The sequence below is a fragment of the Streptomyces sp. NPDC028289 genome (assembly GCF_055565975.1).
In genome coordinates this window covers 969,928-1,027,598 of the sequence record NZ_JBVHTI010000004.1, presented here as the reverse complement: position 1 = coordinate 1,027,598, position 57,671 = coordinate 969,928, and the positions used below count along the sequence as shown (strand labels likewise).

Genomic DNA, 57,671 nt, shown 5'->3' with positions numbered 1-57,671 from the left:
CGCCTGGTGCCGCTCGAACAGGGCCGCGGCGCGCCGCAGCACCTGCGCACGCTCCAGGTACGGCACCGCCGCCCATGCGCGTTGGGCCTGCTGCGCGTGCGCCACGGCCCGGTCCAGATCGGCGGGAGTGGCTGCGCCGACGCGACCCAGCGTCTTTCCGGTCGCCGGTTCGGTGGAGTCGTACGGCTCACCCGAGCCCTTGACCCATCCGCCCGAGAAGATCCGCTCCTGCCAGTCGGCATCGAGAAGGGTCATGGTGTTCCGTTCTGCGTAGGTGACATAGGAAGGCGCGCCGTCTGCGCCGCCCCTCGGTCCCGGAGGCATCGCGCCAGGTGGCGCTGGTCACTCGGTCGGAACCCGGCCTCGGCCCGCTCGAGAATATTGAGATGTCCCGCGAGGTAGGACTCACATCTTGATTAACAGGACATTGCTGTTGAATGTCAAGCGGTATGCCGAAGGGTGCCGGCGACGGTCGTCGTGCCGGCATGCCCAGGGTGCTGCAGTGTCGGTTCTGGAGGAGCGCCAGAACGCGGCAGGCTTGCAGCAAGCACAGTATTTGCATGAAATGTGGCGAATTGCACGATGATGAAGGTGAGTCAGGGGCCAGGCTCATCCGCTGATCCAAAGATCGAGGGAGGACGGCCCTGAGATGCCAATGGGCAACGACGCATTGGACCCACGCTTCGGGATCCCCCGCTTCGTGGCGCTCAACTGTCACACAAGCGTGGTCCAGTGGATCGAGGCGTCCGACGGCCTCGTCCCGACTCACTTCTTCAACGCCTACCAGGGACGACAGGGTGCCCGGCGGCATGGGATGGCGGCCTGCGACTGCGGCCTGGACGGGGACTCTCCGGCGGCGTGGCCACGGCCGAGGCCTCGGCCCGGAGACAACCGCCGGATACCGGGACCGCTGCCGGCGGCCCCGGTATCCGCCGTGGGCGGGACACTTCCTTCAGCGAAGGTAGGAGGCCGCCACGCCTGGGAAGGAGTGTATCGCCAACGAGGGAAAGACCCCCGTTGGCCCTTCGTTCGAGCCCGAACCGCCACAGCGTCCGTACACCTCGTTCGGCACCGCCCGGATGTCAGCCCCCGACGGCTGTCAGTCGCTCACTGATCTCCCGTGCCGTCTCCTGAACCTTCCGGGCCAGCTCCGCCTCCGCCTCGGGGAACACACGAGAGGCCAAGGCCGCGATGCTCACCGCTGCCACCACCTGCTGCTGCTCGTCGCGGACGGGAGCGGCGACACCCATCACGTCGGCGTCGAGCTCGCCACGAGTGACCGAGTAGCCGGCGCGCCGGATGTGGGCCAGTCGCTGCATGAGAGTGTCGACGTCCGTGAGGGTAGCGGGAGTGAAACGGCGCAGGTCTGCTGATTCAAGAAGCCGTCGCGCTTCCTCGTCGGGGATCCAGGCCAGCAGGACGAGTGCCGCCGCACCCGCGTTGAGGGGGAGAGTGCTGCCCCTCTCGTAGGAGATGCGCACGGCGCCCGTCCCTACTTCGGCCCGATCGACGCACACGACCAGCTCTCCGGTCCGCCTGGTGAGCAGGACCGTCTCCTGCACGTCCCCGGCGAGCGTCGTCATCGCCGGGAGGGCGACTTCGGACAGGCCGTAGCTGCGGCGTGCCAGCCGTGCGATCTCCATGACGCGCAGACCCAGCCGGAAGCCTCCACCCGGCGCCTCCTCGAGGAAACGGCTGCTCACGAGGCTCTGGAGGTACCGATACGCGGTCGAGCGAGCCACGCCGAGTCGCTCGGCCACAGCGGTGCCGGAGACGACGAGGTGGGTGTCGGTGAACATGAGCAGGATGTCCAGGGCCCGGTCGGCCGTGGAGTTACGCTCGCGATAGCTGGTGGACGCCGTTCCTGACATGCGAGACATCGTAACGGGTGTCGGGGCGTCTTGGGCACCAGGCGTCACAATCGGTCCTTTACCACTGTATTGCGCAGTTCGCCGATCCCCTCGACGACCGTGACGAGTTCCTGTCCCGGCCGGAGAAAGACCTTGGGGTCGCGGCCGGCACCCACGCCTCCCGGGGTACCCGTGGCGATCAGGTCGCCCGGCAGCAGCGTGATGATGGTGCTGACGTACGCGATGATCGTGGCGACGTCGAAGAGCAGGTCTGCCGTGTTGGACTTCTGCATCGTGGTGCCGTCCACGAGGCAGCTGATCGTCAGCCCGGACGCACCGCGCGGCAGTTCGTCCGGTGTGACGAGCGAGGGTCCCACAGGGCTGGTGGCCTCGAAGGTTTTGCCGGACAGGAACTCACGGGTGCGATGCTGCCAGTCCCGGACGGTGACGTCGTTGAGGACGGTGTAGCCCGCGACTTGCGCCAGCGCCTGGTCCGGCGACACGTGACGTGCGCGGTGTCCGATCACCACACCGAGCTCGGCCTCCCAGTCCAGGTCGTCGCTGACCGGCGGAATGTGCACGTCGTCGTAGGGTCCGATGAGGGAGCCGTCGTACTTGGCGAACAGTGTCGGATGGGCTGGGGTCGCGCGGCCCATCTCCTTGATGTGCGTGGCGTAGTTGAGGCCCAGACACACGATCTTGTTCGGGTGAGGGACGACGGGAGCGAGGGACGCGGTCGACAGGGAGATGCGGTCGCCGTCCTCGGCGGCCGTGCGTTCAGGCCAGTCGTCGCCGCTCGACAGCAGTTCGCCGACGTCGGAGTAGGGCAGCAGAACGAGGTCGTCCCCATCCTGGCGGGCAGCGGCTGTGCCGCGCTCGTCGTGCAGCCGGACGGTGCTGAGCCTCATCGGGGCCCTCCTTGGGTCTTGGAAACGCTCTTGGTGACGGGGTGTGCGGTCGGTGCGGGCCGCGGTCGGACGACCTCGTGACTGATCTCCGCCGGACCGTCTGACGCGGCAAGGGAGACATCGCGCCCTGGAGCGGGCGCGAAACGACGCAGGCTGTGCGAGACACGCTCTGCCTGGTCGGCTGGGAACACGGCCGCGATCAGCCGGTCAGGGCGCACCAGCAGGAAGTGTCCCGTGAGCCCGCCGAACAGCGCCTGGAGTCGGCCGTCGGCGTCGGCTACGGCGGTGCGCCCCCGGCGGTCGCGGGGGTAGCGGTCGTCGAGGACGACCGACACCCGCTTGCCTGCGGGCAGACCGGTGTGTGCGGCAGTGTTCCAGTCGGCGTCGCTGAGGCCTACGCCCAGCAGGTTCCAGCCACGGCCGAGCACGTTGTCGAGCCGGGTCACCTGGAGCTGCGGACCGTGCAGGACGCGTGGCTGCGGAAGAAACGTGCCCACCGGTGACCCCTTTTTGCCGTCGAAGGGGACGACGGCGCCCGAACGAACGCGGGTGTTCGGCCGGTACCGCATCTCGGTGAGGTACCGGCGCCCCTGCGGGGTGTGCATGGCGCTACGCACCAGCAGATCGCGCAGCCGTGCCCGGCTGCGGCTGGTCGTCATGACGATGCGGCCGAGCCGGACCGAGAGGTCGATGACGGCCTGGGCATGTGGGCGGCGTTCGGTGTCGTAGGTGTCGAGCAGGGTGTCTCCCGCCCGTCCGGCCAGGACGTCGGCGAGCTTCCAGCAGAGGTTGGCCGCGTCTCGCACGCCGGAGTTGAGTCCCTGGCCCGCGAAGGGCGGCATCATGTGGGCGGCGTCGCCCAGAAGAAAGCAGCGTCCGTCGCGCAGGCGGTCGGCCAGCAGTGCGTGGAACGTGTACGACACGGCGCGCTCGACCTGGTCCGGGGTGATCTCGCGGTACGGCCGCAACAGATCGCGTACCAGTTCGAACGGTGGAGGATCGCCGGGCAGGCCCTCCCCGGGGTGCAGCAGGAACTCGTAGCGGCACCGGCCGTCGCGCCCCGGAACGATGACCGTGGGGCGGCTGGGGTCTCCCATGTGCATGCCGTAGCGCTGGTCGTGGGGATCTCCCAGTGTGTCGGCGACCAGCCACACGTCGGGAAAGCTGCGCCCCTGCATGGGGATGGACAGCAGTTCCCGGACGGTGCTGCGTCCGCCGTCGCATCCGAGGACGTACGAGACGTCGAAGTGCTCGACCGGTCCCGTGCCATCGCTCGGTCCGACTCCGACCCGTACCCGGTCGGAGTGCTGTTCCAGCGAGAACAGCCGTGTGCAGAAGCGGGTTTCGACGTCGGGACGGCCGCGCAATTCCTCGACCAACACCCGCTCCAGGTCGGGTTGGGCGAAGGGGTTCTTGAACGGGTGCCCGAACCGCTGGTCGCCGAGGCCGCGGGCGTGCACGAGGGGTCGGTTACCGACGCCGAAGTACTTCGTTCCCGTGCCGGGCACGATGATCGGGTAGACCGCCCCGTCGATGCCGGCCGCTTGTAGCGTGCGCAGCGACTCGTCGTCCAGACTGATCGCCTTGGCGTCGTTGCTCGTTGTCGGATTGCGCTCGACGAGCAGGACGCGTATGCCGAACGAGCCGAGCAAATGGGCGGCCGTGAGCCCCGTCGGACCGGCACCGACCACGAGTACGTCGGCTTGCACCGGGGCTGCCGAAGCGAATCTTCGCCGCGGTTCCGGATGCGGTGGCTGGGGGTTGCTCATGGGTGGGACTCCAGTGGTCGGCGGCGTGTGGGGGCGCGGTGGGCTACTGGACCGGCTGATAGGCGGGGCCGCCCTCGGTCAGCAGCCGCTCCACGTCGGCCATGACGTCGGCGGGCTCCTGGTCGAGGTTGAGGGTCTTGCGGAACGGCTGTCGCACGTCGCGCTCCACCCGCAGATACACCTCGTTGCGGTTGCCCTCGGGGTCGAAGAAGTAGATACCGATTGCGTTGCCGTGGGTGACTTCCTGCTGCACCTCGATGCCCTCGGCCCGGAACCGGTGGTGGAACTCGATGACCGACTCCAGGGAGTCCACCCGCCACGACACCTGATGCGTGAGCTTGGCGCCGTCGTGGGCGGTCCGCCCGCGCTGCAGGACGAACTCGTGGTGCTCCTGCTCAGGGCAGGAGGAGAGGAAGACGATGCCCAGCTCCTCGTCCTCGTCGGTCACGGTCAGGCCAAGGACGCGCGTGTAGAAGTCGCGCATCGCGTCGAGGTCGTGAACCCAGAAACCGGTGTGGCCGAGACCAGTGATCGCCATGGCGTGTCTCCTTTTTCAGGATCAGAGTTTTGCTTTACAGGACAATAGGTGGATGCTGAACTAGGCGTCAACTGTTGTTGGGACGTGTTCGGCGTGTGGCGCTGATGCCGTGGAGGTGTGCGGACTGGCCGAGCGCGTGTCCCGGACCTCGTGTCTCTCGCGATTGAGGTGCAGGAAATGTCATGTTCAGGACATGACTGGGCCATGGTGCCTCCTGCGTCTAACCGAGAGCAGGGATGGTCGGTTGACGCACTGCGCCCGAGGCGTGGTGCGCCCGACCGCGCTCCCTCGCCCGGCATGGGTGGTGCGATCGTCGAGTCCGGGTACCGAGTTGGCCGTAGCTCTGCCGCCAGGCGGCGCGGGCCGACGATGACAGCCGCCATCCAGGCGGCGCTGAACCTCGTCCGACAGGCGTTCGGCCGGTGGTGGGTTCTTCCGAGGCGTCGGTTTGGGCCTGACGACGCATGGTGTTGATGGCCAGTCTCGACCGGCGGCTCGCGGCGCAGACCGTGGTCCAGGAGGTCGCGGACGGCTGCGTGCCGCTTAACGGACCGGGGTGGTCGGTCGTCACCCAACGGAGGCGGGTGGACTCGCCACCTCGGGCGCCGCTTTCGGAGCGGGCTCGGGTACCGAAGGCACACGTCCATCGCGGCTGATCAGACACTTCACGGCCGTGTCCAGGTTGTGCCAGTGGTCGGGCGGGAATCTGACGTCGTTCGGGGCTCCGATGCGGGCTACGTCGGCGTAACAGTCACGGCGACGACTGCGAACGATCTCCACGCCGACGGACAAGCGGGGGCGAAGTGGCTGGCCGGCAAGCGATCGTGACCCACCCGCGCGGACGCCTGATCGGCGAGCATCAGGATCTCGATGCGGCCGAGCAACAGGCGGTCCGCCAGGCCGTGCTGGATCACGGGCCCTGTGGGTCGGGGCTGGCCGGGCAGCTATGGACGCGTATCGGCGGGGGAACACGTCTAGGCTGCCTCGATCGTTTGCAACGAGTCTTCTCATTGTCGTCACAGGTCGAGCAGCAGCCTGGGACAGGCCGCCCGGGACACGCAGATGAATATGGCGTCGTTGGTCGCTTGCTCGGACGGATTCATCAATGAGTCACGATGGTCGACCTCGCCCGCGAGAACACGTGTCTCGCAGGTGCCGCATATCCCTTCCCGGCACGAGGCGAGGACAGGAATCCCGGCCTCTTCGACAACTTCCAGGATGGACTTCTCCGGAGGCACGGTGAGGGTGACGCCGTTTGCGGCCAGCTCCACTTCGAATGTTTCGGTGAGCACGGGCTTGCTGACATCCCTCGGGTTGAACCGCTCCAGGTGCAGTGTCCCCTCGGGCCAGTCCGCACAGTGCTGTTCGACCGCCCTGAGCAGAGGCTCGGGGCCACAGCTGTACACGAGCGTGTCCGGTTGAGGGGTCCCGAGGATCCGATGCAGGTCGATGAGACCGACTTCGTCCTGCGGATACGGTGTCACCCTGTGCCCGCTCGTGTCCTCGAGCGTTTGAAGGAACGCCATGGACCGCCGGCTACGTCCGCCGTAGTGCAGCTCCCAGTCCGCGCCGGCTGCGTCAGCGGCGCGGAGCATCGGCACGATCGGAGTGATCCCGATTCCTCCAGCGATGAACACGTACCGCGGTGACGACACGAGTGGGAAGTGATTGCGCGGCCCGCAGAGGCGAACCTCGACGCCCTCGGTGAGCGCCTCGTGCACATGGCGAGATCCGCCGCGGCCCGTCGGCTCCCGGAGCACTGCGATCCGCCAGGACGACCGGTCTGAGAGGGCGCCGCACAGGGAGTACTGACGCGTCATGCCATCGGCCAGTTCAACGTCCACATGTGCACCGGGTGCCCACTCCGGCAGGTCGGCGTCGGACGGATCGGCCAATTCGAGGACGATCACGTCCTCTGCGCCGTCCCAGCGGGCGGTCACCCGTAGATCGAGTTTCACTTCGTCATGAGTACTGGACATATGTTGACTTTCATGAGGCGGCCACTTCGGAGAGGTCTGAGCGTTGGTGAGGGGTGTCGCGGTGCCAGGGTCGCCGCGTACTCCCGGAAGTACGGCCGCTGGATCTATGCGTTGAGTGAGAGTGGCAGTGAGGCGGAGCCGCGAAGCATGTTGCCCAGGTGGGGGAGGGGCTCTCCGTCCAACAGGATCTCCTCTTCCACCTCGGCGAGCGTGGTCGCGACCGCCTCGCATTCCAGTGCCCAGGTCGGAGCGGTCGGGGTTCTCCCGGAGCCACGGATCCCGGCTGCTAGAGCCGAGGAGGAAGAGGAGGGCGTGGGAAGTGCGGCGGTTGCAGTAGCACCAGCGGCTTCGGTGGTCGACGTGGCCGTACTGGAAGGGCTGTCCACAGGGGGTCACGGTGGGTACTGGTTCTCGGGCCCGCACCGGTGGAGCGTGCCGTTGAGCGTCTCGGGCGCGGCGCCCTGGATGGGCTGCAGGTCCTGGACGTCGACCTCACCAGGTACGGGTTCGTTCAGGCCCTGGGGAGGGTGAGATCGCGGGGAAACGTGTCAGTTTCGACATGGCTGCCTCCCGCAACGGCAAGTACAACACAGCTCGATGTCTAATTTTTTGGTCTTCGGTGAGCCCGTGGTCAAATGTGCGCCACGCCACGGAATCGGCGGCGTCGTCCGGGCTTGGCGCCCTGGCGCTGGAGCGGGAGGGCGTCCACCCGGTCCTACGGCTGTGCATCCCGGCCGACCGCAATCGCGGCGCCTCCTTACTGCAGGTCACCGGGGCAGTCCATGGGTGGAACCAGTTACGCGGCCAGCCGCCTCTGCCCCGGAGCTGTCGCTTTCGCATCGGGTGCGGGGGCATAGGTGTGAGCGTCCGTGATCCGATTCGGTGCTGCGTGGACACCGGGTTCGGCTTCGCTGGCGTGGCGCAGGTCCAGGTGTGATGGGCCTTGTGCTAGTCCGCGGCATCGTCCCACCGGCGGCATGCTCCGACCCACGTCGGACCCGATGCGGCAAGGCGCTGAGGTTCGAGTCCGCTCCGGCGCGGCGAAGCCTTGGCCCCGCGGTCGATTGTGAGGGGCGCCATGGCTCGCGTAAGCCCGGACGCGCGATGTAACGTGCGAAACGGTTTCGTTTTCATGCTGAGTGGCGTATGGTCATGGCCGTGCGGTGATCCGTACGAAACCGTTTCGTTCATAGGGTGCGTGATGGTCGAGGTTGCAACGTCGCGTCGCGGCCGGCTCACACCCGAACGCGAGGCCTAGCTGTACGCGGCTGTGCTCGATCTGCTTCGCGAGGTCGGCTATGGCTCGTCACCATGGACGCTGTGGCCGCACGCACCCGCTGCAGCAAGGCGACGCTCTACCGGCAGTTGGCGGCAAGGCCGAGCTGATCGTCAAGGCGATGCGTCACAACAAGCCCGCCAGCGTCAGGGGCGTCGACACCGGGTCGCTGCGGGGAGACTTCCTGGCTGAGCTGTCCATCGAGGACGACTCCGCCGTGGAACGGAACTCCGCGCTGATGGCGGCCTGGCCATGGAGATACACCACAATCCTGACCTCGGGCGGGCGTTCCGGGAATTACTCATCGACCCGGAACAGGCCGAATTCAACCGGGTGTTGCAGCGCGCCGTCGACCGAGGCGAGATCCGTGCGGACAACCCTGCGTTGGATTATGTGCCGCACGTACTCATCGGCGGCTACTTCGCCCGCACTCTGATCGACGATCGCCCGCCGACGCGGGCGTTCCTGGCTGAGTATGCCGACGCCGTGCTCTTCCCCGCCCTCGGCGTCCGGCTCTCCCCTTCTACGAGTCCCCAGCAGTAAGCCGCTCTCCAGCCGTACTTGGCGCAACCTCCCCTCTGCCTCCAGGGCATGTGAGGGCCCCCATCGTCGTCGGGTCTGCCCGCTGCCCTGAACCATCCACGACTGACCCGGAGCACGTCCCGTGGCTACCTTCCTTTACAAACTCGGCCGATTCGCCTTCCGGCGACGGCACTACATCGCCCTGTTCTGGGGCGCCCTGCTGGCCGCCGCCTGCGTCGCGGCCTTCAACGCGCCCGCAGCAGGCTCATCGTCCTTCTCGATCCCCGGCATCGAGTCCCAGAAGGCCTACGACCTGCTGGCGCAGCGTTCGCCTGGCTCGAGCGCCGACGGAGGGAACGCGAACGTCGTCTTCAAGGCTCCCGCGGGCGAGAAGATGACAGACGCCGACAACAAGGCCCTCGTCGAGCAGACCGTCAAGGACCTCGGCAAGGGGCCCGAGGTCGATTCCGTCACCGACCCGTTCACACAGCACAACGCGGTGAGCAAGGACGGGACGATCGCCTACGCGCAGGTGAAGTACACCGCCCCGGCCAAGGAACTGAAGGACTCCACCAAGGACTTCCTGGAGAAGACGGTGGAGGAGTCCCGGCACTCCGGGGTGACCGTCGAGATCGGCGGTGACGTGCTCGACGAGTCGCCCGCGACCGGTATCGGAGAGGTCATCGGTGTCGCCGTCGCCGCGGTCGTCCTCGTCGTCACACTGGGCTCGCTCGTCGCGGCCGGACTGCCGCTGCTGACCGCCCTCATCGGGGTGGGTATCGGAGTCGCGAGCATCACGGCCCTCGCAAACGCGCTCGACCTCGGCGACACCACCTCCATCCTGGCCATGATGATCGGCCTCGCCGTCGGTATCGACTACGCCCTGTTCATCCTCTCCCGCTACCGGGGTGAACTGGCCGAGGGCCGCGAACGCGAGGACGCGGTCGGACGGGCCACGGGTACGGCGGGCTCGGCAGTGGTCTTCGCCGGGCTGACGGTCGTGATCGCACTCGTCGGCCTCTCGGTCGCCGACGTCCCGGTGCTGACCAAAATGGGTATCGCTGCGGCGTGCACGGTCGTGCTCGCGGTGCTGATCGCCCTGACGATGATCCCCGCGATGATCGGCTACGTGGGCCGGAAGATCCAGCCGACAGGCAAGAAGAGCAAGCGGTCCGGTGGCAGGAAGGCGCAGCAGAACACCGAGGGCAAGCCCAACATGGGCACCCGCTGGGGAAGCTTCGTCGTCCGCCGTCCCGCCGCCGTCCTGGTGCTGGGCGTGGTCGCCCTGGGGGTCATGGCCATCCCGGTGACCCAGCTGCAACTCGGGCTGGGCGACGACAGCACGAAGCCGGAGTCCACGACGCAGCGAAAGGCCTACGACCTCCTCTCCGAAGGCTTCGGCCCCGGCTTCAACGGCCCGCTGATGATCGTCGTCGACACGAAGGAAAGCAGTGACCCGAAGGCGGCCGCCAGCACGGTGACCGACGAAATCGAGGGCCTGAAGGACGTCGCGACGGTCACCCCCGCGCTGTTCAACAAGGCCGGCGACACGGCGACGATCACCGTCATCCCGGACTCCAAGCCATCCTCGAAGCAGACCGAGGACCTGGTGCACGCCATCCGTGACAAGGCCGACGGCATCAAGGCCGACACGGACGCCCGGGTGCTGGTCACCGGCACGACCGCGATGAACATCGACTTCTCGCAGAAGCTGACCAACGCGCTGATCCCCTATCTGGCGCTGGTGGTCGGCCTCGCGTTCCTGCTCCTGATGGTCGTCTTCCGCTCGATCCTCGTCCCGCTGAAGGCGGCCCTCGGTTTCCTGCTGTCGGTGCTGGCGGCGCTGGGCGCCGTGGTCGCGGTCTTCCAGTGGGGCTGGCTGGCCGGTCTGCTCGGTGTCGAGGAATCCGGCCCGATCATGTCGTTGGTGCCGATCTTCATGATCGGCGTGATCTTCGGCCTGGCGATGGACTACGAGGTGTTCCTCGTGACCCGGATGCGTGAGGCCTACGTCCACGGTGAGGAGCCCAAGCAGGCGGTGGTGACCGGTTTCAAACACAGCGCACGCGTGGTCACGGCCGCCGCGATCATCATGATGGCCGTCTTCGCCGGCTTCATCAGCTCCAGCGAGTCCATGATCAAAATGATGGGCCTCGGGCTGGCGTCCGCGGTCTTCTTCGACGCGTTCATCGTCCGCATGGCCATCGTCCCCGCCGTCCTCGCGCTGCTCGGGAAGAGCGCCTGGTGGCTCCCCCAGTGGCTGGACCGCGCCCTGCCCAATGTGGACGTCGAGGGCGAGCGTCTCCGCGCACAGGACCAGCACCAGAGCGGGAACACGCAGGATCCGTCCACCGAGCCGCCCTCGGAGCGGCAGCCGGCGCTGGTGGGCGCCGGTGTCCTGCGGAAGTCGGTGGAGGCCGAGCCACAGGCGGCGTACGCCTCCACCGAGAGCGCGCCTGCCCCGGTTCCCGCGACGAGCGGGCCGTCCATCGAGGGTCAGGTGCGCGACGCGGAGGGCAAGGGCGTCGACGGCGCCACGCTGACACTGATCTCCCTGACCGGGCGTCAGCTTGGCCGCACCGTCACCCGGTCCGACGGCCGGTATTCGATGCCGACGCCGGGCTCCGGCTCGTACGTACTGACCGCGGCGGCCGACGGCCATCAACCGCGGGCCGCCACCTTGGAGGTGGGCGAGGAGCCGCTGGCGTACGACGTGCTGCTGGCCGGGACCAGCGGGCCGGACGACGAGGACCTGCCGAGGGCGCGTTGATTGTTGTCACCGATGTGCGCGGAGAGGTGCTGGCGACGGTCAGGCCCGTTCCCCAGGTTGAGTGCTCCGTCGGCGAACCGCCGGCAGTGACCCCACCGCACGCCACTTGCTGATCGTCAAAAAGCCACTTCACCCGGTGACCGGTCACCGGGTGAAGTGGCTTACCGCTGCACCTGGCTGCATCACTGGGATTGCGAGCATGATGAGGAAGAACCTGCTCGTCGGCATCGTGCTCTTCAGCTCGGTGACGCTTAAGTGGGGCGACGAAGCCGGCTGAGCTCGCCGACCAGACTGTCGACAAGGCCGAATCAGAGCCGATCAGTTCTGCGCTGACCTGTGGCTCGGTCTCGGTCTCCGCCCTGGGCTTGGACAAGTGAACCGGCGACCCCAACGCGACCTGGCATGACGTCCCGGCTGCGTACCGGCCTGTTGCCGTACGTCCACCGGCCCGCCGCCGACGCGGTCCGCACCGGCGAGCCGCTCGCCCGACCCATGGCCCTGGACCACCCGGGCCGCCCGGACGCCCACGCACCCGCGTCGTCGAAGGTGCGATCGCTCGACCTCGGCGAGCCGCGGGAGCCTGCGAGTTCACCCAGGCGCGGATCGCTGTGACGGCTGGTGACTGCTGGGTCGGTAGGCGCTGTTCGCAGTCATGAGGGAGGCGGTGCGTCGTATGTGTCGGATTCGGACAGCGTGTCGGACTGCACCGACGAGACCTGCTCCCGTGCCGTGTTGAGTGCGGCGACGACGTCTTCCTCGCGGCCATGAAAGCGAATGGCGGGGATCGGCACGGAGAGTGCCGCCAGTGTGCCGTAGGTGTCCTGGACGGCGATGGCGATGGCACACACGCCGGGAGTGCTCTCCTCCAGATCGAAGGCCATGCCTGTCCGCCGAACCTGCGTGAGTTCCTCCACAAGGGCGGCCCGTCGCGTGATCGTGGAGGGGGTGAGCCGAGTCAGTCGTGCCGGGAGCAGGCGCGCGATCTCGGCATCGCTCAACTTCGCGAGGACGGCTTTGCCGTTGGCGGTGCAGTGCAGCGGCAAGCTGCTTCCCACCACCGATACGGCACGCAATGTGTGCTGCCCCTGTATCGAATCGGTGATTCTCAGTCGGCCGGATTCCAGGACCGCGAGGTCGACGGTTTCCTCCAGGGTCTGGGCAAGGTGCTCCATCGCCGGCCGGAGCAGGGCGCGAATCTCCGGTCGGCCGGCCTCGGCCAATCGCACCAATTCGGGACCGATGCGGACGCGACCCGTAGCAGAGGCTGCGACCAGCACGCCCTCGACCTCCAGAGCGGAGACCAGCCGGTGAATCGTCGAGCGCGGGAGCCCGGTGCGTTCAGCGAGCTGGGAGAGGCTGAGTCCCTCCCGCTCGCCGGCGAGGGCGCGGAGCACCCCGACAGCCCGCCCGATGATCTTGATTCCGGCTTCGCCACCGTCCTGTGCGGCGGCTTCCTCGTGTGTAGCGTCAGGTGTCACTCGCCCAGTATGCGACTGCCGCGCGGGACAACGGCGTCTCGCGTACCGGGCATTGCTGGTTGACGGGCTCGGCCTTTTTCGTTCACCTGTTGCGTTCGGGATATGCCCTCGTCCTGGCGAACAACGCGGGGATCAGGACCGTACGACGATCAATCACGTTCTCGTCTCTGAACCGGATGAGCGACCTGTCGAGTGACCGGGGCCGACCGGCTACGGTGCTGCCTCGCGCAAGAGGGCCAGGAGGGTGTGTGCCTGTGGGGCACTCGCGTCGAAGAACTGCGTGGCCAGTGCGGGTGGCACGGCGGTTCCATGCATGCGGACTTCGTGGCAGCTGAAGCAGAACGCCGCCTCGAACAGCGCCAGGTCGAGAGTGTCCGCGTACGCCCGGATGCTCCAGCCCGGCGAGAAGCCGCAGCGGTGCTGCTCTCCGCCGGGCAAACTCTTGATCAAGGCCAGGACACCGGCCGCCTCGCTCCCGATCCAGTGGGCGCCTGCCCTGCCGGGATACGGGGCTCCGCGCTTTGTCGGGAGTCCGGAGATCCTTGTGACCTCCAGCAACACAGCGGTGGCCACGGCTTCGGTGGGGAGCTGCATGTGCGTAGTGTGCCCGCGTCCGGTATCGGGGCTGTGCACCTGCCCGGGAGGACCGACTCGCGCACTCACAGGCCTACCGAAGCGGGAGCGCCTGCCGTAGAGCAGGATGCACGGTGTCGAGGAGACAGCTTCGAGCATGGGGAGGGTGGATGTGACGCCGACGCCGCAGACTATGCAGCGGCCCGGGCGCGCCGGCCGAAGACAATGGCGGGACATTGGCCGCCCGTAACCGTGCTCCGGGCCGCGTGGTCGTGTCGACACACTCGAATCCGCCAGGTCGTTGGCCAGCGACAGATCGAGATGAGCGCAGGGTTCCCGCGCGGTCAGCGGATGGCCGTCGAGGCGTGCTCGGGCAGGTATGCGCGACACAGGCCTTTGGCGGCGGTCGGTCAGGACAGAGTCGTACAGGTCGGTCGTTGGGCGGAATCTTGTCGGGCGTCCGCAGTGCCGCCGGATCTCGTGGGCTAGACACACACGGCGGGTCTCGCTCCGGCCGCGCGGCACGGCGGGGGGGCATCTCCATCAACTACGGCAGGTTCGGGCGGGGTGGTGCCGTGAACTCGCCGTCACATTTCGGGCCCGGGTGAAACGGTGGTGGCAGCGGGGTGATGTGCCCGGCGTCCGCGATGGTGCCGACGTGCTCCTGAAGGGCGGGGTGGGGAAGGACATCGAGCACGCGCGGTGCCACACAGAGCGTCAGCGACCGACAGTAGCCGTCGGCGATCCACACACCGATCAGCGGCATGACGAAGGAGACGGGCTGGCCTGCGAGGAGGCTCAGCACGACGGCCGCGGTCAGTACCGTGGTGGGCGGATAGAGCAGGATGAAAGCCATGGTGGCCCGGGCGGTCCCCGAGCGGGAGGTGGTCGTCTCGTTCCGATGGATCGCCGTGCCTGCTACGACGAAGATCGCCAAGACCGCGCCCGCGCTCAGCGCGGCGTTGAAGTGCAGGTCGACGGAGGTGAGTCCCGTGATGCCTGACCAGGCGATCAGGTTCGCTCCGATGACGACGACGCCCGTCCACACGATGATCGGCCGGCTCGGCTTGCGGCGTCCGTCCTGGCCAGGGTCCAGGACGGACACGTCGGTGTCGCGCGGCAGTAGCCACAGGCACAGGGCAAGAGCGATGATTCCCAGGCCCGCTCCCATGGCTGTGATCAGACGCCAAGCGTTTTCGATCGGCAGCGCGCCCGCCGTGTTCTGGGTGACGAGTCCCGCGATGGGTATGCCCAGCGGAGCGATGACGAGTGCACGCCTGGCTCGGGTGGCCGCGGCTGCGCGGGTGCGCCTGCCTTTGCGGGCGGCGTTCTGGCGCGCGGCCCCGGTCCTGGTGGCGGAGTCCTTGACGAGACTCAGTGTCAGTGGAAACCCGACGCCTGTGCCGATTCCGGCGAGCATCCTGAGAAATCCCAATTGCCAAGGGGCGGTTGCGAGAGCGCAAGCCCCGGACCAGAGCGTGAGCCACAGGAGTGCGGCGAGCGTGGCCTGCCGGAGCCCGAGGCGCCGGGCCAGCGGCAATGCGGCGCGGAAGCCTGCCAGAACGCCTAGAAAGGCTGTGCTCCCGACCAGCCCCGCAGTGCTCGGTGACAGGTGCCAGCCGGGCTCGTTCTGCAGGGAATCGAGGAAGTTGGGGAACGCGACGAGCTGGTAACTCTGTATGGCCAGAAGAAACAGTCCGAGTGGGACCAGACTGCGGCCAACAGGGGGGGTGACGGTGTCGGACGGCATGCCGGCCTCCAGATGGGGAACGGAAGAAAGGGACCAGCGCCCGGATGGAACCGGGGCCGCGGTTGCGGGGATCTCGCGGTCGGATGTTTTCTGCCGAACGCCGGGAGCGCGCCGGCCATGATTCGGCGGCGTCGAATCATGCGGGTTATTGCAAGAGCAGAGCGCGCCGCCGGGGGACCTTTACGCCCCACCAGTGAGCGTCCTGTTATGCGGGGCATCATCCTGGCAATTGGGACTATGTTGGACCGTATGGCCGCACCCTGAAGAGGTCAAGTGGTGTGTGGGGTGATGGATGGGCGGCTGTGAGTCAGCTTCGGGGTGTGTCGTTCAGGGGCAGGGCGCGGTGGTAGGCGGCGACGGCCACCGCGGCGACCGCGACGTGCATGAACACCAGTCCGATGATCCCGGCGGCATTGGCGTGCGGAATGTAGTCGCTGACGAGCATCAGCAGGTCGGGGACGAAGGAGATGACCACGACGGCGGGGACCAGCCAGGACAGCAGGGCGCGCGGCCGGGCCGACCACCGGCGGATCACCGCCCATCCGACTGCGCCGATGATGACGCCCAGGACAGTGAAGGTGACGTATGGCCCGGGCTGGAGGGGCTCGAAGTCGTCGGAGGCTCCGGCCGCCCGGGAGACCAGGGCGATCAGCGCGTCGGCGATGATCGCGGCCACGGTGCCCGCGATCAGCCATCCTGCGGCGGCGGCCCGGCTGGGCGCGGAGCGTATGGACCGCGCCGGTGCAGGGGTGGCGGAGGAAGGTGTGGCGGACATGGGAAGACTCCTTCGGTGACGGGCGGTCGGCCGCTTGAGGCCCTGTGTTCCGCCCGGGCGTCAGGCGGTTTTCGGAAGCGGCTGTCTACACCACCCGCCACCTACAGAGCATGTGCGGGTTCAAGAGCCGGATCTACTACGGGAACGAGTACTGGGCCGGACCCACCGTGGGACTGGCCGCATAGGAAGGGCTCCACACTTCGAGGGGATTGACAGACGCCGGCTGCTCATCGAGCAAGCACCCGGACGCCGGTGCTCATCAACCACGCACGACGTGCAGCACCTTCGTCTCGGTATAGGACAGCAGGCCGGCCAGCCCGCCGGCCACTCCGAGGCCACTCCACTTGTGCCCGCTGAAAGACACGCCCGGTGCCGGCATGGCGTGCGTGTTGACCCAGGAGGTCCCGCATTCCAGCCGGGCCGCCACCGCCGCGGCCCGCTCCGGGTCCGCGCTCCACACCGAGCCGTCGAGCCCGAAGCGCGTACTGTTGGCCCGGGCCACCGCCTCTTCGACGTCGTCGTACGGGATCACCGGCAGAACGGGCCCGAACTGTTCCTCGTCGACGACGCGCACGCCGTCCTCGAGATCCCTCAGGATGGTCGGCGCGAAGAAGTAGCCGTCACCGTCCAGGCGCCGACCTCCGGCGGCCGCGGTGGCACCGCCGGCCAGCGCGTCCGACACCAGCTCCTGGACCCTGGCGAACTGCGGCGCGGTGGCGAGCGGTCCCATCTGGACGCGGGGGAGCATGCCGTCACCCACTTCGACCGACCGTGCCCGGTCCGCCAGGGCGTCGACCACCTCGGTGTACCGGGCGCGTGGTACGTAGAGACGTTTCAGCGCCATGCAGATCTGCCCGCAGTTGACGAACGCGCCCCAGAACAGCTTGTCGGCCGTGGCGTCGAGGTCGACGTCGTCGAGGAGGATGCCCGCGTCGTTGCCGCCCAGCTCCAGGGTGATGCGCTTGAGGTCGGGCGCAGCCGACGCCGCCACGTGCTTTCCGGTGGCGACCGAACCCGTGAACGTCACCTTGCGGACCAGGGGGTGTTCGGCGAGCTGTGCACCCAGCGGGTCCCGGCCGCTGATGACGTTCAGCACGCCCGGCGGCAGCACGTCACGCAGAACGACTCCGAGTGCGAGCGAGGAGAGCGGCGTGAAAGGAGACGGTTTCAGTACCACTGTGTTGCCCGCCAGCAGGGCCGGCGCGAATTTCATCGCGGCCTGGATCAGTGGGACATTCCACGGGGTGATCGCCGCGACCACGCCCATGGGCTGGTGCAGCACCTCGATCCGCTCCTCGTCGTCGTCCCGGATCACCTCCCGGGGCACGTCGAGGGCGGCCGTGCCCCGCAGGGTCATCGCGGTCACCATGACCTCGAAACGGGCGTCGGCCAGAGGCTTGCCCTGCTCCAGTGTGAGCAAGGTGGCGAGCTCCTCGGCGCTCTCCTCGATGCGTGCGGCCGCGGCCAGCAGCGCGCTGCGGCGAGCGTCCATGTCGTCGCGCCAGAGCGGGAAGGCGTCGGCGGCCGCTTGCACCGCGTCGTCCAGCTGGGCCGGTGAGCAGTCGGGCGCCTGGGTGAACACCCGGCCGGTGGCGGGGTTGTGCACCCCGAAGGTATCGACAGTGTGGACGTCCTTGCCGCCGACTGTCATCGGATTGTTTTGCTCGGACACGGTGTCTCCTGGAGTGCGGGGCGGCCGGTGCCGTCAGGAAGGTGAGGAGCGTGGTGGTGAGATCAGCGAGTACTGCGGGCGGAACGTGGTCGGAGTTCCGTCAGGACACGACGTGCATGCGGCAGGGAACGGTGTTGAGCTCGTCCGGTCCGTTCTCGCCCACGACGACGGTGCCGCCGATGTTGACACGGTGCTGTCCCGTACAGGCGTTGGGTTCGAAAGCGAACGCCATGCCGGGGACGAGTTCCAGGTCGGAGATCGGCTCGACGGTACGGAAGACACGGCGGCTGTCCTGGCCGGGGATCTGTTCGGCGTTCAGCGCGATGTGCCCCGCGAAGGCCGCGGGAGTGAGACTGTGCACCAGGGGGGTCATGTTGTAGTGGCCGGCCTTCAGGAGGGGCTCGCTCATGGCCCGGGCGACGTCGAGGAAGGCGGCTCCCGGACGCAGGGCCCGGAGGCCGGCGTCGTAGCAGTCACGGGCGATGTCGTGGAGCGTGTGCAGCACCTTCGGCACCGGCTCGACCGCGACGGACATCTGGACCTGTGTCTCGAATCCGCCGTAGCAGGACATGATCTCGGCCTGGACCAGGTCGCCGGGCTGGACTGTCCGGGAGGCGCCGCCGGCGTAGGTCCAGTAGGGCGGCGCCCAACCCGGGTCGTCCGCGCCGACACTCATGATGACGTGAGGGTAGGTGGTGGTGCACGAGTTGCGGTGGAGGACCTCCACGGCTGCCGCGTAGATCTCGGCCTCGCGCACGCCGGGCCGGATCATCTCCAACATGGTCTGGCAGGCTTCCTCGGCCGCCTGGGCGGCGAAGCGGACCAGTTCCAGTTCATGCGGCGTCTTGGGGAGCATCGTCTGGGCGAAGTCGAGGGACATGTCCTCGAATTCGGCCTCGGGCAGGTTGTTGAGGACGTAGTCCCACATCATGTGGGTGATGAGGCCCTCCATTTCCCCCGCCGAGCTCCCGGTCATGCCGACCACACCGATACGACTCGACGTCAGTCCCTCTTCGGTGAGTGCCTGGACCACCCCCCGGCCGAACGGACCGACGCGTACATCGTCGATCCAGAAGCGCACATCCCGCATGTTCGCGGCCAGGCGGCGGGTGTAGCGGTGGTGGGTCCAGGTGAGGTGGACGGGGTCGCGTTCGGCGAAGAAGACGACGACGCCGTCGAGGACCTCGTTGGCGAGGTAACCCTCGTACCGTTCGCGGCCCTTGAGTCCGAAGACGAGCAGACAGTCGAGGTCCTTGTCCCGCATGAAGTCACGCGTGCGCTGCCAGCGCAGTTCGCGGGCGGCGAAGGGAAGGACGGGATACTGTTTCGCGGTCATGCCCCTACCCCCTCGGTCGCCTCGACGAGATCGCTCTCCAGGATCCTCGGATCGGCGCCCGCCGCCTCTGCCACGTCCCGGTAGTACTGCAACCAGTCGGTGCCCTCGGGGACATGACCGCCACCGGCCATGAGGCCGCGGGTGAGCTCGGTGTCGTCCAGGGTGGCCGGGAGGTCCCCGGTTGTTGCGTACGCGTCGACGGCCTTCAGGAGGCGCCGCCGCGTCCGGCTGATCATCAGGTCCGAGGCGGACAGGTGCTCGTGGGTTCGGTCCACGACTGGTCCCATGCTTTCAGTGATCATCTTGTCCTGGATCTGGATACCTTGCACTCCGGTGTAGTTGCCCTTCGCCTGGGCGTCCCGGTCGAGGAAGTAGTTGTTCTCCTCGGACGGGGTGAGCCGCCACCTGCCGTACCAGTCCTGGTCGTTGTCGGGCTGGAGCAGGTCTGCCATGCGGACCTTGACACCCGGCAGCTCCCCGACGGTGGAGTGGAACGCCGACCTGCCGTCCACCAGCGCTCGATCCCGGCTGAGCTGGAAGATCATGGAGTGGGTGTCGTCCATCGGCAGCCAGAACCGCACGACGGGCTCTTCGACCTCGAAGGGGTTCTGGCCGGGGATGGTCCAGGACGGCAGCAGCTGCTGGGTGTAGTGCCAGTAGTCGGGGGCGAAGCTCTCCGGCCTGCGGTGGCCCTCCATGGTGCCCCCGGCCGTGTAGACGACCTTGGTCTCCACGGCCCTGCCACTGGTGACCCACTTGAGGACGAAGTGCTCGCCGACGTCCTCGGGGTCATGGCCGCCGTGGTGGAGGAACGCGAGATGGGCCGCGTCGATGTCCCCCTCCATGCCCTGGAGCCAGTTGCACTCGCGCAGCCACATCTGGATCTCCAGCTCCTCGTCGTCGGCGACCACGCCGATCACGGGCAGCGGCGGCGGCGTCTCGCGCGACCCCATGTAGATCCAGACGAGGCCGTTGCGTTCCCGCACCGAGTAGGCCTTGGCGCGCACACGGGTGGGCACGCGTCCTCCCGCACTGCTCGGAATGTCGGTGACGCGGCCCTCCACGTCGAACATCCAGCCGTGGTAGGAGCAGCGCAGCCCGCCGTTCTCGTTGCGGCCGAAGAACAGGGAGGCACAACGGTGCGGACATCGGTGGTCGAAGATGCCCATCCGGCCGCCGCTGTCACGGAAGCCGACGAGGCGCTCGCCCAGCGCCATCAGGCGGATCGGGGCACCATCGGCCTCGAACTCCGAGGACCGGGCTATCGGCAGCCAGAACTGGCGGAAGAACTCTCCGGTCGCACTGCCGGGGCCGACGTGTGTCAGCTTGGCGAAGGGGTCAGTCATGGAGCGATCCATCTCTGTACGAGGTCGATGGTTCATCCGGATCACCAGGCGCGTGCGGGCCCGACCAGGTTCATCCCGTCCAGCGGATACAGGTCGCTGACCTCGGGTGCGGCCCATCCGAGGTCGACCGGGTGAGTGACCTCGGCGAAGGTCAGGGCGAGCTCGAAGAGCGCCTGCTCCCGCGGGGGCATGTCGTCGAGCGGGAAGGCGTTCAGATGGTTCACCACCGCTTCGATACGGGGGAGCATGGTGGCGCACAGGTCACGCAGCTCCTCGATGTCGGCGGCGACCATCGCCTCCATCCGCTCCTGTGCGTCGCGCAGGCGCCACCGCTCCAGGAAGCGCTCCAGGTCGGCAAATCCTTCGGGAAGTCCGGCTTCTGCGGAGAGCTCCATCACTTGGCTCCGATCAGTTCGTCGACGAGTCCGTAGCGGTGCTGGAGCGCGAACTCCTGCAGGGAGAGGTATATGTCGCTGATGGCACCCGACTCGAGGCCGCGCTGCACGTCCTCCATGGCGGCCAGGTCCTCCCGGGACACCGTGTACTGCAGGGCCCGGCTGTACGCCTGGGCCAGGCGGTCGCCGGCGTGCCGGGCCTTGCGGCCATAGACGTCGAAGACGACGCGGGAGTGGTTGCGGTCGATCGGCCAGACGGTGACGGTGCTGTACCAGTGCGAGCCGTTGAGGACGGCCACGTTGGGGAACTGCCACACGATGTCGAAGAACCAGGGGTGGTAGCGGGTGCGATTCACCGCCGGCGGCAGCATGGAGAAGTCGGTCTCGACCGCCGGTGTCTGCTTGTACCCGAGGTCGTACAGGGCACCCTCGACGGGCGGGCTGACGTAGTCGGGGTTGGAGGGGTTGCTGGAACGGATGTGGCGGTCGTACATGTCGACCACGGGCTTGTGCCGCATCGGGTTGCTCTTGCCGGCCAGCTTCGGCTGGGTGCGCCGATGCAGGAAGACAGTGTGGTACCCCTCCGAGAAGGCGTCCATGGCGATGTTCCAGTTGGCCCGGACGTCGATGGACCAGCAGCTGACCTTCTCCATCTCGCTGTAGTAGCCGTCGAAGCCCTCGGCGAGCTCCCCCAGCCAGCCGTCGAGCGGCTCGGGGTTGTCGCTGAAGTTGGCGTAGATGAGGCCGGACCGGACCTCGACGCGGATCGGCACCAGCCCGAGGCGGGACTTGTCGACGGAGCGGAACTGCTTCTCGTCCGGCACCGAGCGCAGCTTCCCGTCGCCGGTGTACGACCAGCCGTGGAGCCAGCAGGTGTGCGCGGACGACGTCCCCTCGGCGAAACCGCAGTCCGTGGGGATCACCTTCTTGCCGCGGTGGCGGCACACGTTGTGGAACGCACGCACCTCCCCGTCCCGGCCCCGCTGGACCAGCACCGAGATGTTGAAGGTGGGCACGTCCAGGACGTAGTAACTCCCCGGCTTGGGAAGGTCGTTGACGTTTCCGACCAGGAACCAGGACGGACGGAAGACCTTCTCGACGACTGCGTTGTGATACTCCTGCGTCAATTTGTCCTTGACGGACACGACGTCACGCAGGCCGGCGAACGGGTTGGGCGGGGACGGGGTCCCGCCGGTGAGTGGGGAAGCAGGGCTGACAGCGGCTTCGGACATATGAACTCCATAAGTTAGGACGCTAGTCCTGTCACATGGGACCGTATGGGAAAGGGGCTCGCCTGGCAAGCGGAGTGGCCCGGGGTGCCTTTTCCTGCAGGCAGGTCGACTGCGCCTGGCGTCCGGACTGCACTCAAGTCCGACTTGACCTCTGCTTGGTGCGGCTATACGGTCCCCATAGTGTCCCAAGAATGCAGGTTTAATTCCTGACTATCAGGACACGCTCAAGTGCATGGCAAGGAGGAGGCGTCCATGTGGGACCCCAGCAACATGTTTCTCAACGGGCCGTACGCACCCTGGCGCGAGGAGGGTGAGGCCTTCGACCTGGAGATCGAAGGCCGGCTCCCCGACGGGCTGAGCGGTGCCCTGTTCCGGGTCGGCCCCAGCCCGCTCTACCGCCCGGAGAATCCGAGCAGGTACCACTGGTTCGACGGCGACGGCATGGTCCACGCCATCTTCCTGCGTGACGGTCGGGCGACCTACCGCAACCGCTACGTGCAGACCGCGGGCCTGAAGGAAGAGATGGAGCTGGGCCGGGCGATCTATGGCGGTTTCATGAACGGCAGGGACACCCCCCTGCCGTCCGGCAAGTTCCCGAACAACCCTGCCAACACGCACGTGCAGCTGTACGGCAGCCGTCTGCTGGCCTTCTGCGAGGGCTACCCTCCGCGCGAGTTGCGACCGGACACCCTGGAGACGGTCAGCGAGCAGTACAACTTCCGCGGCGGACTCGTCGGTCCCCTGACCGCGCACCACAAGGTCGATCCGGCGAACGGCGACTTCCTCACCTTCGGCAACATGGACGGCGCGATCACGTGGTACCGAGCCGACTGTGACGGGAACATCCTCGACCGTCACTCGGTCGACCTGGGGTTCCCCGCCCTCACGCATGACTACGCCGTCACCACCGATTACGCGATCTGGCTGGTCAGCCCGGCGACGGCACGCTTCGAGCGCATCATCAACGGTCAGCCTTCGACGGTCTGGGAGCCGGAGAAGCTGGACGCATGCCGCTGGGCCGTCCTGCATCGCAGGACAGGCGAGGTGACGTGGGTAGAAGCCTCTGACGCCTTCTCCACGTCACACTTCCTCAACGCCTACCAGGACGGGACGAAGATCATCGTCGACGGGCACCGCGTCGGCCAGTTCGGGCCCACCCTCAAGGACCTGGAGTCACCGCCGCCCGGCGGGGACTGGAACTGGTGGTTCAAGGAGATCATCACCACCCCCTGGCGCTGGGAACTCGACCTCGCCACGGGGAAGAGCAGGGACATCGAGGTCACCGATATCCAGGGAGAGTTCCCCCGGATCAACGATCAGCGAACCGGGCTGTCCCACCAGTACGGCTACTACACGACGACACGCGGAGCCGGCGACTGGTTCACCGACGGCCTGGCCAAGCACGACTACCGCACGGGCGAGACGTCGATCCAGACACTCGACGGTGTCCTGACCTCCCCGGGCGAGCCCGTCTTCGTGCCACGCCCCGGCGCCCAGGCCGAGGACGACGGCTGGCTGCTGTCGATCTGGTGGGACCCGACCACCGACCGCAGCGAGGTCATCGTCCAGGAAGCCCAGGACTTCACCGGCACGCCCATCGCCCGGATCAAGCTCAACCACCGGGTCCCCCTGGGCTTCCATGGCAGTTGGTCCGACGCAGCCGAGCTCGACGCCGCGGTGCGCGGCGCCTGAGCCATCGGTGATCCCTGGTCGGCGGGGTGCTATGGCTCCCCGTCGGCCATCGCATGCCCGCACTCGGCCCAGCGACTCGCCCCCAGGACTGTCTGAAGGCTCGGCATGTCGTCCGGCACGCGCTTCAGTCCGGAAGCGGTACGGCTCGACGGGCTGCTTCACGCAGTCCTGACCGTCCCTGCCGAGCACCGCGGTCCCTGTCCGGTGCGGCCGGAGTGGCGGTGCTGCAAGGCTGCGGGGGAGCGGTTTCTGCCTGCTTGCCGGGGAATTCACCGGGTTACGGCTCGCCGGAAGCGGCCGGCCCTGAGAGCAGGGGGCCCGGCCGGGGCGCGGCGTGAGGCGCGCAGCGCGTGCAGGCGACTGCCGCCGTACGCGCACCCGCCGGCCAGTACGAATCCGGTGAGTCCGGACAGGCGGACCGCCGAGTGGAGTCCGGCCGTCATGCCTCCCATCTCGCTGCCCCTCATGCTCATTCCGATCTGAGCGGATCCCTGTGCCGTCAGGCAGAGGAGCATCGTCGCCATGCCGACCGTGATACCCGAACGCAGTGCGAGCTCCACATGGCGGCCCAGCAGTGCGTCCGCTTCCTGACGTGCCGTGCGCACCGGGGTGCGGGCGGCCAGGTAGCCCACACGGGCCAGTAGACCCAGCAGCACGACCAGGTCGATGAGCCACAGCGGCAGACCTGTTCCGGACCAGCTGCTGACTGCAACGGAGCGGTTCATGCCCTCGCCCCCCAGGGATGCCGTCGGGGGTGCCCGGTGGTGATCAGGGCGGTCTGCCGAGTGGTGGCCAGGGCGGGATGCCGAGCGGCCTCCCCAGCGGTTTGCCCGGTGCGTCCGGTGGTTCAGGCTCGGCCTCCGGCGGTCTGCCCGCCTTCCCCGGTGGAACCGGCGCGATGTCCGGCGGATTCGACGGTTCCAGCGGCTCAGCACTCACCTCCGACCAGCGCAAGATGCTCAACTACGCCGTGCAGCACTCACCGAAGGCCCGGATCAAGCTCGCTGTGTCAGGCGGCGCCAGCGCCACCAACGCGTTCATCCTGAACAGTGACGAGACGGTGATCGGCATGGGCGGCTTCATGGGCGCCGACGACGCGCCCTCGGTCGACCAGCTGAAGAAATGGACCGGAAACGGTGAGCTGCGATACGTCGTTGGATCGGACAACGCCGGCGGTGGAGCGATGACGAGGCCCGGCATGTCGCAGGAGAACGCCACTGACCGCTCGGAGTGGATCTCCAAGAACTGCACCAAGGTCTCGGCGTCGGCGTACGGAGGCAGCAAGACGTCTCAGCAGAAGACGGGCAGTGCGGCCCCCTTCGGCGCCTCGGTGCTCTACGACTGCGCCGCTCGGTGAACGGCAACAGAACGGACCGCACAGCACGATGACAGAGCAGCCCGCGGACAGGGCGCGATACAGGCTCCTCGTGGTCGAGGACGAACCCAGCTCCGCACCCTGTTGGAGTCCACCCTCCGGCTCACCGGATACGAGGTGAGCGCCGCGGAGACCGGCCAGTTCGCCCTCGTCGAGATCCAACGACGGGAGCCGCACCTGGTGCTGCTCGACGTGATGCTCCCCGACCTGGACGGCTTCGAGGTCACACAACGATTGCGGGCGGCCGGAACGACGTACCCGTGCTGTTCCGCACCGCCCGCATCGACGTCGACGACCGCATCAAGGGGCTGAGCTCCGGCGGCGACGACTATGTCACGAAGCCGTTCCCCATCGACGAAGTGCTGCTCCGCATCGAGGCCATCCTGCGCCGCACGGTCGTCCAGGGTTCGGAACCGCTCATCGCGGAGACCGTGCTGCGTTACGCCGACCTTGAGCTCGACGAGAGTGCTCACGAGGTGCACCGCGCCGGGCACTACGTTCCGTTATCACCTACCGAGTTCAAGCTGCCCGCCTATCTGCTGGCCGACCCTGGCCGGGTCCTGACCAGGGCTCAGATCCTCGATCACGTGTGGAGCCACGACTTCGCCGGAGATGCCCGGATCGTCGAGACGTACGTGAGGTACGTGCGCAAGAAGGTCGACCGCCTCGGGCCGCCACTCATTCACACGGTGCACGGCATCGGCTACTGCCTGCGGCTGCTGCGCGAGCCGGGTGGGACGGCGGAGCCGTGAGTCGGCTGCTGTCCCGAATCCCCGGGTCCCCGCGACGTCGCCTGATTCCTGGCGGCGGCGCTGCTGGCGACGGCAGCCGTCGCCGTCTCCCAGCTCATCGGGTTCGTGGTGCTGCGCTCATGGCTGTTGGACCGGGTCGACCAGCAACTGGTGGACGTCCACCCACCCGGACCGGCTTACTTCGAGGCTCTCAAGGAGAACAGTTCCGGGGTCCGTCCCGACGTCCTGCCCTCGGACTTCCGTGTCTACTTCTACGACGTCTCCGGTCGGCGGATGGGCGTGTCGCTCGGTGCCGACGGCAAGCCAGGTCCACGGATCGGGGGTTCGGTGGCGCAGGGTCTGCACGTCGGCCGTCCAGGGACGGTGGCATCCGTCAGCGGCGACAGCCGGTGGAGAGTTCTGCTGAGTTCCGGTCCGGAGGACATGCACGCCGTCGTGGCTCTGCCGCTGGACACCGTCGACGCCACCACGTCCAAGATTCTCTGGCTGAACGCGGTGTTGCTGGTCGTCACCGTCGCCGCCCTGCTCACGCTGGGCCGCTGGGTGCTACGGCTGGGCCTGCTCCCGATGACTCGTATGGAACACACCGCCGAGCGCATCGGAGCGGGGCAACTGGATCTGCGACTCCCCGACATCGATGGGCGCACCGAGATCGGCCGGCTCGGCCGGGTGCTGAACTCACTGCTGGAGAGGCTGCAGTTGGCGCTCCGTGAACGGGAGGCACCAGAGGCGCGCATGCGGCGTTTCGTCGCCGACACCGGCCACGAACTGCGCACTCCGCTCACCGCCATCCAGGGCTACGCACAGCTCGCACTGTGCCGGGAGCGTCTGTCGGCCCATGAGCAGAACGAGGCCCACCAGCTGATCGCCCAGAATGCGGAGCGGATGGGCCTCCTCGTCGATGACCTCCAACTTCTCGCCCAGCTGGACAGGGAACCGTCGTACGACAGAAACCCGGTGGACCTGCTGTCCCTGGCGGCGGACGCCGTGCGGTCCGCCGCCCTGCACGGGGCGAGCCATCCGGTCGATCTGGGCCCCCTGTCTGACCCGGCGGGCAACGGCGAACTGGATGTGGTCGAGGCCGTCGGCGACCCCCATCGAATGAGACAGATCGTCGACAATCTGCTGTCCAACGCCCGTGTGCACACCCCGGCCGGCACTGCGGTCCACGTCAGGGTGGGCGAGACCCGGGTGGGCGTGGACACCTGCGGATCCGACCGCCCGGGGCTCGTTGGCGCGTCACCGCCCTTGCCGGACGGTACGCCCGCCGGCGTGGTGGAAGTGGCGGACGAAGGGCCCCGGCTCATGGCCCAGGACGCCGAGCACGTCTTCGAGCGCTTCTATCGTGCCGACCCTTCTCGCTCCCGGAACCACGGTGGTAGTGGCCTGGGCCTCTCCATCGCCGCCGCGGTCGCGGAAGGCCACGGTGGCCGCCTCGAACTCGACACCGCGCCGGGCAGGGGATGTACCTTCCGCCTCATCCTCCCCGCGGGGCGTTCGGACGGGCGATCGAGCGGCGTCTCCGGCTGATCGCCGCCCGTCCTGCCACTGTGCGCCGGCCCGCAGGTGGGTGGCGAAGAGGGTGACCCTGATGTACCCAGGACCCCTGCTCAGTCACTTCGCTCGGCTCGCCGCCCAGCTGCTACCGCTGTGGCGGCCGTCCGCCCGACGAGCAGGACAGCGCTGGTCACCGATGCGTCCTCTGCCTGGTGTCTGTGGGCTCGACGGTGCCCCACGAGGCTGCCCGCCCATCCCAGCAGGAAGGCGGCCGGGACGGAGACCAGAACCGGGGTGCTGTGGTCGAACCAGGCGAAGTCGGCGCTCGGCAAGAAGGCCTGAGAGCTGCCTGAGGCGGAGGGCGAGAACACCGCCAGGCCGCCACTCAGGATGATTCCGCCGTACACGGCCCACAGCAGGCCCGTTCGGTTGAAGCGGTCCCAGTAGAACGTGTAGAGCAGAACCGGGGCCACGGTCGACGCGGCCACTGCCGTGGCGAGCTGAGCCAGGAAAGCGGCGGAGCGTCCCTGCGCGAGTACGGCGAGCAGCATGCCGAGGACGCCGAAGAGCAGGACGGCTATGCGCGCCACCATGGTTTCACGCGTGGAGTTGGACTGCCTGCGCCGAACGAGATGGTGGTACGTGTCCCGGGCCAGGGCGGCGGCCGCTGCCAGCGTGGTGGCGCCCACGACGGCGAGCACGCTGAGAAAGATCGCGCAGGCGAGCGAGGTGAAAAGCAGACGGCTCGTGCCACTTCCCAGCCGGTCGTCCAGACTGCTGGCAACGAGCATCAGTGAGTCGTCCGCATTGGACTGTCCGGAGAGAATGGTGTCGGCACCGACTCGGGCCGATGCCCCCATGCCCAGAATGAGCACGGTGACACACACGAGCGCGACGACACCGGTCGCGTACCGGACGGAGCGGCGTGCTGTGGCGGTGTCCTTTGCCGCAGAGACGCGGCTGAGGACGTGAGGCATGCAGACACCGCCCAGGACGGTCATGACCTGGCCCGCGGCGATGTCCAGACGTGGTGTCGGTCCGACGTTGAAGAGGCCACCGGTACTCAGATACCGGCCGGGACGGGTGCTGTGCGCGTCCGCGGCGGTGAGCAGGGAGCCGACATCTCCGTGGAAGAGGCGGAGCACGGCCAGGGACGCGAAGATCATGGCCGCGAGCGTGACGGCAGCGGCTATCACCTGTATCACGGTGAGCCCCTTGGCGCCGCTGAGCATGCCGCAGGTGACCACCAGGCCTCCGATGAGCACGGTGCACATCTGCTGCACCCCGATGCCGGAATACCCGAGGAGTGCCGCGGTGACGTTTCCGGCGGCCATGAGCTGAGCCACGAGGTACGGAGCGGTGACCGCGAGGGTGGCCACCGCGGCGGCCACCCGAGGCGCGGTGCCCGGCGCCCGGAGCGAGAAGAGGTCGCCGAGTGTGAGGGAGCCGCTGAGCTGCAGAGGGCGTGCCAGCAGAAGGAGGACACCCATCGACAGAAGCACGCTGGTCGCGGCGGTGATGCCGTCGAAGCCGACGGTTGCCACCACACCGGTCACGCTGAGCAGCAAAGATGTGGAGACATAGCATCCCGCCAAGGCCAGGCCGTTCTTCAATGCCGAACCCTGCCGGTCACCGATGTAGAACTCCGACGGAGAGTCTCCGCGCAGGCCCGCGAAGACCGAGCCGAAGAGGGCGAGGACCATGAAGAGCATGAAGGAGCTGAGGACCAAGGCGTAGGGATCATCGGCCGCCGCCGCGAGGAAGGTGCTGCTGTGATTCATCTGAACCCTCCGATCTGCTGGACGGGCACGGCGGTTGCGTTCGCCTCGGCGGGTGCGTGCTGCAGCGGGTCCAGCAGGCGTGCACTGCGATGGTCGAAGCGGCGGGCCGTTGCCAGCAGGGCCACTGCCTGGAGCAGATACAGCGACAGGCCCACGGTCATGTCGGTGCTGAACAGTCGCGTGGCGAGCAGATCGCCAGGGAGCGCGATCAAGGTGACCGCGGTGCCGAAGCACAGGGCGTTGGGTACGAGGTAGGCCAAGTCCAGGTGCACGGCCCGTCGACGCGCTTGAGACAGCGGCGACTGGGCGGGGTGATCGGGGAACCTGTGATGCTTTGGTGGCTGAGCTGAGAGTCGCATCGCTACCTTCACGTGCTGATCGGGTGTGGGTCGGTCGGCGGCCGCTCTGGGAGCCGACCCCTAGCCGCAGGGCAGCGCTTCGATAACGGGCGGCAGCGCCTGGCGGCCGGACGGCCGGGGCGGCGGCAAATGCGGCGGAGAGCCGCCGGCGAGGTGTCGACGCAGGCGCAGACGATACCGGAAGCGTTTGTCAGTGTCCTTCGATGTGAAACTTGAGTTCTGTTAAGCGGGACAATAGTGTCTGGTGAGGTGGAGTGGATGCATCACCAGCGCTGAGAGCTGAGCACTCCTGTCGAGGACCGGTGAGCCGGTCGGATGCGTGGAGCCAGCCCTTGGCCGGGGTGAGGAGGACCTGTGTGACAGAGCGGCAGCTTTCGTCCGAGCCGCAACCTCGGGGTCCTGCTTGCCTCACCGTGCTGACCCCTTCCGCTCCCGTGTCCGCGGCGGCGATGACCTCTTCGTCATGGGTGGATCGGAGGCACTTCCTGCTGACGCCGGGTGTCGTGGCGGCGGCCCGCTTTCGCCGGGGCGGGTGAAGCAGACCGCTCCCGGTCAGGCGCATACGTGTTTCTCCGTCAGGAGGTCACCCCTCACCCGTGTGTCTCGGACGCCGGCCGGCCGACGGTTCAGCAGGCTTGATGTCGTTGTCCCGACAGGGCCAGGGGCGTGCTCCCTGCGGCGTCCAAAGCAAAAGTCCTGTATCAGCGCTGTTTGGGAAGTAGGTATTCGCATGCCTTACCGGTGGAAGGTCGCCCCCGAGGACCTGTTCGTCGAGCGGTACTGGCAGATGGTGAACAACGGTTTGCCTTCCGTGGGCGTCGACACCGTCCGATCGACGGTCACTGACATGTGGCTCGACGAGCCGGGCGGCTGGGTGTACGAGTGGTCGCGACTGGCCGCCGGATATGCGGAGCTTGGGGAGCATCAGCTTGCGGCGCTGGCCTACGGATGGGCGAAGTTTCCCACGCTGGCCGACGACGCCAAGCGCACGGCGCTGGAGCGGCAGCTCAAGCAATACCTGCTTGCCGCTCCCGATTTCAAGGTCGGGTTTCAGCGCCGGGCCGTCCAGGTGCCCTGTGGCGAGGGGGTCACCGCTGTACCCGCGCACTTTCTCACTCCGCCGGGCTGGTCAGGCGATGCCCCCGTCCTGCTCGCCAGCGGTGGAGTGGACACCTGGAAAATGGATCTCCACGGGCTCTTCGAGGCGGTCGCCCTGCGAACCGGTATGGGCGTGCTGGCCTTCGACATTCCGGGCACGGGTGAATGTGCCGGCCCCATGGACTCGGAGGACGGCGCTGACCTGGTGCGCGCCCTGGCCATCGAGGCACGAGCGCTGGGCAACGGGCGCGTCCTGCATCTCGGCATATCGATGGGCGGTCACTTCTCGGCCTGCTCGGGCCTGGCAGGGGATGTCGACGCGGCGATCGTCATCGGCGGTCCCATCGAAGCGGCATTCGCCCGGGATCGGACCTTCGCGTATGGCATGGAGGGCAGCGTCGGCAATGCGTTGGGGTTCGACCATGAACCGAATGATGCGCAACTGGCCCGGATCTGGCCGCCGTTCGACCTGCGCCCGCTGCTCAACCTGAACACGAACGTGCCGATGCTGGTCATCAATGGTGCCGGTGATGTCCATGTTCCACAGCAGGACACCCTTGTCTTCGTCGGCCGCCGGGACACGGAAGTCCACTTGCTTCCGGACACCGGACACTGCGCCGCTTCCAAGATGCCCCAGGTGCTTGAGTTGATGTTCGAATGGATCGACCGCCACCAGCTGTCGTCTGCGGGCAGGTGACGTGTTGGACATCGACCTCGCCGTGCGTCCGTAGCCCCTGTTTGCGGTTGCCCGCAGTGTTGCGAGTAGTTGCCCTACTTCATTGACGGCGCGGAGCGGGGCTCCAAGTCGGCTTGTCGGCTGAGCCGTGACAGATGGCCTCGCCGGCCCCTGGATGGAACGAGTTGCACAGTGACAAAGGTTGTACTGATCCATGGAGCTTGGCACGGAGCTTGGTGCTGGGACGGCGTCGTCGCCGAGTTGCAGCATCGCGGTGTCGAGGCGACAGCCGTCGAACTGCCACTGACCGGCTTTGCCGAGGATGTTGCCGCAGCCCGCTCGGCGATCCAGGCTGCGGGAGGCGACGCGATCGTCGTCGGGCACTCCTACGGTGGGCGGGTGATCACCCAGGCTGCGACCGGCCTTCCTGTGGCTCGGCTCGTCTATGTCGCGGCGTTTCTCGGCGATCCGCGCGATGAGGACGTGCCGGCCACAAGCAGTCTCCTCGGCGCGTCGCTCCTCATCGACGGACTCGAGCTGAGGGTGGATCCGCAGGCGGCCGCCGCCGTGTTTTACGGCGACGCCGACGCGCAGGCGGCCACCGCCTGGGTCGCGCGCCTGCGTCCCATGCCGCTGGAGGGCCCCAGCGTGTCGGACGCCGAAGCTGCGTGGCGCTCGATTCCGAGCACCTACCTAGTGTGCACGAACGACCAGGCTCTGCCACCGGTGTCGCAGCGCAAGATGGCAGCGAACGCATCCGAGGTCATCGAGTGGCCTACGGACCACTCGCCGTTCCTGACACGTCCGGCTGAACTCGCAGAACTGATCGTCGGAGGTACGCCTGACGGTCGCGGCCGCCGCTGAAAGCAGCGTGGTGGCACAACGGAGTGGTGGGGGGGCGATTGCCGACGTAGGGACTTCCCCGCGGTTGTGGCCACACGAACGTCCCCAGCTGGCCGGCGGCTTCGGTCTCCCGCTAGAGGCCAACGCCGTTCCCGGCACGCGTCGTGGTGTGCTTCGTGCTCGCCCTGGCCTTCTTCGGGCGATCCTCCTGCCAGGCGGCCTCGGCCAAGATCGCGCCCAGTCCTGTGGGTCGTACCGTCCACGGCGACCAGGTGTAGGCCCCGATGGAAGACGACAGAAGGCGCGAGAAGGCGCTTACCTGGCACTTTCGCAAACACAGCGGAAGGGTCTGCACGTTCGGCCGCCCCTTGGTTCGCACGGTGGCCCTCGTGGAGGGCGGGCACACGGGCTCTGGTGGACGTGGTCTTCGGAGCCGATGACGTCGATGGGCTCATTTCGGCGCTAGGTCTGTTGGTACACCTGCATGCATCGATGATGTTCCTGCCGACCGACGCCGACTACTACGCGCCCGACTTCTTTCGGGCCGTGCAGGACACTGGGGCCCGTTCCGTGCCGCGCTCCAGCCGCAAGCGGCGCCCGACTGTACGCCGCCCGCTGCCCGACGGCTCCTACTTCACCGCGGTCCTGCCGCGCCGCCACCGAGCCAGGGGCGATGGGTACGGTCGGCGCCCACGCGGACAACGCGGCCTGTGAGAGATCCACGCGTCCCACCCGCGCCCACGGCGAAGCCGACACAAGACACGAACGCCGACGCTTGCCTCCCCAGCCGCAAGCGGTGACCTACGCACTGTGCACTTCCAGCGGTGCTGCCCCTGGGTGTGGGCGGCTGTGGCGAGGGACCGGAGCATCGCGGTGGCCCGCTCGGTGATCTTGTCTCGGCGTCGCCGCCAGCCTGTGAGGCGGGTTCCGTGTACGTGGCGCTGGGGGCACTCGTCAACGCAATGACCGCTGTGCGGGACACACCCGTCCCGCTTCACGGTCATCCGCCCTTGACTTGCCGACTCCCCTCGGCTTCACTTGTCCTATCTAGCGACATTGTGGTCCTACTATTCAGGACGCGATGGGGTGCTTGGTGAGGAGGTCATGCACGATGAGAGACGTTGCAGGCCAGGTCGCGTTCGTTACCGGAGCGGCCAGTGGCATCGGTCTGGGAATAGCCCAAGCCTTCGCGGAAAGCGGTATGAAGGTCATCGTCACTGACGTCAGTGAGGATCACCTGGCCAAGGCCCGCGACCTGCTGGCGCAGGCTGGCGGCTCCTTCCACTTCATCCCTCTGGACGTAACCGATCGCATCGATTGGCAGCGGGCGGCGGTTGAGGCTGAGCATGTGTTCGGGCACGTCCATGTCCTGGTGAACAACGCGGGGATCAGTTCGCTAGGGCGGATCGCGGATGCGGGTTACGACGACTGGGACCGGATTCTCGGGGTCGACCTGGGTGGGGTCGTGAACGGCGTGCAGGCTTTCCTGGGCAGGATGCTCGCGCACGGCGAGGGCGGCCACATCATCTCTACGGTGTCCATGGCGGCGCTGACGCCCTTGAACATCTCCGGCATCTACTCGGTGGCCAAGCGTGGAGTGCTGGGCATGATGGAGGCCTTGCGCGCCGAACTGCTCGATGCAGGCATCGGCGTATCGGTTCTCTGTCCGGGCCTGACACGCAACAACACCTGGGGGGCCCGCGCCCCCCTACCGTCAAACAGCCCAGGTGGCCCGCCGCTACCGCCACGGGGCTCGCCGATGGAAGCGGGGATGGAAGCCGTCGAGGTCGGGCGCCGAGTGCTCGAGGGAATGCGCCGGAACGACATGTACGTACTCACCCATGCCGAGTTCCGCGAGGATATCGCGCGGTATTTCGATCCTCTGCTAACGGCCTGTGAGGCAGCGCCCGACCGCGCGCTGCCGGGCGGCGGTCCGCCGCCTGACCTGTGGGGCGCTGTCTACACAGCGCAGGGACGGACCGGAAACCGCGGTCCGGTCGGGGAGGGAGGCTGAGATGCGGGACCTTTCGGGAAAGGTCGCGTTCATCACCGGGGGTGCCTCCGGTATCGGCCTCGGCATGGCGAAGGCGTTCTCCCAAGCAGGCATGAAAGTGGTCGTCGTCGATATCAGGGACGACCATCTGGCGGCGGCCGAGGAGACTCTGGCGCGAGGCGGAGCGGAGTTCCACCTCATCAAGTTGGACGTGGCCGACCGCGAGGCCTGGTCCAGGGCGGCCGATGAGGCCGAGCGGGTCTTCTCCCGTATCCACGTGTTGTGCAACAACGCGGGAATCGGCGTCCTCACCCCCATCGCACAGGCCACCTGGGAGGACTGGGACTGGTTGCTGGAGGTCAATCTCGGCGGCGTCATCAATGGTGTCACCACTGTTCTGCCGCGAATTCGTGCGCATGGGGAAGGCGGCCATGTGATGGCAACGGCCTCGCTCGGCGGTATCACGGTCGCCGGTAACGGCGGAGTCTGTTCCACCGCCAAATTCGGTGTCGTCGCGATGATGGAGTGCCTGCGCGAGGACTTGGCGGCCGAGGACATCGGGGTCACGGTCCTCTGCCCTTCGGCGGTCAACACGAACATCCACGACCACGGCGACATGCGCCCGGAGCGATAACGGGTCGACAGTTCCGACCTCGGGCCGCACGACGCCGGCCTGGACCCCGAGATGTTGAAGGGCATGCTCGCGTCGTTCGGCAGCGATCCGTTGGGGGTTGGCCGTCAGGTACTGCACGTCATCCGCCACGACGAGCCCTACGTGTTCACCGAACGCATGGCCAAGGGCCTGATCGAACTCCGGCGGGAGGCGCTCCTCGCCCTGATACCGGATGAAGAACCCGATCTCGAACGCCTCGCGGCCGACAGGTCGATGCGCCGCGCCCTCACCGAATTGCTTGGCTGAAGCACCGGTCCGTTCTTGCCGACCCTGCTCTCGGTCTTCTCGTGTCGGGTATACACGCGCGACAACCAATAATCGATTTCCCGGAGGCAGCAGCATGCACATAGGAATAGCCACAGGTCTTCAGCACTATGGTCCGGACGGCGAGGAGGCCGACTACCCGGACGGCCAGTTCCTACGCGAGGAGGTCGAACGGTGGGTGCTCGCGGAGGAACTGGGTCTGGACTCCGTCTGGCTCACCGAGCACCACTTCACCCGCCACTCCCTCGCTCCGGACCCTCTGATGTTCCTGTCCTACCTCGCCGGCCGCACGCGGCGGATCCGGTTGGGTACCCAGGTGCTCGTTCTGCCCTGGCACGACCCGGTCCGTCTGGCCGAACAGATCATCACCCTCGACGAGGTGTCCAACGGCCGGGCGATCATCGGACTCGGGCGTGGCATGGCGCCGCGCGAGTACAAGGGCCTGCGCATTGATCCGGAGGCGGCGCGACAGCGCTACGACGAGATGCTGCAGCTCCTCGTGGACGGACTGGAGACGGGCGTGATGGAGGGCGGCGAGTTCTTCCAGCAGCCGCGGGTGGAGCTGCGCCCGCGACCGGGCCGTTCCTTCAAGGGGCGGCTGTTCGCGGCCCTCGGCTCCCCCGACAGCCAGCGCCAGGCCGGCCGGCTGGGAGTGGGGCAGCTGACGACCACCACACTTCCGTTCAAGGTGCCCGAAGGCGGGCTGCCGATCGACAGCTACCTGAACGCTTGGCGGGAAGCGCACGGCCCCGACAACAAGCCTCCGGCGCCTTTCGCCTCAAGCATCATCGTGGTGGACGAGAGCGCAGACCGTGCGCAGGAGATCGCCCGCCTGTACGGGGGCAACGCGCAGCGCGTCGGCATCTGGCACTACCAGATGCGTGGCCGTCCGGCCTACGGGCCCATCCCGGCGATCGAGACCGACGAGGACGTGGAGCGCATGGTGGACGGCTTCGTCTCGCAGATCATCGCGGGTACCCCGGACCAGGTGCTGAAACGACTGGAGGGGACGCGCGATCAGATCCATCCGCAGGGAATGTTCCCGCAACTGTTCTTCGGCGGGATGCCTCACGATGAGGCGGTGCGTAACATGCGGTGCTTCGCCGAGCACTGCGTGCCGGAGATCAAGAGCTGGCCGGCGTCCAGCAGCATCGACGGGGATGCCACGGAATCTGCGGCGGGCGCGAGTGAGGCCGGTTCGCGATGACGACATCCGAACCAGTCCAGGTGAGCGGGCTTGACGGGACGTTGTTCCGAGCGGAAGCCATCGCGCCCGAAACAGCCGAGTTCAACCTGCGACTTCGCGAGCTGGTGAAGGGCTTGCCCGGTCCTGAGGCGGGCGGCGGCATTCCGATGCCTCCCACACAGCCTTCGGAGTGGGCTCGCACCATCCGGATAGCGGGGCGGGGCGGCCACGAACTGGCTTTGCGGGTCATCGCTCCGGACCGCCCCAAGGGCGTCTACCTGAACTTCCACGGCGGCGGGTTCGTCAGTGGCAGCGCGGCGCAGTCGGATCAGGAGCTGGAGCGGATCGTGCGGAACACCGGGCTCGCCTGCATCGACGTGGACTACCGGCTGGCGCCCGCGCACCCTCACCCCGCGGCTTGGGACGACGCCGAATCCGCGGCGCTGTGGCTGATCGAGAATGCGAAGTCGGAGTTCGGCACCGATGCGCTCGCGATCGGTGGCCTGTCGGCGGGCGCGACACTCGCGGCCTCCGTCCTGGTCCGGCTGCGCGAGCGACTCGGGTCCACCGGGTTCCAGGCGGCGAACCTGGTCTTCGGGAATTTCGACCTCTCGATGACCCCGAGCCAGACCCTGCTCGGCGCCGATGCGGTGCCGGTTTCGGTGGACATGATCCGAGCATGTACGAACGCGGTCGCGCCCCTGAGCGAACAACGCCAGGATCCGGATCTGTCGCCTTTGTTCGCGGATCTGCGGGATCTTCCGACGGCGTTGTTCACGGTGGGCACTCTGGATCCGTTCCTGGATGACTCGTTGTTCATGCACGCCCGCTGGATCGCGGCCGGCAACGAGGCCGAAATAGCTGTTTATCCCGGCGGCGGCCATGTCTTCACCGGAGCCCCCATCCCCCTCGCGGACCAGGCGAACGACCGCATCGATGCCTTTCTCCGCCAGGTCGGGCGCGGGCCGGAGGCGCCTCCCACCGAAGTCCGTCGGCAGTGACCACATCGCTGTTGACGAGCCCAGGGCAGCCGACGACGAGCGCCCTGGGCAGGCTGTTCGGGCGAAGTCGCCCTTCTGCTCATCGAAGTGAGCGTGGAGAGCGGCAGTGGCTGCCTGGCCCGGCCGCTGACGCGGGAACCGGCCCCGCGCTCAGTTGCAGGGCGCGGCCCTCATGGGAGCCCGCGACAGGGCGGGGAAACGAGCACTCGGAGGTGTAGTGATGACGGCGATTTCCACGACGAGCAGCTCTGAGAGCAGCTTGGATTCGGGCGACCTGTCACGGATGTTCCGCGACGCGATGGCCCAAGTCGTCACGCCGGTAACGGTCGTGACGGGAATCCAGGAGGGAGTTCCGCACGGTACAACGGTCAGCGCGTTCGCGTCCCTGTCGCTTTCCCCTCCGATGGTTCTCGTCTCCCTGGACCGGACGAGTGAGCTGTTGAGCATCGTGGGTCGGTCCGGCCGGTTCGGCGTCAACGTGCTGGGCTCGGCGCACTCGGATGTCGCCCTGCGCTTCGCCCGCAAGGGCGGGGCCGCCAAGTTCGCGGACACCCGATGGCTGCTCGACCATGGACTGCCGCGACTACCGAACGCGCTCGGCTGGCTGGCGTGTGAGATCGAGGCGATGGTCGACGGCGGGGACCATATGGTGCTGCTGGGCAAGGTCCTGCACGCCGACCATGGCGACGGCGCGCCCTTGACTTACCACGCACGAAGCTTCGGCACCCACACGGTGCTGGACGGCGACCCGTGATCGTGGAGGAACCGGAGTGAACTCCGCCAGACGGCGTTGAAGGCGGCTCGGTTCGTCGCGCAACGTAGTGGTGTCGCGCTGACCGGACGGGCGAGTGAGCTTCAGGCGGCTCGGCCGATCGCACATCGCGTCCTGGCCAACTGCGTAACCATCCGCTATGCACGCCACGGGAACGTCGGTGGCCCCTGTGCCGCGGGCCCGGCGCTGTACGAGGTGCCGCTGCGGATGGCCGTCCACGATGTGACGGCGCCGATCCCTGAAAGCTGCGCACATATCCGGTAAGGGCTCGCAGAGAATCAACATGCGGGTTTGATCTTGTGCGGGGAGTGGCTGCCGTACTGGTCGAGGTGGGCGGCCACGTCGGTCGGGGTGCTGAATCTGGCGGTTGAGGGCTGGATCGCGTGATCGGGCTCGTCGAAGAGGGGCCGTGCTTCCTGGACGGCCCGTGTGAGAGTGCTTCCGGTGACGGCAAAGAGCCGGGCGAGCAGGTCATGGGTGTCGATCTTGCGGAGGCAGAGCACGGTGGCCAGGATCCGGTCTGCATCGGAGAGCTTGTCCGGGTCGAGCGCGCGTCGCTTGCCAGCCGTCGCTGCTCCGCCGGCCGGTCAGCAGAGCAGCGATCTGGACTTATCGACGATCGTGCACCACTGCGTTCAGCGAGCGGTGGCGAGAATGAGTGCAAAGCCGGCGTTGGTGTCGGACCAGACCTGATTCGTACGGAGACCCGCTTCAGCCATTTCGACCTGGAGTCCGTCCTGGGTGAATTTCGCGCTCCGCTCGGTGATCCATTCTTCTCCGCGCGCGAAATTCACTGCCAGGTCAAGGTGCCTGAGTTTGACGAGCTGTTCAACTCGGCTGCGCAGCCTCATTTCGATGTGGCTTTCCGTACCGTTCCACACCGATACGTGGTCGAAGGCATCCGGGTCGAAGTCGGCGTTCAACTCGCGGTTCAAGACGTGCAACATATTTTGTCGAACGCAGCCGTGACGCCTTGAGCGTCATCGTACGCGGCGATCATTTCCTGCTCGGTTTTGACCAGGTCAGCGCCGATGAGCAGGAAGTCTTCGGGGCGGAGGGTGTCGCGGAGCCTGCGGAGGAACGGTCCAGGTGCCGGGCGTTGGAAATTCCCCAGCGTGCTGCCGAGGAAGGCGATGAGGCGTGGGCCGTCCTCGGGCCACGTCGGTAGGACGAGGGAAGCCGTGAAGTCGGCGCGCAGGGCGTGCGGACGGATCCCCGGATAGTCCTGGACGAGTTGGGTGCTGGCCTGATGGAGCGCGTCCGCGCTGACATCGACGGGGACGTCGTTCAGATCGGCCGGCCCCAACGCCTCGATGATCAGCTTGGATTTCGTCGAATTCCCGGAACCGAGGGCTGAACCGGGGGTTTGGTCCGTGACTGGTCCGGAAGCACTGGTCAGGAGGGGTGCAGTCGTGGGAGGAATGGGGAGTTGGCGTGCAAGCCGGGCCCGGTCGAGAGCGGGTTGAGCGAGGGCGCCTGACGGGTGAAAACCCAGGTCAGGCGCCTTTCCGTAGGCGTCTAGAAGAAGCCGAGCTTCTTCGGCGAGTAGCTCACCAGCAGATTCTTCGTCTGCTGGTGGTACACCGTCTGTATGGCTCTGACCAGTGCAAATGCGCGGTGTGAAGGGAAGAGGGCAGAAGTTGGCCCGGGTATGGTCCGGATCTTGAGATGGGGGACTCGACCGGCGGTCTCAGTTGCTCTGTTTTTCCGAGGGCAGGGCCGTGAGAGGTGCCGGATTGCGGCTGGTCCAGTCGTGGCGGTGGCTCCGGCGTCGGGGTCGAGGGGGCGGACGCGGTGGTGCCGACAATCTGCTCATGTGTTCGCGGCGGCCGAGGTGTCGGGTCAGTACCCGCCAGTTCTTCAAGTGGGCGACGCCGTGCTCGACCCGGATGGGTCGTGAGGAATGCGCCTTGCACTGACGCTCGTACATCTCCTCGTACCAGTCCGGGGCGTTTTGCTTGAGCTTGCGGTGCGGTGGGGTCACCATGCGCCCAATCGGTTTGCGCACCCAGCCCCTGGTAGCCGGCATCTGCGAGAAACTCTGCGGAGGACCCGTCGGCCAGGAGCCCGACCAGCCCTAACCGCCGGGCATGGGTGATGTCCGCGCAGTTGTCGGGCTTGGTTGGGCTACAGAACAGCAACCGGTCGTCCCCGTCCGTGAGCACCATGGACTTGACCGCGTTCTGCTTGCTCTTGCCGGAGATGATGGACATCGCCCACAAGGAGTTTGGCGGGCGCGCTCACCTCGGCGCCGACTTCGTGGGCCTGAACGACTCCGGTGACTGCTTCAGCGAAGCGGGCATCGGCCACGGCACGTTCGTCGCGGGCATCATCGGCGGGGCGAAATACGGGGTTGCGCCCAAGGCGGAGCTCGAACGGGTCCAGGGCATCCTGTGCGAGGGCGAGGGCGGCGGCTCCCCGGCAGCGGCCGACGCGGCCCTGGTGAAGTCGGTCAAGTGGGTGACCGTGCATGCGCAGAAGCCCGCGGTGGTGAACATGTCGCTCAACCTCGACCACCTGTCGGCGGCCCTGGAGTCCGCCGTGAAGGAGATGGTCGACGCGGGGATCCCGACGGTGGTGTCGGCCGGCAACTTCCATGACGACGCCTGCAAACACTCGCCGGTCGGCGTCCCCGGCACGATCGTCGTCGCGGCTTCCACCTCGAACTACCGCGCATGGAGCGACGGCGGCTCCTACGGATCGAGGTACGGACGGTGCGTGGATTTGTACGCCCCCGGCCAGAAGGTGACCGCCGCCCTCGCCGGCGGCGGTACGACCACCGAGAACGACGGCGCTACATCCTGGGCCGCGCCACATGCGACCGGCGTGATCGCGCTGTACCTGTCGGCACACCCCCACGCCACCACCAACGATGTCCACGTCTGGCTCGACCACTCGGCCACCGGTGGTGTCGTGCTCGGTGTCCGCTCCGACACCCCCAACCGGCTGATCATTACCGGCGGCCTCTGACCTGCCCCGTTCGCCCCAGTCGCACGGTCACCCATGCTCCGAGCCTCACCGGAACGGCGGGCGCAAGTCGCCCGGCCCCCCGCCCACGCCATCGTCTTCCCTGTGCCACACGGCTTGCGCCGGCCCGCGCAGATCATTCGCTGCAATACCGCCCGGCGGGCTATTGACGCTCTGCGGTGAGTACGCAGTCATGCGGTGTTTTGGCTTCAGCGGGCATGGCCTGCTGGTTAGTTGGGTGCGCTGAAAAGCTGAGGGTTGTCCCGTATTCCGACCGGAGCCAGGCGCCGCTCGTCGTACGTGTCCGGCGTCGCCGTCAGTACGGGTGGGGACGCCGGTTGGGGTCGAACTGCTGGACCCTCTTGGCGAGATTGGAACCGTCGATGGCGACGCCGTACCGGCTGCGGACGTACCGCATCGCGGCGGCGATGCATGCCACAGGGTCGTAGATGTTCACCGAGGTACCGGGAGCGTGGCGCTGGGCGAATGTCTGCGGGATGCACTGCACGATGCCGCGGGAGCACTGGAAATGTGTGAGCGTGCCGTTCAGCCTCACGATCCGTCCATCGTGCAGATATCCGTCCCCAAAGTCCTTGACCTTACTGAAGGCGGGCGGCGTTTTGGCGTTGGAGTCCCACAGATTGCAGGCGTTGGGATTGCCGGACGACTCGCGCGCGACAGCTGTCTTGAAGCCCTTCACCCAGTAGCTGCTCGCCTGGACTCCGGCCGCCGTACTCGCCTGCGCGATCCAGTCCTCCAGCGTGCCCTCGGATGTGTACCGATGGAACGTCACCTGCTTCGGGTCGACCTGCCCCATGGCGTGGACGCCGGTACCATCCGTCGTCCCGCCCACTGGGAAACCGGTGCGCACCCGGAACAGCCCGGCGCGCTGTCCCAGTTCCGTCAGCGACTGCGCTCCGGGCGTCCCGACGGCGTCACTGCCGGAGAAGCGCAGCACCGTACGACGAAACTCATCGTAGAGGGCCTGAGTGGCGGTCTCGAAGATCCCGCGTTCATCGGTCACGACCGTGTGCATGACCCTCCCCAGCCCGTCCTGCACCAGAGCCACATCGGCCTTCGGGCTGGCGTTCCCACCCGGCTGCGCCTGCTCCTCTTGGGCACTGTGCGTCGAGGCCCAGACCACCTGGTTCAGGCTGACCCAGGGCTGCTCTGCGGTCGGGGACGAACCCGCCCTGACGTTGAACAGCTCTGACTGCTTGCCCAGTTCGACCAGCTCCTGCGTGCTGGGAATGCTGTGGCCGTTCGCCTCGGAGTGGCCCAGCTTCTCCGCGCGGAATCGCTCGAAGAGCTCCTGTGTCTCCGCCTCGAACACGGAGTGCGGGTCGTCCGGGGCAACGCCCATGACGTTCTCCAGCGCATTCTGTACGAGAGCGACATCGTCAGTCGTGGTGCCTCCGCCGTTTCCCGCGGCCTGCTCCTCGGCAGTGGGGTGAGAGGCCGCCCAGGAGAGCTGGTTCGAGGACACCCACGGCAGCGCCTCTTCGACCTCTGCCATGGGCAGTGCATCGGACGCACGGGACGAGGCAGCGGCCATATAGGTATATCCGGGCTTGTTCTTCAAACCCGGATCAGCCGTGACGATTCCCTCCGCGAATTTCGGCAGCCCGTATCCGTAGAGATAACTGTCCCGGCGGGCACGCTTTTTCAGGTACACCCCGTCGCCCTCGGACGAACCGTTGGCGTTGGTGTTCCCTTCGATGGTGTACGTATGATCCGCGTCGTACTTGTAGACGAGTCCGACGTGTTGGCCTCCCGAGTGGCCGAAAAATACCATCGCCCCGATAGCGGGGTAATACGAGAACCTGCCGCGGCTCTTGTACCAGTTGACAGCCGTCGGGCAAGATGCGGTCACAGGTGCCAGATTTTTCACGCCGGCCTGCTGGAAGGCCCAGGACTGGAAGGTCTGACACCATGACTGGTTCTGTGACCACTCCAGTCCGGGAACGGCGGGGGAAAACTTCTGATGGTTGTTGTAGTGGCCGTTAGAGAAGCCTTCGTGGTATCCCACTTGGGTCTTCTCAATGGCGATGAGGGTGTCTGTCTGACTCATCGTGTTCCATCTCCTTTCCCGCAGTCTGCGGGCCCAGGGAACGAAGGAACACGAAGGAACGCTACGGGAATTCGGCCACCGGTCACTGGGCTCGCGCGGCCGTTATGTCCATGCTATCGCCGGTGGTGCGGTGTCGCATCTCACCCCTCATGGATCGGCAGGGGCTACGCCTAGCGCCGCCCGCAGGCGTGCCGCTGGCCGGGAATCCGGCGCCCCATCTCCTGTGCGATCTCCACGCCCGTGATCACGCACGCAGACTCAACCATCACCGCAAAAACGGTCACAGCCCTGGCCTGCTCTGTGACGGGCGGGGGGTACACGGCGTTGTCAGCGGAGCAGACGACGACACGCTCGACGTACTGCTCGGCTCCCCGCTGATCAGCTTCAGCCGGTTCTCGTCCACGCTGGAGGACCGTCGCGCCGGGGCAGTCCTGTCCAGGCGCGATTGGCACAACCTGCCGCGGTCGTGCTGCAGCTGGGCCAGACGCTGAAACCGGGCCAGGAACCGGCGTCTTTGATGGACGCGATCTCCTGGCCTGGAGGCGGATGGCGCCCGACCCGTGACCGATGTCTCGGCCCGACGGGCCAAGACAGTGCCCGTATATGAGTCAGAGGATGCGCCAGGCGACGGCGTACGGCTGGGTGAACTGGGTGATCCGGAAGGCGCGGACGATGACTTCGGCCTCCCCGGCGGGGATCTCCCGCCAGTTCACTTGTTCGACGTTGTTGACACGGTCGAACCCGGGATCCGTGCCCATGTTGCCGTGGCGTTCCTGACCGCCTGCGCGGACGATCAGGTCGAGGTCGTTCTGCAGGGCCGGACCAGGGGGGTCCGTCCAGACGAGGGTGACCTTCAGGGTGCCGGGCGCGCCCTCGGGGATCGTGATGCTGAACGCGCGCTCTTCTCCCTGGTCCAGTTCCTTGGCGTCGGTGAAGCCCGCCCGGCCGGCATCGGTCGGGAGGACGACGGCGCGCTGGAGGTTGACGATGCCGAAGCCCGAGTTGTTGTTGGGGGAGGGGCCCGCCTCGGAGGGGAGGTACTGGCCCTTGAGCTCATCGGCACCATTGATCAGCATGGCCTTGATGAGCGCGGCACTGGGCTTCGGCGTGCCGTTCTTCACCAGCGTCTCGCGCAGCACCGCCACACAGCCGGCGACCAGCGGGGTGGCCATGCTGGTGCCGCTGTCGAACATGAACGCGGGGTCCGTGGAGACGCCGAAGAGACCGTTGTCGGGCGCGATGCGCGAGCGCGTCGAAAGGATCGCCGTGCCGGGAGCGACGACAGTGGGCGCGATCCGGCCTTCCTGGGTGGGGCCGCGGCTGCTGAAGGCCGCCATCCCGGCGGGGTTGTCCGCCATCCTGTCGCCGCGGATCGGCGGAGCGGGATACGAGAGCGGCCTCAGTTCGTCATAGGTGTGGGGGATCAGGGGGCGGTCGCCCTCGCTGGCGCCGACGGTGATGATGTTCTTTGCCCCGGTCTCCCCGCTGACGGCCCTCAGGTTGATCCGTCCGTCACCGTCGCGGTCCGTACCGTCGTTGCCCGCGGCGAAGCAGATGACGAAGTCCTTGTTGTCCCAGACGAACTGATCGACCTCGCGTGCGGCCTTGTTGTACGGCAGGCCCGGGGTGACCGGACCCCACGAGTTGGTGTGGATCCGCGCCCCGTCCTCCAGGAAGGGCGGTTCGAAGAGGTTACGCAGGTTCGGCGGGATGCCGGACAGCGAGTCGTCGTCGGCCAACAGGGACTGCAGGACCAGTCGCGCCTCGGGTGCCGTGCCGGTGATGGCTCCGCCCATCGACGCCGACGTCCCGTCGCCGAGGACGGAGCCCGCCACGTGGGTGCCGTGCCCGTCGGGGTCGTCCGTTCGCGCGGGGCTCGTACGGCCCAGGGCGACCAAGCGCTTGACCCGGCCGCTGAAGGCGGGGTGCACATTGGTGGTGGACCCCTTGTCGAGCCCGGTGTCGGCGACACACACGATCTGGCCCTCGCCCCGGAACTTCGTGCCGTTGAGAGACACGTGGGCGTTCATGATGTTCCCCGAGACGGTGTTGTACAGCACTCTCTCGGGGACTTCCTCGATCTCCTTCACCTCATCGAGCGCGGCCAGAGCGGCCAGGTCCTCGTCCCGGATCGTCATGCGTACCTTGTCGCCCGCGGGGTGTACGTCGCCGGGGCTGACACCGGCTGCTGCCGCGATCCGGTCCCGCAGCCCGTCCGTGCTCACGTCGACGTCCTCGTGCAGGACGACGTCGACGGTCCGGGTCTGGGGACCCACCGCCTCCGTAGGGTCGGCCAGCACGGCGACCCCCGGGCGCAACCGGTTCGACCGGAGCGACTGGGCGATCTTGAAGCCCTTGAAGTACACGTCCGCCCAGGCCACGAACGGCAGGGCGCGCACGGCGTCAAGATCCGTGGGTCGGAAGCCGCACAGATAGGTGTCGTCCGGAACGTATTCGTAGATCACCACCCCGAGCGCCGAGAGTTCGTCCTTCTCCTCGGCTGTGGGTGGGTGTGTGGTCTGGACGAGGAGGTAGTTGGACGCGGAGGCGTCCTCGGACACCAGCGATGCGGTGGCCAGGTCATCGGCCTGGGCCAGTGGGTCCACCGTCACGCCGTTGATGGTGATACGGGACATGCCGAACTCCCGGAGGGGGGTGGGGAAGACGCGCACCGGGGCAGCCCATGGCACCCCGGCACTGCTCATGCCGACGCCCAGATGGCCGAAGCCCGACTGAACCGGTGTCACGCCAAGCTGCGTGGTGCTTCCCTTCGGCCAACACGCTAGGCGGGCTACTGTCCACCTGCACGTCGAGCCTGGATGAAGGCCCCCATCCGGGCTCGGTATTACTCCGGAGGGCGCTCGACAGCGGCGTCGGCCTGCGCCTCCACGTCTACGCGGAACCGGCGACGATAGTCCGGCGCCGCATCAGGCCCCACTTCCCTGCCCTGGACCAGAAGAGGAACCTGCGCTGGGCTTCGTGAGCTGAACCGGAGCGGTCCAGTACCGCGCTGACCTGATCGACGCATGCCTCGCCGTAACAGGGTTATCCATCACACCCACGACAACCGATTTCAACCTGCACTGCCGTCCAGGCTCGTCGTCTCACGGCGCTGCGAGCATGTCGGAGGACACGGCAGACTCCCCGCTGGCGGTCAGTTGGCCTCCCCGCTGGCGGACACGAAACCTCCCCGGTGATGGACAGCTGATCGCCCCGCAGACCCACCAAGCCCATGACACAGAGTGGGCACGGTGAAGAGCGATGAGGAGATCATGGAGATTCTTGAGGCTTACGACCTCACCGGGAGTTACTGGAAGACGGCCGAGCTGGCCGGCTGCGACCACCACACGGTGCGGCGTTACGTGCAACTGCGTGGGCAGGGGGTCGATCCGACAGAGCGGGCCGTGCGGTCGAGGCTGATCGACGACTTCCTGCCGAAGGTCGAGGAACTGGTCGAGCGGTCCCGCGGCAGGGTCGGTGCCGACGCTGTTCACAAGAAGATCGTCGCGATGGGCTTCACCGGTACCGACCGTACGACCCGCCGGGCTGTCGCGGCGGTGAAGGAGTCCTACCGGGCCGGGAACCGTAGGGTCTTCCGCCCCTGGATACCCGAGCCGGCGATGTGGCTGCAGTGGGACTGGGGCGAAGGTCCGCGCATCGACGGAAGACGCACCAGCCTGTGGTGCGCATGGCTGGCCTGGTCGAGGTTCCGGGTGGCCATCCCCGTGCTCGACAAGTCCCTGCCGACGGTGGCGGCCTGCCTGGACGCGACGTTCCGGACGCTTGGCGGGGTGCCGACCTACTGTCTGACCGACAACGAGAGGACCGTCACCGTCGAGCACGTGGCCCGGATCGCGGTCCGCAACCCAGATCTGGTGCCGATCGCCCGCTACTACGGGACGGTCGTGCGGTCCTGCATGCCGGCCGACCCGGCCTCGAAGGGCGGGACGTAGGCGACGGTTCGGATCGCGAAGCGGGACCTGGTCCCCACCGCGGTGAACCTGCGAACCGAGTACTCCGACTTCACCGAACTCCAGGAGTTCTGCGAGAACTTCATGACCGAGGTGAACAGTCGGGTCCACCGCGAGACCCGCCGGATCCCGGCCGAGCTGCCGGCCGAAGAACGGCTGCGGCTTCACCCGGTGCCCAAGCAGCCGTTCACCGCCGCGTTCGGCGAGACCCGCAGGGTCGGCAAGGACTCCACAATCTCGGTCGAGGCGGTCCGTTACTCGGTTCCGCACAAGTACGTCGACGAGCGTGTCTGGGTCCGCATCCACGGCGACGAGCTGATTGTGACCGCTATGGTCACGGGCAGCGCGGTCGAGGTCGCCCGCCACCCGCGCTCGACCCCGGGCAGTCCCCGGATCGCCGACGAGCACTACCCCGACGCCCCGCGCGGTGAGCGCACACCTCGGGCGACGAACCCGGCCGAGGCCCAGTTCCTGGCGATCGGGCCTGGAGCGGCGGCCTGGCTGGTCGAGGCCGCGGCGACGGGCGCCCGGCGGACCCGGGCGAAGATGGCCGACGCGGTCGCACTGGCCGGCAGCCGCGCAGCAGGTCGGCCCATGATTCGGTGGACTCCCGCAGACCCTCCGCGAGCGCCATCAGTTCCTTGGTGCCATCGAGGCGGACGCCCATCAGGACCAGGACGCAGGAGTGGGCCTGGCCGAGGCGGACCTTGGGGTGGACGCCGTCGGCCCACACGTAGACGTAATCGGTGGCGGCCAGGTCGCGGTTCTGGAAGGCGGCGTGGTCGTCCTGCCACTGCCTGGTGAGCCGGGTGACCGTCGCTGCAGACAGGCCGGCCGAGCTTCCGAGGAACTGCTCGAGTGCGGGCACGAAGTCGCCGCTGGACAATCCGTGCAGGTGGAGGAGCGGGAGGACTTCGCTGATCTTTGGGGACTTGCGGCACCAGGGCGGCAGGATCTTGGAGGAGAACCGGTGACGCTCGCCGGTCTCCTCGTCGACACGACGATCGTTGACCCGTGGCACCCGTACCTCAACAGGGCCGGCGGCCGTGGTCACGGCGCGGAGACGGTGATGACCGTTGCGCACCACCAGGCGGCGGCCGCGTTCGTCCCGCGCGGCGGCCAACTCGGCTATGTACTGGTCGACTTCTGCCTCAAGAGCAGCGGCGAGCATTCTTCGGGCCCCTTCCCGCACGATCTCGTCGATCAGAGATCCGGTGGACGTGGAGCCGTCTTCATTGACTACGCTGAGCATGGGCGTGCCTTCCTGACCCGCGCTGCAACGCGGGCCCTGACTTGGTGACCGTCACAGGATCATCGGGAAGGTACGCCCTTCGCATGCCCTCCCGAGGGGCGATCCACAAGTCATGAGCATTGCTCACGCGTCTCATCCATCAACAGACAGTGACGCAGTGCGCGGCCAGGGCTTTGGAAAGCGCTTGATGGTCCGAGCCCTGCACTGCCTCTGACCTGCGGCCGGCAGCAAGCGCCCGCAGCACCGCTGATGCGGACACTCCGGGCCGAATCTAGACTGACGAGGGCATAGAAAGTCCCGGATTAGGGAGATGCGCACTATGGCTAAGCGAGGGAACAAGCGACGCGGCCGCAAGAAGAAGAAGGCGAATCACGGCAAGCGTCCCAATGCCTGAGCCAACCTGAGCAGAGGCCAGACTCGACGAGACCGAGGCCCACTCTTGAAGACTGGGGGGGGGCTGACGTGGGCTTTCATCGGTCTGTCGGGCAGGGGAGGTGTGTCACTTCCGCGATGGTCGTTCCGACACAGTCACCCCGAGTTCGTGACTTGATGGCGCTGGGTCTCCTGGTGTCGGCCGCGGTCCTCTTTCATGTGGGCACTGCGGACGCGTTCAACGCCCTGGCGTACGGCGGTCGCGTCGTGGGCGTCGCCTTCGTCGCCGCGGCGCTGGTCGAAGCGGTCGCAGCGCTGGCCGTGTGCGACTACCGGCGAGGTCGCCTATCCCGCCTGGCGGGCACCGCGCCGTCGGTGCCCTCCTCGCCGATCTTTGCCTATGCACAAGGCGTGACCCGCCGCGAACTGGGTCGGCGCCGTCCTCACCGCCGTCTCCGGGCCGGTCGTCGGAGTCGCCTGCCCGAAACCGATCCGCGCGTCGTGAACCAGGTCACTGTTCGCGCGGATCCACCGCCGTCCGATCGCGTCGACCGGGGTCGGGGTTGAGGCCGTGGCGGGGCGCAGCTGGGCGAGAGCGCACGGGCCAGATCCTGACCGGCCAGGTCGCCGTGCGGCTGCCCGGCGAGGGGCAGGGCGTGTGCCGAGGTGGTCGACTGATCCAGCGGACCGTCAGGGGTGTGACTGTGCCGCCGGACGCGTGGCGCGGGTCCGTGGACGCGTGCTGGTCAGCCCCGTTTCCATGGCGGAGAGCAGGGCCAGGGCCGCGTCGAGGTGGGTGGTGTCGTGGCCGGCGGCGGCGGAGACGGCCGCGGCCCATTCCCGGCGGACGAGGGCGTAGTTGGCGCGTCCTTGCTCCGTGGAGTGGACTGTCACCCCGCGGCCGTCACCGGGGTCGGCACGCCGCTCGATGAGACCCTTGCGCTCCAGCCCGCCCAGGACGGTGGAGAGATTGGTGCGCTGCAGCCCGGTCGCGGCGGCGATGCGGCTGGGCGGTGCGGCGTGGTCGTGCTGGAGGTGGCGCATCACCATGCCTTCGGACGGTGACAGGGGGATGGCCCGTTCGTCGGTGTAGCCGCGGAACTGGATCTCCCGGCTGATGATCAGCACGAGGTCGGCGAGCTCGGCCCACCTCCGGTCCTCGTCCGTTCCGGCCGTCGGGCCCGTCTGATGCGTCTGGTCCTCCGTCACGACTCCAGAGTACGGGCTTGCCCGTAAGTGGTTATGAGGCCATACTCCTTATGGCCTCATAGTTATGAAGTCATAACATCATCGCTCTCTGGAGCTGTCATGCCGACAACCACTTCCTCCCGGCGCGCCGCCACGGCGACACTGTCGCCCCGTGCCGCGGCCCGTGCGGGCGGCCTGCACCCGGTCGGGGTGTTCATCCTGCTGGCAGGCGCCTTCCTGCCGATCATGGACTTCTTCATCACCAACGTGGCGCTGCCCAGCATCGACGCCTCGCTGCACGCCTCGGCGTCGTCGCTGGAGCTGGTGATCGCCGGGTACGGCGTCGCGTACGCGACCCTGCTGGTCCTCGGCGGCCGGCTGGGGGACCGCTACGGCCGCCGCCGGATCTTCCTCGGCGCGCTCGTCGGCTTCGTGCTGGCGTCCCTGGCCTGTGGCCTCGCCCCGAGTGTGGGTGCGCTGATCGGGGCCCGCATCGTCCAGGGCGCCACCGCCGCCCTGCTGATCCCGCAGGTGCTGGCGACCTTCCACCATGTCCTCGAAGGGGAGCGCAAGGCCCGTGCGGTGGCCCTGTATGGGGCGACCTCCGGTATCGCCGCCGTCGTGGGACAGCTGGTGGGCGGCCTGTTGGTCAGTGCGGACATAGCCGGTACCTCCTGGCGGCCGATCTTCCTGGTCAACGTGCCCATCGGTGTGGTGGTGCTGTGCGTGGCGGCGCGGGTCGTGCCCGCCACTCGCTCGCACCACCCGGTCGGCATCGACCTGCCCGGCACCGTGCTGTTCGCCGCCACCCTGACCGCCCTGCTGGTCCCGCTGACCGAGGGCCAGTCGCTGGGCTGGCCGTGGTGGACCTGGCTGCTGATCGCCGTCGCGGTCGTCCTCGGCGCGGCCGCCTACGTCGTGGAGAAGCGCGCCGAGCGGCGCGGCGAGGTCCCGCTGCTGCCGCCGTCGCTGCTGCGCCTGCCGTCCATGTCCCGCGGGCTGGCGATGGTGTTCGCCTTCAGCATCGGCTTCGGCGCGTTCATGTTCGTCTTCGCCCTCACCGTCCAGAACGGCCTGCACGCCGACGCCCTCCACGGCGGCCTGGCCATCCTGCCGATGGCCCTGCTGTTCTTCGCCGGTTCCCTGCTCGCCCCACGTCTGCTCACCCGGTTCGGAAGGGCCGCTCTGTCCGCCGGCGCCGCCGTGCAACTCGCCGGGCTGGCCTCACTGGTGACAGTCCTGCCGATCAACTGGCCGCATGTGAGCCTGTGGGCCATGGCACTGCCACTCGCCCTCGTCGGCGCCGGTCAGTCGATGCTGTTCGCCGGCCTGTTCCGCAGCGTCCTCGCCGACGTCCCCACTCACCTCGGCGGCATCGGCAGCGGCGTGCTGATCACCCTGCAGCAGAGCGGCCTGGCCCTCGGTGTGGCCACCCTCGGCACCCTCTATCTGACCCTGGCGCCGCACGGCGTCCAGCACGCCTTCGCCGGCGTCGAGTACGTGCAGATGGGCATCGTCGCCCTGCTCGCGGTCGGTGCGGCAGCCCTGCCGGGCTTCTCCCCGGTCACGGCGTCCGCCATCCCCGTCGTCGACGCCTGAGGCCGGGCATCTCGGAAGGGACCAGTGATGAGTCTTCTCGACTCGTCGCGATGGCAGTTCGCCATCACCGTCATGGTCCACAAGACCTTCCCGGCGATCACCGTCGGCCTGTCGATCTTCCTGTCGCTCGTCCACGGCCTGTACTGGCACACCGGCAAAGCGGTCTACCTGCAGATGTTCCGCTTCTGGCGGCGCATCTTCGCCGTCGGCTTCGCAATCGGCGTGGTCGCCGGAGCCGTCATCAGGTGCTGGGGCAGGACTGGGAGACGATCGTCATCGACTCCGACGACCCCGGTCTCACGCGCGCCATCGTGCAGGCCCGAGCCGACCGGGTCACCTCGCCGCAGCTCACGGGCAAGGTCATCGGCCAGGCCGACGCCGAAGCCCTGGGGCGTTCCGTCTTCGGCTCGCCGTCGGCGGACCACCACGGCGGGAGCGCGGACACCACCGTGGGCCCTTCGTGAGCCGGCCGGGGGGCTCAGCGTGGATCTAGGCTGACCTCGTACGGGCGCGTATCTGGCGCCCTCAGAGATTGCGCTGGTGGCAGGTCCCGGGCGACGGTGCCTCCCGGGCGACGTAGGGGGGAGGGGGTCACCGTGGATTCGACCGCCTCGCCCGCAACCTGGTGTGCCCAGACTCCAGTGGCCGCGCATCGTGGACCCTGCTGCCGGCATCGTCACCAGCTACGACGAGGTCGGCGGCTGCACCCTGCGCCAGGCGTACTACAGGCTCGTCTCGGAGGGCCTGATCCCGCACACCGCGCCGACGTACCGACGTCTGTCGGCACGCCTTGCCCAGGCCCGCCGGGAAGAGCGGTTCCCCGACCTCTTCGACCGGTTGCGCGAGGTCCACGTTCCGCCAGCCTGGCAGGACGTCGGGGACGTGCCTCCGGCACGCGCCCGACTGGTGCGCCCTGGACCGGACCGCCGGCCAGTCGTCAGCCCTGTACGTGGCCTGCGAGAAGGACACGCTACGGGCCTCAGTTGACCGGCTGGCTGGAGCGCACGGGGATCTCTGTGCTCGTCCGTCCGGGGGTTCGGCAGCCAGAGCTACGTGCAGGTCGTCCGCGAGCGCACGGTCCGCGACCCGCGCCGGGCCGTGCTCCTCTATGTCGGCGACTTCGACGCCTCGGTGCCGACATCGAGCGGGACTCACCGGCGGAGCGGATCTCCCAGGCATGCTCCGGCAGGATCGCCGAGACGGTGCGGGCGTTTTGCCCGCGCGGCCCGCACCGGTTCGTGCAGGAGATCGCCAGCACATAACTCAGGCGCTGCCCGGCCAGCCAGCCGCGCAGGACGGGGTCCTGGCCGTAGACCTCGTCGCCGGTCACCCAGCGAAACGGCACCTTCGCGGCAACCGCCCGCTCCAGCATCGCGCGGGCCAGCGCGGGCTTGGTGCGGACGGTGACCTCGTCGCCGATCCCCGCGTCCGCCCGGCGGGCCGGATCCTCGGTCCAGGAGGCGGGCAGGTACAACTCCCGGTCGATCAACGCCCGCCCCTTCGCGGAGGCGTAGGCCGGGAACACCCCCAGCTGACAGTTGTCGATCTTCCCGGAGGTACCGGTGTACTGCCGCTGCACACCGGCCGACCGGGAGCCCTTCTTGATGAAGCCGGTCTCGTCCACAGCCAGCACACCGTCCTCAGCGCCCAGATGCTCCAGCACGAAACCACGAACCTCGTCACGGACCGCATCCGCATCCCAGTCGGCCTGGTTCAGCAACCGCTGCATGCCGTCCGGGCACAGCTCACCGGCCTGCTCGGCCAGCGTCCAGCCGTTCTTGCGCTCCAACGGCGCAAGCAGCCCCCGCAGATACTCCCTTGCCCGTCGACGCGGCTCGGACCTGCGAAAATACCCACCGATCCGAGCATGCAGCGCGTCCAGACCAGCCGCCCAGCGGTGCACCTCATCAACCGTGACGTCCCCACCCATGCCCCGCTCAACGAGCAGCCGGACCGCCAGGTCACAGCAACTGCGGCTGCAGTATTAGGAGTGCCTCATGAAGTGAGGCCAGACGCCAGCCTCGGTCCAGTCCCGCAGCCGACGTCAGGCGGTCACCCCCGAGCAGCCGATGACCTGGGCTGGGACGTCGCACCAGGCAGCTCCCTTGCGCAGCACGTACACGATGCCCGCCAGCGCAACCCGGTCCGGCACCGGCAGCCGTCCGGGATGACGGTGACGTCGGGGCGGCCGCTCTGGCAGCAGTGGAGCTCTTCGCTCCCACAGGTCGTCGGCGACAAGATCGATAGACACCAGCCGGACCCTGACCAGAAGGACCTTCACCACCAGCTGACACGCCGATCTCACCTGAAGTGCTCATCGGCCCTCTTCCGGCGCTGTCCGCCGGTCGGCGAGGCGATCCTGGTCGGCGGCGTTACCGGCACGAGCCTCGGTGCGGTGACCCCGTGCCAGGTAGTCCCGGACGATCAACTCGACAGCGTCCTGCGGGTTCCTGGTGCCGGCCAGCAGCATGACCTCGATGGCCAAATCGCTGTCCAGGCTGATGGTGACCTTCGCCATGACACCTCCTGAAGGGTTCCCGCGGAGCCTATCCAAGCGGCTAACGGTCGGCTGCCGGCACGGCGGGGTGAGTCAACTCCCGGTGTTCAAGGGGCTCTTCCCCCTGCCGTCGTAGGTGCCAACCAAGAACGACTGCCGGCAGAAGAGCCCGGATGGAACGTTACGACACCAGCGATGTCCCTGACCCGTTCGCCTCCACGATGGAAGCGGTGAAGTCGCTGGCAGCACGGCTGTCGGCGCCCGAGACCGCTGGGCTGGACCATGGCGCGGTGGAGCATCTGATCGAGGTGGACGGCCGGGAGATCCTGCGCGTCTCTTCCAGGACCATCTCGATCTGCGTGCGGTCCGTGAGGAACAGCACCCGCCGCCGGTGCCGGTCCTCGGTGCGGACGGCGAGATACGCCCTTACCGCGAGAAGGGACACCAGCGCCGACTGGCCTGCCTGTTCGGGAAGGTGACCGTGACCCGGTGCGCCTGGCGGAGCCGGGGACGGGGCAACGTGCACGTGACGGATGCGGAGCTGTCGCTGCCGCGCGGCCGGCACAGCCACGGCATCAAACGCCTCGCGGTCCGTGAGGCGGTGCGGGGGTCCTTCGCACAGGCCGTCGCGGCGATCACGGACCGGTGCGGGAACGTCCTGGGCAAGCGACGGGCGGAGTCCCTGGTCGTCGAGGCGGCAGTCGACATCGACGCCTTCTACCGCCACAAGATCGCTTCTCCGTGCACGGCGGACATGCCGCTGGTCATCCAGGTCGATGGAAATGGGGTGGTGATGCGGCCCGAAGCATTACGCGAGGCCACCCGGCGGGCCGCCGAGGCCAGGAAGCGACGCGGCCGCCAAGCCAGGCTCGCGCCGGGGGAGAAACCGAACCGGAAACGGATGGCAACGATCGCCTGCGTTCATGACACCGTGCCGGCACCCCGCCGTCCGCACGACATCGTCCACCCACCCGGCGGCCGCAGCGGCCTGCGCACGCCCAGCCCCGGGCCGAAGGCGGTCAACCGGTGGTGCACCGCTTCGCTCGTCCATGACCCGGCTGATGCGATCGCTGAGGCATTCGCCCAGGCAGACGACTGTGACCCGGGGCATCACCGTTCCTGGCTCGTCCTTGTCGACGGCGCCCACCACCAGCTCGACCTCATCGAAGCCGAAGCACGGCGCCGTGACGTCACGATCCACACCCTGATCGACTTCGTGCATGTCGCCGAGTACGTCTGGGCTGCCGGACACGTCTTCCATCCGGTCGGCAGCGTCGAGGCGGAGACCTTCGCCGCGGAGACGCTCACCGCGATCCTGCATGGACACGCCGCCCGCGTCACCCGGGAGATGACCGCGCAGACCGAAAAGGACCAGTTCCCCGGGCCCAAGCGCGAGGCCGTCTACACCTGCGTGCGCTACCTGACCGGGCACCCCGACCGGCTCCGCTACGACATCGCGCTGGAGGCGGGGTGGCCGATCGCGACCGGCTCGGTCGAGGGAGCCTGTCGCCACCTCGTGGGCGACCGCCTCGACATCACCGGTGCCCGCTGGGCTCTCGACGGCGCCGAGGCCGTGCTCAAGCTCCGGGCCGTCCACACCAACGGAGACCTCGACGACTACCTCGCCTACCACCACACCCGCGAGTACCAGCGCACCTGCCCCGACCAGCGGGATTACTAACTCGGGCTTGATCAACGGCCTTCCCCCAGAAGGATCCGCACCCTTCTGAGCATGGCAGTGAGCCGCACGGTCTCTTCACGCGCGTGCCGCCGGCCGTCCATGCTTATCTGGGACACGACGTTTGGGTGATCACCCGTGAAGCACCGAGACCGTGCCGATCGGTCTACCCGTCTTCGCTCTTGCCGCGGCCGATGCACCGACCCCAAAGTTGTACTTCACGACCTTGGGGGTGGCCGGATGAGGCGGACGTGCGCTCGTCAATCAGTGGTTTCCACTGTGGGCGCGTGCGCTCTACTCGCTGCGGCGGCCTGCGGTGGCGGCGCAGAACGAGCCGCCAAGCCCTCACATTCGACAGCAGTATCGCGCACGTACACCAGCCGGTCCTTCGCGACGCCGCTCACGATCACCGTCCCCGCCTCACTGGGAGCGCTGCCGGTATCGGACACGAGCACCTTCCTGACGTGGGTGAAGTCGAGCAACAAGGTCCGGTTCCTGCTGCCCGCGGTCGTGTACCGGCCAGGGGGCAGTGGTAGCCCCGAAAAGCCGCCTGCCACCTACAGGGGCTACGTGGCATTCCTTCATGCTCAGGCCGGATATCACGCGAACTGGCAGGATGAGAAGCCCACGACCGTCGGTGGTCGCGCCGCCACACTGCTGACCGGCACCACCAATGAACCGATGGACGGATCGCTCGGCTGCCCGACGGCCGAAGCGGATCCCGACAAGGACTGCTTCGGCCTCCAGCCCGACTACGAACTTCGAGTGGTCGTCATCGACGCTCCCAGCAGGCCACTGGTGGCATGGACCTCGATAGATCTCACTCAGGTCCAGGATCCTTCGGCCGCCGTCACACGGTTCGAAGGCATGCTCCGGACCGTCACATTCCGATGAGTGCAGATCCTTGTGGCAGTGGACGACGCGCAGCTGCTGAACGAGGTGTCCACGCTCCTGCTGCACGACTTGGCGCTTCGGGGACTGTCGGAGTGCCCGGCACGGCGCGTACGGGCGAACCTGCGCCGGACGCGGTGACCGCACTGTGAACGAGGGAGCGCCCGAGGGCGCAAGGAGGTGTCAAGGTGAGAAGGATCCTGGGAGTCCCGGCGCTGCTGCTCGCGCCACTGCTGGCGCTCGCCGCTTGCACGTCGGGCGCGCCGAAGGCGCAGCAGCCCACATCCGACTCGGCGGGAGCGTCCCCCAAGGTGGTCCATCTGACGATGGCCGTGCCCTACGGCACCACGTCTTCGGTGGAGAGGTTCATCCAAAAGGTCGGAGAGGCGACCGGGGGATCCCTGCAGATCGACGCCAAGCTCAACTGGCGGACGGGCCAGCTCGCCTACGAGGACGGCACCATCGCGGACGTCCAGGCGGGCAAAGCGGATCTGGGGGTGGCAGGCACGCGGGCCTTCCCCGGCCCCGTGCGGATACTCAGCGCGCCAGAGCTGATCACCAGTTACGCAGCCCAGGAACGGCTGTTCAAGAGCCCCCTCTACAAGCGGCTGGGCACCGCACAGAGCGTCCCGGGGATCACCGGCCTCGGCCTGCTCCCGGGCCAGTTTCGCTACCTGTTCACCACAAGTCGCTCGGCCCCGACCCCCACCGGTCTGCACGGGCGGCTCGTCGGCGTGGCACAGTCGAAACTGGCAGACGACACCTTCCACGCTCTGGGCGCACGCACCCGCTGGTATCCGCTGTCCGGGTCGGTCAGCGACATGGACGGCATCGAGTCCACGATCGCCTCCTTCAACCACGAAGGCTACGCCTCCTCCAAGAAGTACCTCACAGGGAATCTGGTGCTGTGGCCCCGCATGGTCGTCCCCTTCATCAGTGACACCGCGCTGAAGCGCCTGAGTCCCGAACAACGCCAGGCGCTCATCCAGGCCGCTTCCGCCGCCTTCGAAGACACGATGTCGGAACTGCAGGCAGAGGATGCGGATGAACTCAC

At 67.6% G+C, this 57,671-nt stretch carries 45 protein-coding genes and 11 pseudogenes (2 of these 56 only partly in view); 29 read left to right on the top strand and 27 right to left on the bottom strand.

Annotated elements, in window-relative coordinates; genetic code table 11:
* The 6 genes from ACZ4UV_RS24680 to ACZ4UV_RS24655 form a co-directional block, all read right to left on the bottom strand.
* A protein-coding gene (locus ACZ4UV_RS24680) for an aldehyde dehydrogenase family protein (RefSeq protein WP_451020726.1) crosses the window boundary here: on the bottom strand, positions 1-255 show its 5' end (the start). It extends 1,206 nt beyond the left edge of the window; 255 of the gene's 1,461 nt are visible here — the first part of the coding sequence; the start codon lies at positions 253-255; its stop codon lies off the left edge, out of view.
* 827 nt (positions 256-1,082) lie between these two features.
* Entirely contained in the window at positions 1,083-1,871 is a 789-nt protein-coding gene (locus ACZ4UV_RS24675; protein WP_451020725.1) for an IclR family transcriptional regulator, read from the bottom strand.
* 44 nt (positions 1,872-1,915) lie between these two features.
* Complete coding sequence (locus ACZ4UV_RS24670) at positions 1,916-2,758, bottom strand: fumarylacetoacetate hydrolase family protein (protein WP_451020724.1); 843 nt, start codon at positions 2,756-2,758, stop codon at positions 1,916-1,918.
* Positions 2,755-4,527, bottom strand: coding sequence for an FAD-dependent monooxygenase (locus ACZ4UV_RS24665; RefSeq protein WP_467840666.1), 1,773 nt, complete (start codon positions 4,525-4,527; stop codon positions 2,755-2,757). The genes ACZ4UV_RS24670 and ACZ4UV_RS24665 overlap by 4 nt, the downstream gene beginning before the upstream one ends.
* A 43-nt stretch (positions 4,528-4,570) precedes the next feature.
* Positions 4,571-5,065: a VOC family protein gene (locus ACZ4UV_RS24660; RefSeq protein WP_451020722.1), complete on the bottom strand. Its 495-nt coding sequence runs from the start codon at positions 5,063-5,065 to the stop codon at positions 4,571-4,573.
* Positions 5,066-6,081: 1,016 nt separating this feature from the next.
* Positions 6,082-7,044, bottom strand: a complete 963-nt coding sequence (locus ACZ4UV_RS24655; protein ID WP_451020721.1) for a PDR/VanB family oxidoreductase — start codon at positions 7,042-7,044, stop codon at positions 6,082-6,084.
* Between the two features lie 1,258 nt (positions 7,045-8,302).
* Here ACZ4UV_RS24655 and ACZ4UV_RS24650 point away from each other — a divergent pair.
* The 5 genes and pseudogenes from ACZ4UV_RS24650 (at position 8,303) to ACZ4UV_RS24630 (ending at position 12,224) form a co-directional block, all read left to right on the top strand.
* Positions 8,303-8,863, top strand: a pseudogene (locus ACZ4UV_RS24650) (TetR/AcrR family transcriptional regulator).
* A 121-nt stretch (positions 8,864-8,984) separates the two neighbouring features.
* A pseudogene (locus ACZ4UV_RS24645) lies at positions 8,985-11,186 on the top strand (MMPL family transporter); the annotation flags it as partial.
* A 39-nt stretch (positions 11,187-11,225) separates the two neighbouring features.
* Positions 11,226-11,612, top strand: a complete 387-nt coding sequence (locus ACZ4UV_RS24640; protein ID WP_467840736.1) for a carboxypeptidase-like regulatory domain-containing protein — start codon at positions 11,226-11,228, stop codon at positions 11,610-11,612.
* 106 nt (positions 11,613-11,718) lie between these two features.
* Entirely contained in the window at positions 11,719-11,889 is a 171-nt protein-coding gene (locus ACZ4UV_RS24635; RefSeq protein WP_467840662.1) for a hypothetical protein, read from the top strand.
* Between the two features lie 125 nt (positions 11,890-12,014).
* Complete coding sequence (locus ACZ4UV_RS24630; protein WP_451019777.1) at positions 12,015-12,224, top strand: hypothetical protein; 210 nt, start codon at positions 12,015-12,017, stop codon at positions 12,222-12,224.
* A gap of 38 nt (positions 12,225-12,262) precedes the next feature.
* Here ACZ4UV_RS24630 and ACZ4UV_RS24625 read toward each other — a convergent pair whose 3' ends face one another.
* From ACZ4UV_RS24625 to ACZ4UV_RS24585, 9 genes are all read right to left on the bottom strand, one after another.
* Positions 12,263-13,090: an IclR family transcriptional regulator gene (locus ACZ4UV_RS24625; RefSeq protein ID WP_451019776.1), complete on the bottom strand. Its 828-nt coding sequence runs from the start codon at positions 13,088-13,090 to the stop codon at positions 12,263-12,265.
* Positions 13,091-13,300: 210 nt separating this feature from the next.
* Complete coding sequence (locus ACZ4UV_RS24620) at positions 13,301-13,684, bottom strand: hypothetical protein (protein WP_451019775.1); 384 nt, start codon at positions 13,682-13,684, stop codon at positions 13,301-13,303.
* 526 nt (positions 13,685-14,210) lie between these two features.
* The gene (locus ACZ4UV_RS24615) at positions 14,211-15,413 is read right to left on the bottom strand and encodes an MFS transporter (RefSeq protein ID WP_467840658.1); all 1,203 of its coding nucleotides are present in this window, start codon (positions 15,411-15,413) and stop codon (positions 14,211-14,213) included.
* Between the two features lie 307 nt (positions 15,414-15,720).
* On the bottom strand, positions 15,721-16,188 hold the full coding sequence (locus ACZ4UV_RS24610; protein WP_467840655.1) for a DUF6069 family protein: 468 nt from the start codon (positions 16,186-16,188) through the stop codon (positions 15,721-15,723).
* 259 nt (positions 16,189-16,447) lie between these two features.
* Positions 16,448-17,839, bottom strand: coding sequence for an aldehyde dehydrogenase family protein (locus ACZ4UV_RS24605; protein WP_451019778.1), 1,392 nt, complete (start codon positions 17,837-17,839; stop codon positions 16,448-16,450).
* A gap of 121 nt (positions 17,840-17,960) precedes the next feature.
* Positions 17,961-19,196 carry a M24 family metallopeptidase gene (locus tag ACZ4UV_RS24600; protein WP_451019772.1) on the bottom strand — a complete coding sequence of 412 codons (1,236 nt, stop codon included), beginning with the start codon at positions 19,194-19,196 and terminating at the stop codon, positions 17,961-17,963.
* Entirely contained in the window at positions 19,193-20,542 is a 1,350-nt protein-coding gene (locus ACZ4UV_RS24595; RefSeq protein ID WP_451019771.1) for a Rieske 2Fe-2S domain-containing protein, read from the bottom strand. Before ACZ4UV_RS24595 ends, ACZ4UV_RS24600 begins: the two co-directional genes overlap by 4 nt.
* Before the next feature lie 41 nt (positions 20,543-20,583).
* Entirely contained in the window at positions 20,584-20,937 is a 354-nt protein-coding gene (locus ACZ4UV_RS24590) for a hypothetical protein (RefSeq protein WP_451019770.1), read from the bottom strand.
* Complete coding sequence (locus ACZ4UV_RS24585; protein ID WP_467840651.1) at positions 20,937-22,169, bottom strand: aromatic ring-hydroxylating oxygenase subunit alpha; 1,233 nt, start codon at positions 22,167-22,169, stop codon at positions 20,937-20,939. Before ACZ4UV_RS24585 ends, ACZ4UV_RS24590 begins: the two co-directional genes overlap by 1 nt.
* Positions 22,170-22,421: 252 nt before the next feature.
* Here ACZ4UV_RS24585 and ACZ4UV_RS24580 point away from each other — a divergent pair, with 252 nt between their 5' ends.
* The gene (locus tag ACZ4UV_RS24580) at positions 22,422-23,861 is read left to right on the top strand and encodes a carotenoid oxygenase family protein (protein ID WP_451019768.1); all 1,440 of its coding nucleotides are present in this window, start codon (positions 22,422-22,424) and stop codon (positions 23,859-23,861) included.
* 269 nt (positions 23,862-24,130) lie between these two features.
* Here ACZ4UV_RS24580 and ACZ4UV_RS24575 read toward each other — a convergent pair whose 3' ends face one another.
* Entirely contained in the window at positions 24,131-24,586 is a 456-nt protein-coding gene (locus ACZ4UV_RS24575) for a hypothetical protein (RefSeq protein ID WP_467840646.1), read from the bottom strand.
* A gap of 173 nt (positions 24,587-24,759) precedes the next feature.
* Here ACZ4UV_RS24575 and ACZ4UV_RS24570 point away from each other — a divergent pair, with 173 nt between their 5' ends.
* The 3 genes and pseudogenes from ACZ4UV_RS24570 to ACZ4UV_RS24560 all read left to right on the top strand — a co-directional run bounded on the left by ACZ4UV_RS24570 (position 24,760) and on the right by ACZ4UV_RS24560 (position 27,518).
* On the top strand, positions 24,760-25,218 hold the full coding sequence (locus tag ACZ4UV_RS24570; protein ID WP_451019766.1) for a mannosyltransferase YkcB-related protein: 459 nt from the start codon (positions 24,760-24,762) through the stop codon (positions 25,216-25,218).
* Between the two features lie 28 nt (positions 25,219-25,246).
* A pseudogene (locus tag ACZ4UV_RS24565) lies at positions 25,247-25,988 on the top strand (response regulator transcription factor).
* 105 nt (positions 25,989-26,093) lie between these two features.
* A complete protein-coding gene (locus tag ACZ4UV_RS24560; protein WP_467840643.1) occupies positions 26,094-27,518 on the top strand; it encodes a sensor histidine kinase in 1,425 nt (474 codons plus the stop codon).
* Positions 27,519-27,598: 80 nt separating this feature from the next.
* On the opposite strand, the gene ACZ4UV_RS24555 is transcribed toward ACZ4UV_RS24560, so the two are convergent.
* Both ACZ4UV_RS24555 and ACZ4UV_RS24550 read right to left on the bottom strand, forming a co-directional pair.
* Positions 27,599-29,266: a sodium:solute symporter family transporter gene (locus ACZ4UV_RS24555; RefSeq protein WP_451019764.1), complete on the bottom strand. Its 1,668-nt coding sequence runs from the start codon at positions 29,264-29,266 to the stop codon at positions 27,599-27,601.
* On the bottom strand, positions 29,263-29,538 hold the full coding sequence (locus ACZ4UV_RS24550) for a hypothetical protein (protein WP_451019763.1): 276 nt from the start codon (positions 29,536-29,538) through the stop codon (positions 29,263-29,265). Before ACZ4UV_RS24550 ends, ACZ4UV_RS24555 begins: the two co-directional genes overlap by 4 nt.
* A gap of 817 nt (positions 29,539-30,355) precedes the next feature.
* Here ACZ4UV_RS24550 and ACZ4UV_RS24545 point away from each other — a divergent pair.
* From ACZ4UV_RS24545 to ACZ4UV_RS24510, 8 genes are all read left to right on the top strand, one after another.
* Positions 30,356-31,420 carry an alpha/beta hydrolase family protein gene (locus ACZ4UV_RS24545; protein ID WP_451019762.1) on the top strand — a complete coding sequence of 355 codons (1,065 nt, stop codon included), beginning with the start codon at positions 30,356-30,358 and terminating at the stop codon, positions 31,418-31,420.
* 171 nt (positions 31,421-31,591) lie between these two features.
* Entirely contained in the window at positions 31,592-32,263 is a 672-nt protein-coding gene (locus ACZ4UV_RS24540; protein ID WP_467840639.1) for an alpha/beta hydrolase, read from the top strand.
* Positions 32,264-33,353: 1,090 nt separating this feature from the next.
* Positions 33,354-34,256 (top strand): SDR family oxidoreductase, encoded by a 903-nt coding sequence (locus tag ACZ4UV_RS24535; RefSeq protein ID WP_467840636.1) that lies wholly within the window; start codon positions 33,354-33,356, stop codon positions 34,254-34,256.
* 1 nt (position 34,257) lies between these two features.
* A complete protein-coding gene (locus tag ACZ4UV_RS24530; protein ID WP_451021397.1) occupies positions 34,258-34,869 on the top strand; it encodes an SDR family oxidoreductase in 612 nt (203 codons plus the stop codon).
* Between the two features lie 63 nt (positions 34,870-34,932).
* Entirely contained in the window at positions 34,933-35,154 is a 222-nt protein-coding gene (locus ACZ4UV_RS24525) for a hypothetical protein (RefSeq protein WP_451021396.1), read from the top strand.
* A gap of 94 nt (positions 35,155-35,248) precedes the next feature.
* On the top strand, positions 35,249-36,379 hold the full coding sequence (locus ACZ4UV_RS24520) for an LLM class flavin-dependent oxidoreductase (protein WP_451021395.1): 1,131 nt from the start codon (positions 35,249-35,251) through the stop codon (positions 36,377-36,379).
* Complete coding sequence (locus tag ACZ4UV_RS24515) at positions 36,376-37,359, top strand: alpha/beta hydrolase (protein ID WP_451021394.1); 984 nt, start codon at positions 36,376-36,378, stop codon at positions 37,357-37,359. Before ACZ4UV_RS24520 ends, ACZ4UV_RS24515 begins: the two co-directional genes overlap by 4 nt.
* A gap of 220 nt (positions 37,360-37,579) precedes the next feature.
* Positions 37,580-38,113 (top strand): flavin reductase family protein, encoded by a 534-nt coding sequence (locus ACZ4UV_RS24510; RefSeq protein WP_451021393.1) that lies wholly within the window; start codon positions 37,580-37,582, stop codon positions 38,111-38,113.
* A gap of 296 nt (positions 38,114-38,409) precedes the next feature.
* Here the strand turns inward: ACZ4UV_RS24510 and ACZ4UV_RS24505 are convergent.
* A pseudogene (locus ACZ4UV_RS24505) lies at positions 38,410-38,670 on the bottom strand (ISAzo13 family transposase); the annotation flags it as partial.
* Between the two features lie 96 nt (positions 38,671-38,766).
* A pseudogene (locus tag ACZ4UV_RS24500) lies at positions 38,767-39,437 on the bottom strand (L-histidine N(alpha)-methyltransferase).
* Positions 39,438-40,297: 860 nt separating this feature from the next.
* On the opposite strand from ACZ4UV_RS24500, the gene ACZ4UV_RS24495 reads away from it, so the two are divergent.
* Positions 40,298-41,101, top strand: coding sequence for a S8 family peptidase (locus ACZ4UV_RS24495; protein WP_451021392.1), 804 nt, complete (start codon positions 40,298-40,300; stop codon positions 41,099-41,101).
* 313 nt (positions 41,102-41,414) lie between these two features.
* Here ACZ4UV_RS24495 and ACZ4UV_RS24490 read toward each other — a convergent pair whose 3' ends face one another.
* On the bottom strand, positions 41,415-43,169 hold the full coding sequence (locus ACZ4UV_RS24490) for a hypothetical protein (RefSeq protein ID WP_467840630.1): 1,755 nt from the start codon (positions 43,167-43,169) through the stop codon (positions 41,415-41,417).
* 608 nt (positions 43,170-43,777) lie between these two features.
* The gene (locus ACZ4UV_RS24485) at positions 43,778-45,916 is read right to left on the bottom strand and encodes a S8 family serine peptidase (RefSeq protein ID WP_451017947.1); all 2,139 of its coding nucleotides are present in this window, start codon (positions 45,914-45,916) and stop codon (positions 43,778-43,780) included.
* Between the two features lie 504 nt (positions 45,917-46,420).
* Between ACZ4UV_RS24485 and ACZ4UV_RS24480 the strand changes: the two are divergent.
* Positions 46,421-47,710: pseudogene (locus ACZ4UV_RS24480) on the top strand (IS21/IS408/IS1162 family transposase); the annotation flags it as partial.
* Here ACZ4UV_RS24480 and ACZ4UV_RS24475 read toward each other — a convergent pair.
* Positions 47,709-48,392, bottom strand: a pseudogene (locus ACZ4UV_RS24475) (transposase); the annotation flags it as partial. The pseudogenes ACZ4UV_RS24480 and ACZ4UV_RS24475 sit on opposite strands and share 2 nt — an antisense overlap.
* 319 nt (positions 48,393-48,711) lie before the next feature.
* On the opposite strand from ACZ4UV_RS24475, the gene ACZ4UV_RS24470 reads away from it, so the two are divergent.
* Positions 48,712-48,786 (top strand): 50S ribosomal protein bL37, encoded by a 75-nt coding sequence (locus ACZ4UV_RS24470; protein WP_099504217.1) that lies wholly within the window; start codon positions 48,712-48,714, stop codon positions 48,784-48,786.
* 155 nt (positions 48,787-48,941) lie between these two features.
* Positions 48,942-49,331, top strand: coding sequence for a hypothetical protein (locus tag ACZ4UV_RS24465; protein ID WP_467840626.1), 390 nt, complete (start codon positions 48,942-48,944; stop codon positions 49,329-49,331).
* A 123-nt stretch (positions 49,332-49,454) separates the two neighbouring features.
* Here the strand turns inward: ACZ4UV_RS24465 and ACZ4UV_RS24460 are convergent, their stop codons facing one another.
* Positions 49,455-49,973: a MarR family winged helix-turn-helix transcriptional regulator gene (locus ACZ4UV_RS24460; protein ID WP_467840623.1), complete on the bottom strand. Its 519-nt coding sequence runs from the start codon at positions 49,971-49,973 to the stop codon at positions 49,455-49,457.
* Positions 49,974-50,072: 99 nt separating this feature from the next.
* Between ACZ4UV_RS24460 and ACZ4UV_RS24455 the strand changes: the two genes are divergently transcribed.
* The 4 genes and pseudogenes from ACZ4UV_RS24455 (at position 50,073) to ACZ4UV_RS24440 (ending at position 52,538) form a co-directional block, all read left to right on the top strand.
* A complete protein-coding gene (locus ACZ4UV_RS24455) occupies positions 50,073-51,551 on the top strand; it encodes an MFS transporter (protein WP_467840620.1) in 1,479 nt (492 codons plus the stop codon).
* Positions 51,552-51,578: 27 nt separating this feature from the next.
* A pseudogene (locus ACZ4UV_RS24450) lies at positions 51,579-51,782 on the top strand (cytochrome ubiquinol oxidase subunit I); the annotation flags it as partial.
* Between the two features lie 14 nt (positions 51,783-51,796).
* Entirely contained in the window at positions 51,797-52,015 is a 219-nt protein-coding gene (locus tag ACZ4UV_RS24445) for a hypothetical protein (protein ID WP_467840741.1), read from the top strand.
* Positions 52,016-52,178: 163 nt separating this feature from the next.
* A complete protein-coding gene (locus tag ACZ4UV_RS24440) occupies positions 52,179-52,538 on the top strand; it encodes a hypothetical protein (RefSeq protein ID WP_467840617.1) in 360 nt (119 codons plus the stop codon).
* A gap of 166 nt (positions 52,539-52,704) precedes the next feature.
* Here the strand turns inward: ACZ4UV_RS24440 and ACZ4UV_RS24435 are convergent.
* The 3 genes and pseudogenes from ACZ4UV_RS24435 to ACZ4UV_RS24425 form a co-directional block, all read right to left on the bottom strand.
* A pseudogene (locus ACZ4UV_RS24435) lies at positions 52,705-53,481 on the bottom strand (IS701 family transposase); the annotation flags it as partial.
* Positions 53,482-53,536: 55 nt separating this feature from the next.
* A pseudogene (locus ACZ4UV_RS24430) lies at positions 53,537-53,802 on the bottom strand (transposase); the annotation flags it as partial.
* A gap of 63 nt (positions 53,803-53,865) precedes the next feature.
* Positions 53,866-54,069, bottom strand: coding sequence for a hypothetical protein (locus ACZ4UV_RS24425; protein ID WP_451017958.1), 204 nt, complete (start codon positions 54,067-54,069; stop codon positions 53,866-53,868).
* A gap of 152 nt (positions 54,070-54,221) precedes the next feature.
* On the opposite strand from ACZ4UV_RS24425, the pseudogene ACZ4UV_RS24420 reads away from it, so the two are divergent.
* From ACZ4UV_RS24420 to ACZ4UV_RS24405, 4 genes and pseudogenes are all read left to right on the top strand, one after another.
* Positions 54,222-55,729, top strand: a pseudogene (locus ACZ4UV_RS24420) (ISKra4 family transposase).
* Positions 55,730-56,194: 465 nt separating this feature from the next.
* The gene (locus ACZ4UV_RS24415; protein ID WP_451017959.1) at positions 56,195-56,620 is read left to right on the top strand and encodes a hypothetical protein; all 426 of its coding nucleotides are present in this window, start codon (positions 56,195-56,197) and stop codon (positions 56,618-56,620) included.
* Entirely contained in the window at positions 56,621-56,758 is a 138-nt protein-coding gene (locus ACZ4UV_RS24410) for a hypothetical protein (RefSeq protein ID WP_451017960.1), read from the top strand.
* Positions 56,759-56,943: 185 nt separating this feature from the next.
* Positions 56,944-57,671 carry the 5' portion of a TRAP transporter substrate-binding protein gene (locus ACZ4UV_RS24405; RefSeq protein ID WP_467840613.1) on the top strand. It continues 181 nt past the right edge of the window, so 728 of the gene's 909 nt are visible here — the first part of the coding sequence; its start codon is at positions 56,944-56,946; its stop codon lies off the right edge, out of view.

Coding starts and splice junctions, on each gene's coding strand:
- ACZ4UV_RS24675 (WP_451020725.1), bottom strand. CDS start 1,871: ATGTCAGGAACGGCGTCCACCAGCTATCGCGAGCGTAACTCCACGGCC.
- ACZ4UV_RS24670 (WP_451020724.1), bottom strand. CDS start 2,758: ATGAGGCTCAGCACCGTCCGGCTGCACGACGAGCGCGGCACAGCCGCT.
- ACZ4UV_RS24665 (WP_467840666.1), bottom strand. CDS start 4,527: ATGAGCAACCCCCAGCCACCGCATCCGGAACCGCGGCGAAGATTCGCT.
- ACZ4UV_RS24660 (WP_451020722.1), bottom strand. CDS start 5,065: ATGGCGATCACTGGTCTCGGCCACACCGGTTTCTGGGTTCACGACCTC.
- ACZ4UV_RS24655 (WP_451020721.1), bottom strand. CDS start 7,044: ATGTCCAGTACTCATGACGAAGTGAAACTCGATCTACGGGTGACCGCC.
- ACZ4UV_RS24630 (WP_451019777.1), top strand. CDS start 12,015: ATGACGTCCCGGCTGCGTACCGGCCTGTTGCCGTACGTCCACCGGCCC.
- ACZ4UV_RS24620 (WP_451019775.1), bottom strand. CDS start 13,684: ATGCAGCTCCCCACCGAAGCCGTGGCCACCGCTGTGTTGCTGGAGGTC.
- ACZ4UV_RS24615 (WP_467840658.1), bottom strand. CDS start 15,413: ATGCCGTCCGACACCGTCACCCCCCCTGTTGGCCGCAGTCTGGTCCCA.
- ACZ4UV_RS24610 (WP_467840655.1), bottom strand. CDS start 16,188: ATGTCCGCCACACCTTCCTCCGCCACCCCTGCACCGGCGCGGTCCATA.
- ACZ4UV_RS24605 (WP_451019778.1), bottom strand. CDS start 17,839: ATGACAGTCGGCGGCAAGGACGTCCACACTGTCGATACCTTCGGGGTG.
- ACZ4UV_RS24600 (WP_451019772.1), bottom strand. CDS start 19,196: ATGACCGCGAAACAGTATCCCGTCCTTCCCTTCGCCGCCCGCGAACTG.
- ACZ4UV_RS24595 (WP_451019771.1), bottom strand. CDS start 20,542: ATGACTGACCCCTTCGCCAAGCTGACACACGTCGGCCCCGGCAGTGCG.
- ACZ4UV_RS24590 (WP_451019770.1), bottom strand. CDS start 20,937: ATGGAGCTCTCCGCAGAAGCCGGACTTCCCGAAGGATTTGCCGACCTG.
- ACZ4UV_RS24585 (WP_467840651.1), bottom strand. CDS start 22,169: ATGTCCGAAGCCGCTGTCAGCCCTGCTTCCCCACTCACCGGCGGGACC.
- ACZ4UV_RS24580 (WP_451019768.1), top strand. CDS start 22,422: ATGTGGGACCCCAGCAACATGTTTCTCAACGGGCCGTACGCACCCTGG.
- ACZ4UV_RS24575 (WP_467840646.1), bottom strand. CDS start 24,586: ATGAACCGCTCCGTTGCAGTCAGCAGCTGGTCCGGAACAGGTCTGCCG.
- ACZ4UV_RS24570 (WP_451019766.1), top strand. CDS start 24,760: ATGTCCGGCGGATTCGACGGTTCCAGCGGCTCAGCACTCACCTCCGAC.
- ACZ4UV_RS24555 (WP_451019764.1), bottom strand. CDS start 29,266: ATGAATCACAGCAGCACCTTCCTCGCGGCGGCGGCCGATGATCCCTAC.
- ACZ4UV_RS24545 (WP_451019762.1), top strand. CDS start 30,356: ATGCCTTACCGGTGGAAGGTCGCCCCCGAGGACCTGTTCGTCGAGCGG.
- ACZ4UV_RS24535 (WP_467840636.1), top strand. CDS start 33,354: ATGAGAGACGTTGCAGGCCAGGTCGCGTTCGTTACCGGAGCGGCCAGT.
- ACZ4UV_RS24530 (WP_451021397.1), top strand. CDS start 34,258: ATGCGGGACCTTTCGGGAAAGGTCGCGTTCATCACCGGGGGTGCCTCC.
- ACZ4UV_RS24525 (WP_451021396.1), top strand. CDS start 34,933: ATGCTCGCGTCGTTCGGCAGCGATCCGTTGGGGGTTGGCCGTCAGGTA.
- ACZ4UV_RS24520 (WP_451021395.1), top strand. CDS start 35,249: ATGCACATAGGAATAGCCACAGGTCTTCAGCACTATGGTCCGGACGGC.
- ACZ4UV_RS24515 (WP_451021394.1), top strand. CDS start 36,376: ATGACGACATCCGAACCAGTCCAGGTGAGCGGGCTTGACGGGACGTTG.
- ACZ4UV_RS24510 (WP_451021393.1), top strand. CDS start 37,580: ATGACGGCGATTTCCACGACGAGCAGCTCTGAGAGCAGCTTGGATTCG.
- ACZ4UV_RS24495 (WP_451021392.1), top strand. CDS start 40,298: ATGGACTTGACCGCGTTCTGCTTGCTCTTGCCGGAGATGATGGACATC.
- ACZ4UV_RS24490 (WP_467840630.1), bottom strand. CDS start 43,169: ATGAGTCAGACAGACACCCTCATCGCCATTGAGAAGACCCAAGTGGGA.
- ACZ4UV_RS24465 (WP_467840626.1), top strand. CDS start 48,942: ATGGCGCTGGGTCTCCTGGTGTCGGCCGCGGTCCTCTTTCATGTGGGC.
- ACZ4UV_RS24455 (WP_467840620.1), top strand. CDS start 50,073: ATGCCGACAACCACTTCCTCCCGGCGCGCCGCCACGGCGACACTGTCG.
- ACZ4UV_RS24425 (WP_451017958.1), bottom strand. CDS start 54,069: ATGGCGAAGGTCACCATCAGCCTGGACAGCGATTTGGCCATCGAGGTC.